Genomic DNA, 57,052 nt, shown 5'->3' on the forward strand with positions numbered 1-57,052 from the left:
AAATCTCTGAAAAGTAACCGCTCAGCTCCCGCTGGTAAAACATGACCGTCGCCATGATGACTACAGGCAGCATAAACGTTTCATTTAAGAAAAACAGGTCACGCGGATAGCGGGAAGTGACAATCAGGGTCACATAGCCCAAATAATAGCTAACTATGGCCAGCAGAAAAGGGCCTTTCAATCCTTTTAAGTCCTGAACAACCTCACTCACTCGCCCATCACCTGCTTCCATTGTTGCTGCCACTCTTCTAGCTTAATGACGGGGTACGGGGTTTCTGAATCGGCTGACACGATACGTGTGTAAAAATACTGCAAAATGTGTTTCAGTTCATTGGTCTTGCCTTGCCTTAAAGCATCCACCACCATCTTGGTCACCAGTGTATGGTGATCGTAGCTGTCTTCTGTGTCTGGTGGACCCTCAAGGTAAGGTTGGATCCAGAGCATTAATTCTTCATTACTAAGCTTAAGCCCATCTTTTAAATATAAATAATAGAAGGCGTCGAGAATGGCCCCGGCAATGCTTTCGTGGTCTATATAGCCTCGAACATCATCATCCTTAAACAGCCGGTAATAAATCATATCCTTAATCATATACAGTCTCTCCCGCTCATACCGCGCGTCATCAATGAAACCGGGTTGCATATCTTCCCTGAATATAAACGCATCATCCCATACTTCAACCGGGGCTGCGTAATATCTTCCCACCCCTAAGGTACCAAAGGGGAGATAAAAAATGGTACGTGAGATGTTCGGCATTTTCTCAAGCCATTGGCTGAAGTACTGCTCTATATGCTCCATATCCTCCAGAAAAAGATTGATTTCTCCCTCATACACCGGAGAGGATACGACGCTGAATGCCTGCCCCGCGGGGATCTCCGTCACGTTTCCACCTAACAATGTGACGCCCTCCGCTTCGGCGATATAAAATTGTTGGACATGATTCTGTGGGTCACGGATCACTTTGTCAGCGGCTGTGGTAAACACATCCCCTTCAAACTGACTTAACGTAATGGTATATTCTGACGGCACAGGGTTTAGCCCAAGAAAGTCTAGTTGAATCGGTTCAGGCGCACGGAGATAATAAGCTGGTTTGTCATTCTTTGTAAAGAACCCCAGGTTAAAAAGGGGCCGTTTTCCAGGTAAAGGGTACCAGGCCAGATGGGCAGGGAGAAAGACATGCTTCCCTTGGACAAAGCCGTGCATGGTTTCGCGGTAGTGATTAAATCCCCACAAGAATAATCTTCCTGCGTATTCAATGCTCATTACCTGCTGTTCGAGTTGTTGATCCAGGACTTCAGGCTGAATCAGCAGCGTGTCACCTTCGCGCTCAAAGTCAACCTCCTTTCCATTCAGCTCAACCCTGATGACCTTAAGCAGACGGTTTAAAGTGAAATAGAGGGATGGTTGTTCAGCCACATCAGCCGTTAAAAATGTGAGCGTAGCTGTTCCTTTCAATCCGTTTTGATGGTGTTGCTCCAGTTGAATGTCGTAAGATTGGATGGCAAAGCCGGGTTGAAAGCGTGTCTCCTCCTCACTGTCAATGGGAATGGAACTCTCCTGAACAAAAGCATCGTGAATGGCATACCGCTCCTGCCACAGCTGGGCATAGGGGAGGAAAGTCGCTATACTCAACAAAATCGTGGCTACTCCGCATAATATCCAGCCCGTTTCCCGCTGGGCCGGTCTTCTGGTGACCAAAATGACCGTGATCCAAATGATCAGCATCACGGTAAACATGGCCACAAATAAGCGGGACAGCCAAATCTCTGAGCTTAAAAGCTGCCAGCCCCACACATCATTACTCAAGAGAGAGTCCACTGTAAACTGATTGAGATGGAAGGTCCGCAGAAAATAAAGTTGGGAATGGGACATCAGAAAAATATCCATAAAGAAAGTGCCAAACATCCAGGCGCAAAAACCGATTAAATAGACGATCCGTGGTCTTATGGCCGCAGCCAAAAACATGGCCAAAGCCAGTGTCACGGCATAGGACCATTCATATTGCAACACATATTGAGTCAATGCGCTTTCAATGTGGGACCAGGTTACTCCTCTGTGATAGCCCACACCGCTAAAGACGGCGGCCATGACTAATGTAAAAGTGGATAAATACAGCCATCCTGCCACAAATTTGGCGGTCACTTGCATCAAGGGGGCTACAGGCCAGGACCCGAGCCAGTCATAGGTGGCCGGGATTGTATCCCTGCGGATGATCAATATCCCGAGTAACATGGCTGCACCCAAGGACATGGTGTGCCCTAATTTGTGAAAGTCGTAAGCATTTAAAATCAGGTTGTACGGTTTGTAGTCGGGAACGTTGAGCAACTGATGCAGCATCCAAGCGCCAAATAATACCGGCAAAACCAGGAAGAATCTGTTGCTGAAGATCAGTTTCAACTCCAATTGAAGCTGCCGCCACCATTTACTCATCTGCTTTCCCTCCAATCAAAGCCATATAGCCCTCTTCCAGGGAAGGAGAAAGAGGAATGGCTGATGGAGCCGGCTTTTCTCCGGCGATCACTTTGACGCGCACCCCATGATCAGTCCGTCGGGTTGAGACGATTGGGTATTGGTGATAGCGTTCTAACTCTCTCTCTTCTATTTCAAGTTCCCACACCTTGTCAGCTGCCTGTTGGCGAAGATCTTCCAGGGTACCTGTGAGGACCACACGTCCCTGGGAGAGAACGGCCAAGGACTGGCAACTGCTCTCAATGTCAGCTACAATGTGAGTGGATAAAATGACGATTCGTTCCATTCCCAGCCGGGAAATCAAATTGCGGAAGCGGATCCGTTCTTCCGGATCTAACCCGGCAGTGGGCTCATCCACAATCAGGACGGCAGGATCACCTAACAGGGCCTGGGCGATACCCAATCTTTGCTTCATCCCCCCGGAAAACGTTTTGATTTTTTGACGGGCCGCCTGTTGCAAGTTCACCTCAGCCAGGAGATGTTTAATGCGGTTTTCTCGTTCTTTTTTCTCCTTAATCCCTTTCATCACCCCTACATAATCCAGAAAGTCATACGCTGTTAATTGGGGATAAATTTGAAAGTGCTGGGGAAGGTAGCCGATCAGCTTGCGGATCTCATCCGGCTGCTTGGTTAAGGAAATGCCGTGGACGGTAACCTCCCCAGATGTCGGCTTAAGCAGGGTGGCCAAAATGCGCATCAGCGAGGTTTTTCCAGCCCCATTGGGGCCAAGCAAGCCGAAGATCCCTTTGTCAATGCGGAGGTTAATGTCTCTCAAAGCGACATGTTTTTTGTATCTTTTGTAAAGACCCTCAATCATGATCATGTTCTGCTTCTCCTCTGCTCTGGATTTCCTTGCCGGCAAGTTCTATTACTATCACGAACAAGAGGGGCAAAAAGTTTTAGTTTTAAAAAAGAAACAGCCAAAAAATTCCCCTTATTCACGCTGTTTATGAAATCGGAAAAAATGGTTTATAAAAATGAAAATTATTTATTCACAGAACATTAATGGTAATTTATAATTTAACCTGAATCCAAAAAAGAGAGAAGGGGGATATTTGTGGAAGCGTTTATTAATAGGTTTAATGAAGTTGTGGAAGCTTTTGTTAATGGGCTCAATAATATTATTTGTTTTCTATGGAAGCGTAAGAACGGCAAATCTGGCTTGGGCCATGGGAGACATCGGTGTGGGAAGCATGGCCTGGTTGAACCTCGTTGCCATCCTGCTGCTGACAAAGCCTGCCCTAAAAGTGTTGAAGGATTACGAAGAACAGAAAAAAGAAGGAAAAGATCCTGTGTTTGACCCGGTCAAAGCAGGAATCAGTGATGCCGACTTCTGGGAGAAGGAATATAAGTATGAGGAATTTTCTGCTCCAAATCAGGGCAAATCTCTTCATTCCTAAACATGAAATCCAAAACCAAAAAGGGGCAGCTAAACAGCTGTCCTTAATCTTTGTGCGGTTCGTGGGCACTGATCATCCGTTCTTGCGGCTCCGTATTAATCTCTCCGTTGGCCCGTTTGGGGGCGTTGATGCCCTTCCATGCTCCTCTGCTTTTTCCCCACTTGTTAAACCGATGTGCTAGAATAGACAAAAAAATACTTTTCATGTGAATAACATAAGTGGAGAGAATGGAGGAAAACCATGAGCTTTGAAACAGCCCGGCGCATGCAAGCATTTGAAACACTGGTATTTAGTGAACTGGCTAAGAGAAAAAAGGACAAAATAGCCCGTGGGGAAGATGTGATTGACTTAAGTATCGGCAGTCCCGATTTACCGCCTGCCCCCGAGGTGATCGCGTGCTTGACGCGCAATATTCAGGATCCTGCCCAATACGGCTACACCTTAACGGGAACAGATGAGTTTTTGGAAGCAGTCGCTGTGTATTACAGGAAGCGGTTTGGTGTGGCCCTTGATCCGCAAACAGAAGTAATGATGACCATGGGGTCCCAGGACGGCCTGGTCCATCTGCCCATGGTGTTTGCTAATCCGGGGGACATTATTTTGGTTCCTGACCCTGGCTATACGGCCTATGAAACAGGGGTGCATATGGCTGAGGCAGCATTGTATCCCCTGCCGTTGAAGAAAGAAAACGGGTTTTTGCCTGACCTTGAGGCGATCCCCCAAGAAGTGGCCAAGAGAGCCAAAATGATGATCCTTAACTTCCCGGGCAATCCGGTGCCGGCCCTGGCTAGCCGCACTTTTTTTGAACAGGTCGTTCAGTTTGCCAAGCAGTACAACATCCTGGTTGTTCATGATTTTGCCTATTCTGAGCTTGTCTTTGGCGGTCAAAAAGCGACGAGTTTTCTAGAGGTGGAGGGTGCCAAAGAGGTCGGAGTGGAGTTTAATTCATTGTCCAAAAGCTTTAATATGGCTGGCTGCCGAATTGGTTATCTGGTAGGCAATCCAGAAGTGCTTGCGGCTTTTGGTCGCTTAAAATCCAACCTGGATTACGGGGTCTTTTTACCCATTCAAAAAGCGGCGGCCTTGGCGTTGCGGGAAGGAAGGGAGCTGCTCGCCAGGAGCGTCAAAGCGTATGAAGCCCGCCGGGATGCGCTGGTTAAAGGTTTGGCCGAAGCCGGCTGGGACATTGATCCGCCTCAGGCCACCATGTTTGCCTGGGCCGAGTTGCCTGAAGGCTGGACGTCCAGGGCGTTTGCCTACGGTCTCTTGGAACACGCAGGTGTTGTGGTGACTCCGGGAGATGCCTTTGGCAAACACGGGGAAGGCTTTGTCCGCATCGCCCTGGTTCAGTCAGAATCCCGGCTAAGCGAAGCGGCCCGCCGGATCGGTGATTTCCTGCGTGTTTATGGTAAAATGAAAACAGAGCAAGCTTATTAAGCCGCATAACTTAGAAAGGAAATCACCATATGATGCAGAACGACATACTCAACGAAATAGAGTCACTACAGTTGCCGCAGCAAGTGGTGGATACGATTGACCGTATCCGTTCCGAACGGCAACACACCCTGACCGATGAAGAAAAGTGGCTGGTGGGCCGGCCCGGATACACTTCCCCAGATCCTGCGCTCCTTTATGATGCCGTCGTCGCCCTGAGCATGCGCAAGAACGTACTGTTGCAGGGGCCTACTGGAGCAGGGAAAACAAAACTGGCCGAATATCTGTCATACCTGTTCCATCAGCCCCTCCATGCTGTTAACTGCTCGGTTGACCTGGATGCAGAAGCCTTGCTGGGCTTTAAAACCATTGTGCAAAAGGGGAATCACTCTGCCATCGAATTTGTTCCGGGGCCAGTAGTCAAAGCGATGACAAAGGGCCACTTTTTATATATCGACGAGATCAATATGGCCAAACCGGAGACGCTACCGATTATCAACAGTGTGTTGGACTACCGGAAGATGCTGACCAATCCCTTTACAGGGGAAGTGATTAAGGCCAAAGACGGGTTTGGGGTGATTGCCGCCATCAATATCGGTTATGTGGGCACCGTGCCGCTCAATGAAGCGTTAAAAAACCGCTTTGTGGTCATTGATGTCCCCTATCTGCAAGGGGAACAGCTGAGGAATTTGTTAGAAGAACAGACAGCCCTCCGTGATCCTGCTCTCCTGGACCGTTTTGTCCGTTTATCCGCTGACCTTTTGGCCCAGACCAAAATGGGACAGTTGTCTGAGGAGGCCGCCTCCATCCGGGCCTTGATTGATGCTTGTGATTTGGCTGCCCATATGCCGCCGCTCCGGGCCATTCAACGTGCTATTGTCGATAAGCTGGAAGACGAGCGGGAACGGGCGGCGGTTAAAAACACGGCTGAAACATTGTTTTAGGGGGAACGGCCATGGTGTTTCGCTTTCTAGAACAGGAAGTGGATGCTTTTGTGCGCATGCAGCTTTTGGACCTGGCCCGTACCCTGGCCCGCCGGCCCCAGGTGCGCATCGATTTTGATTTGAGCTCCTATTTTGATCCTGGAAGCCAAACGATTTACATCAGCCAGTTCTGGGATGAACTGGATGACCCTAAAATGCAACTAGAGGGCATGAAAAGTGATGTGTATATCCGCAGCATGGAGATCAAAGCGTCAGATCGGTCTGCCATTGCCCGCTATATGTCCAGGGCAGCAGCATCAGCACGGCCCAAGTTAGCAACCCAGCTGTTTATTATGGCTGAAGAGCTGCGCCTGTCACTGGCCATGATGGCGGAGAGGCCTGGCACACAGCGTGTGTTTGATGTCCGCCGCCAGGTGTATACCCGCTATTTTGCCCGCAGGCTGCCGGGACATGTGCGTCGTGGAGAACAGGGTGACGCCTTGTTTACGGCCTTGTATTTATGGCTGACAGCCAACGAAGTCGATCCCCGCGTTCCCGGGATCAGTGCTGAGTTGTATCAGCTGCTGAAACAATTGCAGCCCCAGTTGGAGTGGCTGATGGATGCCAGTTCAACTGCTGAAGTGGCCGAGCGTTGCTGGGGGATTGTGGAGGCCCTTGATGTGCACTTGTCCGGCGACATGCAGACGACGTACTGGGCCTGGCCCAAGAGCCGTGTTCCGGAGCCAGAGCCGCAAGTGGACATTGATCCTCTGAACCGGGCCTCTCTCTTGAAGGCGTATGACGAAGAAGGGGAACAGGAAGTGAAAGAGGATCAGCGTAAAGACCAAAAGCTGCCTATGTGGCATCAGGATACAGCAGATAAGACCGGTCATTTTTTGCAGTTTGAGCTGGAGGAAGGCGCCCGCTCCACCGCCTTGGGCGGCGTTTTGCGCCAGTCGGACAGCGGGGACCAGGCCGTGGGTATGGTGCAAGGGTCAGCCCATCGCTCCAGCCGTGATGATTATGAGGATCCTCAAAATGTACTCAAACGTTTGGAAACACTGGCTGGTGAGCAGAAAGCATTGATGGGGGACATCAACCGTCATGTCAAACCTGTCTTTGTACCTCCCAAACCTGCAAGCCAGGCTGACAGGGCCGCCTATGAGGAGCTCATCCGGCACATTAGTCCTTTCAAACGCAAGCTGATGAAAACGATTCAGCTGATACTGGAACATAAGCACACGGCTGCCAGAGAATTCTTGCCCTTCGGCCGCCTGACCAGGAAGTTGACCCGGCTGTTAACAGAAGATTCCCCGCGCCTGTTTTATAAGAAAAAGAATCCATCTCGCCAGATTGATGCCGCTTTTATGCTGCTCGTGGATTGTTCAGCTTCCATGTACGATAAAATGACTGAAACCCAGCGGGGCATTGCCCTGTTTCATGAATGCTTGCGCGGGCTTTCTATCCCCCATATGGTGACCGGCTTTTGGGAAGAGAGTGGTGAAGGGAAAAGGGGAGCTTATCCTAACTATTTTCAGCCTGTGATTGAGTTCAGCCGTTCCCTGTTACCCGACAGCGGCCCGGCTATTATGCAGCTCAAGCCGCAGCAGGACAACCGGGACGGTTATGCCATCCGCCTGATGTCGGCCCATCTGCTGGAGCGGACTGAAGCCCGGCGTTTTTTGCTGGTGTTTAGCGATGGGGAGCCGGCGGCCCAAAATTACGAAGCAGAGGGTATTTTGGATACCTATCAGGCTGTACTGGAAGCAAGGAGAAAAGGGATTGACGTCATTGGGATCTATTTGGCGGGTGAACAGGTCCCGGAAAAAGTACAGCAAACGTTCCGCAACATTTATGGGCGCCACAGCATTGTCGTGCCCCATGTCAATGAATTAAATGATCATTTGCTGCCCATACTACGGAAACTCTTGTTAAAAGCGATGGTCTGACAGGAGGCTGGTCATGAAAATTTTATGTATTGATGGGGGCGGAATTCGCGGGGTGTTCCCTGCTCAGATCCTGAACCGTTTGGAAGAGAGATATCAACAGCCCATTTACAAGTCTTTCGACTTGATTGTCGGGACCAGTACCGGGGCGATTATTGCCGCGGCAGTGGCAGCCGGGCAAAAGATGGATGTAATTGTAGATTGGTACCGCTATTGGGGACCAAAAGTGTTTAAACAGCGCTCGCTGGGGGTCTTGAAAAGTTTTTATCATCATCACCTGCTGAAAAAGGTACTGCAGGATGTGTTTGGCCAGAGACACCTGGCTGAAGTTTCCGTTCCGCTCGTCATTCCCGCGGTCAATTTGCAGGTTGGGGATGTGCATCTGTTTAAATCCCACACCAACCCCCGTGAAAGTGGTAAAATTAAGCTGTGGGAAGCGGTTTTGTCCTCCTGTGCCGCCCCACTTTATTTTCCTCCTTACCAAGTGAACGATGACCTGCTCATGGCAGACGGGGGATTGTGGGCCAACAATCCTTCATTTGTCGCCCTGATTGAGGCGCTGAACGTTTTTGGCCAACAAGTGGAGGAAGTGAACATTTTATCCCTGGGCACAGGGAAGCAGAAGATCACTTTTGATCCGGGCGGCAAACCGGGCTGGGGCCTGAGTCAATGGATTCAGCTTAAATGGCGGCCGTTTAGGATCACTCCCAAACTGATTGACCTGGCACTGCATGTGACCTCTGAATCGATTACCTATCAATGTCAAATGCTGCTAGGCAGACGTATGCTGCGCCTTAACCAGGAGTTGGGCAAGGAAATTCCCATTGACGACATCGGTAAAATTGACGAACTGATTCAGCTGGCTGATCAAGTGTATGAACAAAGACAAGCGGAGATCGATGCGTTTTTGGCTCACTAGGAGAGGTTAAGCAATGAATAAGATCAAACAAGCATCCGCTTCTTTTTCGAAGCAAGGGAACACCGGGCAAAGGCAAACGGAAGTTGCCCGAAAGCAGCAGGGTTCTGAATGTTCTGCCGTCTATTTAACCTTACAACAGGCGGCCGAATACCTGGCAGTCTCTCCGGCTACAGTCAAAAACTGGGTGAAAACCGGCCTTATACGGCACATAGTCTTTCAAAATGGTCAACGCATGGTGGCGAGAGCTGAAATCGACCAGCTCTCCCGGCTGATCGAACAGGGAGAATTGAACCGTTTGCGGAAAAGGAGAAACAAAAGGGCGGTCAAGGGAAGGTTGATTCCAAGCGAATACGTGAGTTTCAAGCCTTATGCCGGGTTGACAGCAGAGATTATGCAAGTGGCAGATCCTTTTTTGCGAACGGCAACCACACAACAAGCCACGAGATATATCCGTTTGATTTTATGTGAATGTGTCCTGCAATTATGGCGGCATAAGCATGCTTCACATGGTTTCCATGGCAAGGAAAGGGATGCTCTTACCCCAGGGTCAGGGACTTCATTGACTGCCGGCTGGTTAACCGGAGAGGTTCAACTTGGCTGGCTGTCGCGGCTTTTGACCGGGCTGATACATACGGATGGCTTGTCTCCGGATGAGAAGGAGCTGTTAGACCGTCTGCACCCCTTAGATATTCCCTATGTAGAAGGGGAAGATTTCCTGGGCCTGGTCTATCTTTCGTTAAGTCAATTGGGGCAGCGGAAACAATATGGACAATACTATACACCCTCGTCTCTGGTCAGGGAGATGGTTGAAAGTTGTCTGGATCAGCTTGAGATTACAGAGAAAGTAAAAATAATGGATCCTTGTTGCGGATCTGGAAATTTTTTATTAAAGCTGTTTCAACATTTAAAATCCCGCTTGTGTGCATTGGGATTTTCTGTGCAAGAGGCAGAAAAACACCTGTTTCAATCTTGTTTGTTGGGTATGGATATTGACCCGGTGGCCGTCACTTTAACCAAAATCAATTTGGCCCTGGCTGCCGATCATTTGCCCGCCGAAATGCCCGTCTTCCAGATACAGGTCCGCGATTTTCTGGCGCAGGGAACTGACTTGCAGAAGAAGGATGCTGCATCTTTTGATGTCATGATAGGCAATCCGCCCTGGGGCTCCACGTTTGGTCTCTCCGCAAAAAAAGAATTAAAAACCCGCTTTCGTTCGGCCCGCTATTTGGTGGACTCGTTCAGCCTGTTTGTAGAGCAGGCTGTCAGATTGTTAAAGCCAGGCGGGATTTTAAACTTTGTCCTCCCTGAGGCCATGTTGTCTGTCAGCGGCCACCGGCCTGTCAGGGAGTTTCTGCTGGAACAGACACAGCTTTTAGATATTCACTTGCTAGGCAACACCTTTACTGGCGTGCACAGCCCTGTCATTACCTTCATGGCCCAGCGCCAAGCCGGTGAAAAGAAAAATCATTGTGTTTATGTCAGGGGGATAGGGAAGGGGCATCGAATCCTTCAACAACGCTTTAAGAACAATCACGCTTGTGTGTTCAATGTTTATTGCACAGATGATGATGACCGTTTACTTCGTTACCTGCGTTCCCATCCTGCGGCCACTTGTTTGCAAGGAAAGGCGGCCTTTGCTCTGGGGATTGTCACGGGTAACAATCAGAAATTCCTGGTGAGTCAACAACAGCGGGACACGGAACCCATCTTAAAGGGAAGTGACATTTTTAAATACCGGGCAAGACCAGCTGCCACGCATATCCGTTTTCAGCCTGACCAGTTTCAACAAGTGGCGCCACTTAAGTATTACCGGGCCAAGGAAAAACTGATTTACCGCTTTATCAACCGGACGCTGGTCTTTGCCTATGACAACCAGCAACATCTCACCTTGAACAGCGCCAACATTCTTGTACCAGAGACATCGGAGCTGGACATTAAATACCTCCTGGCTGTGCTGAATTCCAAAACGATCCAGTACTTTTACCAATTAAGTTTTTGTTCAGTGAAAGTGTTGCGGCATTACCTGGAAGCTGTCCCCATTCCATTGGCCTCCCCAAACAAGCAGCAATTTGTCGCCCAGCTGGTGGATCAGCTGCTCTCAGCCGAGAGGCCATCTGACCGGAAAGCTTGGTATGAGGACATTGAAGAGGAAATCATGGATCTGTTTGAATTAAACAGCAGCCAAAAAAGGCGTATCAATCAAACGGTAGCCCATATTCATTACCTGGATGATTAACCTTGATGCCTGGCTTTAACCATTACTGGCGGTGCTTACGTCTTTTCATTCCGTGTGCGTATTTCTTTTTCTTCACCTGCAGGGGAGCCTCAGCTGTAAGCCGGACCGGGGTTTGATCAGGTTCTTTGGTCAATAATTTCAAGGCTGCGGCCACCAATGTGACGGAATCTTGTTCCTCAAGCAGCGCTTGAGCCATGCGTTGGAAAACTTGAAGGTCCCCTTCTTCTGCCACCCTTAAAAGTTTCTCCATGGCTGCTTGCTGCCGGCCTTTTAATACTTCACTAATAGTGGGAATCCGCTTCTTCTCTAGTTTGCGCCTAATGAGGTGCTCAATTGTTTTTAAATGGTTCAGTTCACGCGGGACAACAAAGGTGATCGCTTTTCCGGTTTGTCCGGCCCGTCCTGTGCGGCCGATCCGGTGCACATAATTTTCAGGGTCCTGCGGAATGTCAAAGTTACAGACATGGGTCACACCCTGAATATCCAGGCCACGGGCAGCCACATCAGTGGCTACCAAAATATCAATTGATCCGGTCCGGAATAGGTTAATCACCTGGTCCCGTCTGGCTTGGCTCAAATCACCGTGAATCCCTTCAGCCAAGTATCCCCGGCGTTTTAGTGCCTCAGAAAGTTCATCCACCCGGCGTTTTGTACGCCCGAACACAATAGCCAATTCAGGGGACTCCAGATCAAGGAGGCGGCAGAGGATATCAAACTTTTGCTTTTCCTGCACCTCAAGATAATATTGCTCGATTAAAGGCACGGTCACTTGCTTAACCTTTATCTTTACTTCTGCTGGATGCCGCATAAAGCGCAGGGCCAGCTCTTTTATCGGCTCCGGCATGGTGGCTGAAAACAGCAGCGTTTGTTTTTCTTGGGGGCATTGTTCCAATATAGCGGTGATGTCATCAATAAACCCCATGTTCAGCATCTCATCTGCTTCATCCAACACGACATGGCGTATATGAGCCAGACGCAGGGTTTTGCGGCGCAAATGGTCCAATAAGCGTCCAGGTGTCCCGACAATCACCTGTGGATATTGTTTTAAGGCTTTGATTTGGCGATTGATGTCCTGCCCGCCATAGACAGGCAGCACCTTCACTTTTTTAAACTCACCAATCCGGTTCAATTCTTCGGCCACTTGAATCGTCAGTTCACGGGTTGGTGTGATGACCAGTCCTTGTATATGGTTAGCATGGGCTTGTATACCTTCAATCATGGGGATGCCAAAAGCAGCGGTTTTTCCCGTACCGGTCTGGGCCTGGCCAATCAGGTCTTGACCTTTTAAAGCCAATGGGATCGCTTCGGCCTGGATGGGTGTGGCTTCTTCAAACCCCATTTTGGCTAAAGCTCGCTTAACGGGTTCCGAGATATTTAATGCTTGAAAATGTGTCAAGTTAGTTCAAACTCCTTTTTTCTTTTCTTAGATATAACATGTTCAATAAAAAAGAGCATGATCCGTTAATAACGGAACAATGCTCTTGTCAATGTCATCTTTGCTGTTTACAAGCGCACGACATTGGCAGCTTGAGGTCCGCGTTTGCCTACCACAATATCAAATTGGACGCTTTCGCCTTCCTCAAGGGTTTTAAAGCCTTCACCCTCGATGGCTGTGTAGTGGACGAACACATCGTTTCCTTCGGGGCTTTCGATAAATCCAAAACCTTTTTCAGAGTTAAACCATTTTACTTTGCCGACCATGTTACGGCCTCCTTACTTAAAAATTTGTTGATTAAAAACTGAATACTTTCACTTGTTGCGCCTTGCACAGAGGCCGAACAGGTTGCAGTAATTCAACTTTTAATCAAACTAATCTTATTATACCATTATTTTTCAAGAAAGCAAGAAATAATTGTGTGCTCCCCATGGATAATGGTTTGTGATATAATATTTGTTTGACGATGAACAAGAGCAGGGTGTTGACATTGAAAAGGACTGTCATTTTTATTTTGGCCCTTATCATCATGGTTCTGTTTGTTTCGGTTGTTCTAGTGGTCTTATTTTCTGGGGCCTCCCTGTGGCTGTATGCCCTTATATATCTTGTCCTTATTTTTTTGTGGTATAAGCCTGCGCTTGTTTTTTATCATTCTTTCCGGGCTGGGCATATGTTAAAGCAGGGAGACCTGAAGGGCGTCAGCCTAAGTTACCAACATATTGCCCGTCTGAAACGGCATGAAGGATATGGGGATTACGCCCAAGGATTGGCCTGTTACTATCAACGGGACTGGCATCAAGCGAAGGCCGCTTTCGAAAAAGCATTAGAGCGGGGAATTAAGACGCAGCCAAAAACGACAGAACCACTCACCAAGATGGCACTGATGGCAGTGAATATGCAACTGGGCAAGCAGCGTGAAGCAAAGCGGTGGATGGTTGACATAGAAGAGCAGTTGGCTGAAGGAAGACGCTTATCTTCCAAACTTTTAGCCCTGTTTTACGCCCTGAAGGGAGAATGGCTGTATCATCAGGGGCGGAAACAGGCAGAACAACTGCTGCAAACCCGCGGTTAGGCTGTATTGTGGATGGAGGTAGGCAATGATGACAACATATCATTTTATTGGGATCAAAGGGTCAGGGATGAGTGCTTTGGCCCAAATTTTGCACGATCTGGGGCACCAGGTGCAAGGCTCTGATGTGGCCACTTTTTACTTCACACAACAACCCCTTGAAGAAAAAGGCATTCCCATTTATCCTTTTTCCAAGGAGAATATCAAGCCCGGCATGACGGTGGTTGCGGGAAATGCCTTTAAAGAGGATCACGAGGAAATCGAACAAGCCCGGGCAATAGGGGTTCCGGTTTACCGTTATCATGACTATTTAGGCCAGTTAACCCAGGGGTACACCAATGTTGCCGTCACTGGCACCCATGGCAAAACGTCCACGACCGGATTGCTTGCCCATGTGCTCAGTGCCATCCGGCCCACCTCGTTTTTGATTGGGGACGGAACGGGAAAAGGAGAGAAAAACAGCCAGTATTTTGTTTATGAGGCTTGTGAGTACCGCCGCCATTTTCTGGCATATCACCCCGATTATCAAATTATCACCAACATTGATTTTGACCATCCCGACTATTTTCGCGATTTAGACGATGTGGTGGATGCTTTTCAAAGTTTGGCCAACCAGACCAAAAAAATGATCGTTGCTTGCGGAGATGACCCCCATGTCGGGCGTTTAGAATTCCCTGTAGATATGTTGACCTACGGGTTTAAGCCGCACAACGAACTGCAGGCTGAAATATTAAGCGCCGGTGAACGGGGCATGACTTTTGCAGCTTGGTATCGCGGAGAGCAGCTAGGGGAGTTTCATCTCCCTCTGTACGGCCGCCACAATGTGCTCAATGCGCTGGCTGTGATTGGCGTTTGCCTGGCAGAGAAGCTGCCCATGGCTGATGTGAAACACCATTTGGCCACCTTTGGCGGTGTGAAGCGGCGCTTCTCAGAGAAAGTGTGGATAAAAGGCAACATTTTGATTGACGACTACGCGCACCATCCCGCTGAGATTAGAGCCACCATCGAAGCCGCCCGTATTAAATACCCTGACCGCAAGCTGGTCTCTATTTTCCAGCCTCATACCTTTTCGCGCACGGAAGCGTTTCTAAATGAGTTTGCAGAGGCCCTGTCGCTGGCGGATGAGGTCTATTTATGTGATATTTTTGCCTCGGCACGGGAAAAACAAGGTACTTTGACCATTGAAGATTTGATGCGTAAACTGCCTGAGTCCCGTTTAATCAGTGAGGCGACAGTGGACCAGCTGCATCATTACTCCAATGCAGTTTTGCTGTTTATGGGAGCGGGTGACATTCAAAAGGTGCAGCATGCCCTGGAAAAAAGCCTATCTTAGTCTGATAAACAAAAACTCCACTTTTGTCCCTCTTACCTAGTTTGACAAACCTGCATAATGTATTAGTGACCACCTACCCGGGAAGGGTGACACATACAAAAGGAGGGACATGGGAGCATGAGCGGTAAAGCACCAGTTTATTCTTTTCACGGAGGATTTACGCTAATTGTGGTGTTGTTTATCTTGCTGGTTATTGTCGGCTGCAGCTGCTGGGGTTATTGGTAGAGCGGGCTAGCTCATGTAAAGGCAAAGGATACGGAAGCCACTGGTTGAACAGCCAGTGGCTATTTTACTCTATTAAAGGCTTTCCTCCCTAATCAAGAAAGGCTATAATGACAATGACAATGGTAGCAGGAAAAGGAGTCTGTCCATGTGGTCTGTCATGATGAAAAAAAGCATCCTGAAAGCGCTACTTATCTTTATGTTGATTATCGTTTTGATATGGATTAATCATCGTTATTTAAACTGGAAACCGTTAACGATCCGGGAATGGATGACCTCTTTCGGCTGGTATGCACCCTTGGTATTTATTCTTCTGTTCACCATCCGTCCCTTGTTGCTATTTCCGTCTTCCATTTTGACCATCGCAGCGGGGCTGGCCTTTGGTCCCTTCTTGGGAACACTGTATTCGTTGATCGGCTTAATGATCAGTGCTGTAATAGCGTTTGGTGTGGCCAGGAAGCTGGGTAAAGAAATTGTACAGAAAAGATGGACAGGCAGATTTAGGACGCTCGAGATCCAACTTGAGCAAAACGGATTTTTCTATGTATTAGTTTTGCGTTTGATACCGTTTATCAATTTTGATTTGATCAGCTACTTAGCTGGCATCTCCAAAGTGCGCTTACGCTCGTTTTTTTATGCCACATTCATTGGGGTCATTCCTGGTACATACGGTTATACGTTTGTCGGCCATACCCTTGTTGAACGGGACCCGGTGATGATTATGAAGCTGGTTGTGATCTTTGCCCTATTGATTGCTGTTCCGTTGATCTTTCGCAAGAAGCTGGCGGCCAAAGTGGGGCTTTTCCCTGCCAAAGAGCAAAAAGAGGACCGGCTGGACAGCCAAGCCGATGATCATAAACCTGCTGTCATGACCGGCCAGGAAAACAACAAACACTCTAACTCTATGTACTAATCATGGGAGTTTTACTGCACTTTAACAAGGTTGGTTTCACCTGAACTTGAGTCCCCATACATCTAATTCTTATGCTGCTTGGCCAGATAATCAAAAATCCCCAGGGAAGAGACCATCATATCCAATTTTAAGATTTCATACAGCTCGGTATGCTGGCGAATGTCAATTGTTTTATGATGGGCGAGGAGCTGTTCAAGTAAACTTTGCGCCAGGACCTGGGGTTCCTGTCCATTGGCATAGGCCTTTTTTCCTTCCTCCACGAATACATCCAGCCAATGCAAGACTTGCTGGCGGGCTTCATCGACAGCGGTGGTCATGCCATAATGGCCAAAATAAATCCGTTCTATGTCTAAGCTGCACATCCGTTCAATAGAGTGGCGCATGGCCGCTGGATCAAAATGATTGGGAGAGGTGGAAGGCAAGTACAACTGTCCCCCGGCTTCCTCCATTTGGGGATAGCGGATGCCGAATGTGTCCCCGGAAAAGATGCCGTTGCTAACAGGGTCGTATATACTGAAATGATGCCTTGAATGGCCTGGGGTGTCCAGGAATTTGAGTGTCCGTTCGGGACCAATGACCAGCGTATCCCCGTCATTTTTGACAAGCAGGCGGTCTTCCGGTACGGGGACAATAGGGTCAAACAGACGGTCAAACTGATCTTGATAAATCGCCTTTGCCCCGGCAATCAACCGGGATGGATCAGCCAGATGGCGGGCGCCCCGCGGGTGAACCACCACTTGCGCGTGGGGACACTTTTCCAGCAATATTCCCGCGCCTCCTGCATGGTCCAGGTGGATGTGGGTGACGATGATATACTGAATGGTCTCAGGGCTCAGCCCAAGGGCATTCAGCCCCTCTAAAATATGCTGAACGCATGGGCTCGGGCCTGTTTCAATGATGGTTAACGCTTCCTCAGCGAACACATATGTGCCAGTGCGGCCGGAAAAACCCAGGTCATAGCCGTCAATCAAATATATACCGTGTCCCAAGCCAACGGGTTGTTTCGCTGTCATATTCAACAACTCCTTTTTATATTTAAAATTTTATAACAATGGATGGTGGACGGCTCCTGTCGTGAAGGTCACCCTGACACAAACAGGAGCCTCATTGCCGTTATTTCAGCGCTTCCGGATTAAGGTCCTGCAGTTCGTCAAGTACAAACTGTCCGTCTTTGCGGACCAGCACCCCGTCAAAATACATTTCTCCGCCGCCGTAATCTTCCCGCTGGATACACACCATGTCCCAGTGTATAGCGGATTTATTGCCGTTGGAGGCTTCATCATAACATTCACCAGGTGTGAAATGGAAACTGCCGCAAATTTTTTCGTCAAATAGAATATCTTTCATAGGATGCAGAATATACGGATTGACGCCAATGGCAAACTCCCCGATGTAGCGGGCTCCTTCATCCGTATCTAGAATTTTGTTCAGCCTGTCGGTATCATTGGCAGTGGCTTTAATAATTTTGCCGTCTTTAAATTCCAACTCCACATTTTCAAACACAAAGCCTTGATAAGGAGATGGGGTGTTAAAGCGCACAGTACCGTTCACCGAGTCCCGAACGGGTGCGGTAAACACCTCCCCGTCAGGTATATTAAACTCCCCGGCGCATTTAATGGCTGGGATGTCCTTGATAGAGAAGGTTAAATCTGTGCCAGGGCCTGTAATGCGCACCTGGTCTGTGCGGTTCATCAGTTCCACCAGGGCATCCATAGCTTTGGACATTTTGGCATAATCTAAGTTGCAGACTTGAAAATAAAAATCTTCAAATGCTTCTGTGCTCATGTTGGCTAACTGCGCCATTGAAGGCCGGGGCCAGCGCAAGATAACCCATTTGGTGTGCGGCACCCGAATCTTGCTATGTACGGGATGAAGGACATGTTTAGCATAGGCTTGCATTTTTTCAGCCGGCACATCGGCTAGTTCACTGATGTTGTCCCCGGAGCGGATCCCGATATAGGCATCCATCTCTTTCATGCGGTCCGCTTCCCATTTGGCCATCAGGTCCAGTTGCTCAGGTTCTGCTCCCATCAGGAGGGCCCGGTTCACACTGGGTTCCTTGATGGTGACGAAGGGATAGCCTCCTGTGGCATAAACTTCTTTAATCAGGGCATGAAGCAATTCTTTTTCCAGGCCGATGTTTTCGATCAGGATTTTTTCCCCTTTTTGCAAGCGGACGGAGTAGTGAATCAGATTTTTAGCCAAAGTTTCGATACGCGGGTCTTTCATTTTATCACCTCTTTTATGATTAGTATTAAATGTCTGTTATAATACTAGTTTAGCAAAAGGATCCATCAGTGAACAGCAGATATATGGCAGAGTATAAAGGAGGAACTGGTGTGGAACCCAAAGAAAAGATCCGGCGCCATTGGCGCTGGGCCCCGGCTTTAGTCTGGATGGGCGTTATTTTCTATTTATCCTCGCGTACAGGAGAAGAAATTCAATCCATGTTCCCAATGTTTGAACGTTTGGACTGGGGGCATTTTGCGGCCTATTTCATTTTGGGGCTGGCTTATTGGTTTGCTTTGCAGGCCTATAAGCTGAACGAATGGCAAAGAAAAGGATTGGCGGTGTTGTTTTCTTTTTTGTACGGGATCAGCGATGAAATTCATCAAGCTTTTGTTCCGGGGAGGCATCCTGATCCGTTTGATGTCGTTAACGATGTGATTGGGGCCACGTTAGCCATGGTCGTCGTATACCTTTGCCAAAAATACAGAAAAAAGTAGGTTTATGTTTGGGCAGGCAGGGTATTCCGTTTACAACGCCGAATACGTAACGAGTCCCATTTTGCGGCGAAGTGCAGGGGATGTAGCTCGTCATAAAAGACAAGATTGTGAGGAGGAAAAAGACAATGGGCATCATTGAAATTAGTGTGGCACTTATTGCTGTTGCTTTTGTTGTCTTAGTGATTTATATTGTCAAAACATTACTCACCGTCCAGCAGTCATTGCAGGAATTGAGTGAAAACATGGCCACTATCGAAAAGCGTGTGGACGAATTGAGCAGGGAGACCACGGCTTTAATCCGGCGCACCAATCAACTGACAGAAGATATCTATAACAAATCACAGTCGCTGAACCAGCTGTTCAAGTCAGCAGAAGAGATTGGCCAGGCCACCCGTCAAGTCTCAAGTTCCATGAAAGAGATTTCATCCACGATCATGGATAGCGTTACCCGCAGTGTACGACAGACTGCCATTAAACATCAAAGCAAAGTGGATGAGATCATGAAATATGTAACCCTATTCCTTGATCTTTGGCATAAATGGCAATCCTACCGTGTTCAAAAAGATTTAGATCACAATAAAGGAGGAATGAGAGATGGCTGATCAAAACAACAGGAAGGGCAAGGACCTTCTCATTGGGGTACTCGTGGGGGGGATGATTGGAGCCGCCGCCGCTATGCTCCTGACGCCTAAATCTGGCCGGGAACTGAGGCGAAGCTTATCTGAAAGCTATCAAACAGTATTGAAAAAAACCCAGGAGCTGGCCCGTAACATGGGAGAGTACTCCGAAACCTTGACCGAAAGGGTGAAGGATATAGCCAGCCAAGTGAAAGAGGAAGTAGAAACATTAAAGGGTCAGGTTCAAAAAGCTGCAGCTGATGCCGCACAGGATGTGCATCGAGCCGTTGATTACGTCAAGGATGAAGCTGCAGCTGTCACAGACAGGGTCAAGGAGCAGACTAAGCATACCTAAACGCAATGTAGCATTATAAACAGTGGCTCCATTCCGGTCGATGTTGTCAAACAGGGGATGTGAGCCGCTGTTTTTTGTCAATCACTTTTATAATTTTATGCGTTAAATGATTAAAAATCTCTATTGCAATTTACTGCTAATCATGTTAAAGTAACCATTAAATATTTTGGATAGGAGTGAGCGGAGCGTGAGTGAGAAAGGTCTAGATCAGCTGGAAAAATTAAGAAAGCGATTAGACGAAATTAATTTGCAAATTTTGGAACTTTTAAGCGAACGGGGACGCATTGCCCAGGAAATTGGCAAGATAAAGCTGAAATCCGGCATCAACCGCTTTGATCCGGTTCGGGAACGGAAAATGCTGGATGTCTTGGCTGAGAAAAATAAAGGGCCCTTTGAAACGTCCACTATTTTGCATATTTTTAAAGAGATTTTCAAAGCCTCACTGGAGCTGCAAGAAGATGACAACCGCAAAGCGCTTTTGGTCAGCCGTAAAAAGCAGAAAGAAGATACGGTTGTGGAGGTTAAGGGCGTTAAAATTGGCGGGGGCGAGCCCGTTTTGATTGCCGGTCCGTGTTCAGTGGAAAGTTACGAGCAGGTCAGAGCAGTTGCCTTAAACCATAAGCGCCAGGGATTGAAGCTCTTGCGGGGTGGAGCCTTTAAACCCAGAACTTCCCCTTATGATTTTCAGGGTCTGGGTATAGAAGGATTGAAAATCTTGAAACGTATTGCCGGCGAATTTGACTTGGCTGTGATTAGTGAAATTGTGTCTCCCCAAGATATTGAACTGGCTACGGAATATGTGGATGTGATCCAGATCGGTGCCCGTAATATGCAAAACTTTGAACTGTTGAAAGCGGCCGGATCGGTTAACCACCCGGTGTTGTTAAAACGGGGGATGTCGGCTACGATTCAGGAATTGATGTTTGCTGCTGAATATATTGTCTCCAGAGGGAATAAACAGGTGATCTTGTGTGAGCGGGGCATTCGCACCTATGAAAAAGCTACACGCAACACACTGGACATATCGGCTATCCCTATCTTGAAGCAAGAAACACATTTGCCTGTCTTGGCTGATGTCACCCATGCCACCGGACGCCGCGATCTCTTGCTGCCCACCGCAAAGGCAGCCTTAGCCGCAGGTGCGGACGGGGTGATGGTGGAAGTGCATCCTGACCCTGCTGTGGCGCTTTCTGACGCCAATCAGCAAATGGATCTGGGGCAATTTAATGACTTTTTGTCCGAGTTACAGGCTTCAGGCTTGTTAAAGCCCAAAGTAAGGGTATAGGGGATTTGACTTTACAGCAAAAAAAGGGTAAGGTAAAAGCATAAGAAACTCCTTAACCAAGGTGAGAAAATGGATGAGATCTTAATTGTATTAGGGCTTATTGCTTTTACCTATTTGGTTAACGTTCCCCTGGGCATGTGGCGTGCTTCAGTCCGCAAATTTTCATTGACCTGGATGGTAGCCGTGCATGCCTCGGTTCCTGTTATCATTGCTTTGCGCATCTGGCTGGGGATCTCCAATTGGTTGATTCCCGTCCTGATTGGCGCCGCTGTTTTGGCTCAATGGACTGGTTCTAAACTGTATCAACAAAAGTATGCCATGGAACAGGTCAAAAAAGTTGGCGAGGAGTAAATCGCCAGCTTTTTTATGCTGTTTAATATCGCGAGGGCTGTTTCCGTTTGCCTTCTTTGAGCATTCCTTGACAATTCAGCCTCCAACATTGCATCTGGGTTTGAATTGTCGTATGATTAACTTGTTATAATGAAAAGTTTTGAAAACCATAAACAGCAAATGTTTCTATATTCTTCCAGATTAATCCAATCCTTATGGATTGATGGATGATAATCAATAACGGAAAATAATATAAACGATTGAAGGAGGTACTCAGGTGAAAAATGTAACCATTTATGATGTGGCCAGAGAAGCAGGCGTTTCGATGGCCACTGTTTCTCGGGTGGTTAACGGCAACCCGAACGTTAAACCGGTAACGCGTAAGAAAGTGCTGGAAACCATAAAGCGGCTGGGTTACCGGCCTAATGCAGTAGCCAGGGGCCTGGCCAGCAAGCGGACAACCACGGTCGGGGTGATCATCCCTGACATTTCTAGTTTATTTTATGCTGAATTGACCCGGGGTGTTGAGGATATTGCCAATATGTACAACTACAATATTATTTTGTGTAACTCGGACCAACGTCCGGAAAAAGAAATCCACTTGGTGAACACCCTGCTGGAAAAGCAGGTAGACGGTTTGTTGTTTATGGGCAGCCAATTGACAGATGAGCACATTGATTTGTTTAGCACTTCCACAGTTCCTGTTGTGCTGGCTTCCACCAAGGATGAAAAGGAAGAGATGCCATCCGTGGTGATTGATTACAAACAGGCTGCCTACGATGCGGTTAAATTGTTGCTTGACAAAGGGCATACCCGCATCGGCTTTATCTCCGGCCCTGCCAAGGAGAAGTACAGTGGGCAGGAGCGTTTGGCCGGTTACCGCAACGCACTTGAAGAAGCCGGACTTGCAGTTGATGAAACATTGATTCGCTATGGGGATTATCGTTATGATTCGGGATTGAAAGCAGCCGGAGAATTGATTGATATGGCTGACCGGGCAACCGCGATCATCGCCATGAGTGATGAAATGGCCATCGGAGCCATTCATGCCTGCCAGGACCGGGGGCTCAACATCCCGGAAGATGTAGAAGTGATCGGGTTTGACAACACCCGTTTAACCTCGATGGTACGTCCGCGGTTAACCAGTGTTGTCCAACCGATGTATGATATCGGTGCGGTAGCCATGCGTCTGTTGACCAAATTTATGAACAAGGAAAAAATTGATAACCACCTGGTTGTTTTGCCTCACCGCATTGAGGAAAGAGAATCGACAAAGAAACAATATACAGAAATCAAGTAACGGAAGCTGGAGGAAGAGTCATGACGCAAATAATAGGGATCATGGGGGCCATGAAGGAAGAGATCGAACTTTTTCTTAAAGCCATGGCCGATATTCAAGAAAAACAGCGGGCGGAGATTACGTTTTATCAGGGACGCATGCACGAAAAAGACGTTATATTGTGCCAGTCCGGGGTGGGAAAGGTGAATGCCAGTGTCTGCACCCAGATCTTGATTGATGATTATGATGTGGATTACATTATTTTTACCGGAGTGGCCGGCGGCGTTGACCCTCAGCTCAATATTGGCGATATTGTCATCTCTACCGAATGTCAGCAGCATGATATTGATGCCTCTCCTGTTGGTTTTAAAAAAGGGGAAATTCCATTTGCTGAGACATCGGTTTTTAAAGCAGATCCATTCCTGATCCGGCTGGCGGAAAGTTACCGCCCTGAAGAGGACACCGTCCAGATTGTTAAAGGAAAAATTTTGTCCGGGGATCAATTTATAGCCGATCCTGAGCATGTCGAACAGTTATATCACATGTTTAACGGAAGTTGTGTGGAAATGGAAGGTGCAGCGGTGGCTCAAGTGTGCCATCTGAACCAGGTTCCGTTTGTGATCATTCGCTCTTTATCCGATAAAGCAGACCGGAAAGCAAACATTAATTTCGCTGAGTTTACCAAAGTGGCTGCCCGGCGCTCCTATGAGCTGGTTGACCATATGCTCAAACATTGGCAAACGGTCTCAACAGCCTGATTGTTTGGTTAACAAAATAGGTAAACAGCACCGTGAACACATAAGAAGGGATGGCTTGCTGAAGCCATCCCTTTGGTTTTATGCACTTCATTGTTGCCGTTATCACCACCGTCCTGCTGTTCATTCCCACCATCGCCATTTCCATTTCCTTCTCTAGGAGGCTTTCCGTTCCCGTTTCCATTTCCGTTGCCATCTCCATTGCCTGGTTTAGGATCGTTGTCGTTGCCATCTCCATTGCCTCCCCTGCCATCCCGGTTTCCATCACCGGGTGGCTCAGGTTCTGCTGGAGGTGGCCCGGTCACTTTGACACGGACGGCTTTGGAAGGGGGTGATTCCCCAGCACGGTTGACAGCGGTGACATAGAACCAGTAATCACCAGCATCTGCCAACGAGGTATGGGTATAGCTGGTGCCGTGGGTTTGCCCTAACGGCTTGAACGGTCCTTGTGCATTGGCAGCATAGTAAACCTGATAATATTCTACTTGTTCATCGCCAGGATTGGCTTGCCAGCTCAGTTGTACAGACAGCTCACCGCCCTGACCATTCAGGCCGGCCGGTTGGGACGGGGGATCCGGCAGGAAGAATTGATCGGGATCTTGGGCATTGCTGACGGCGATGGCAGACGGTTCAGATTCCTGGCCAGCTATGTCAACGGCAGTTACATAATAGGCATAATCACGTCCGGATACGGTGTTGTCTTGATACACAGTCTCTTCATGCAAAAGCACGCTGGCAATATGCTTAAATTGGCCGTCATCTCCAGCACGGTACACCCGGTACCCGGCTAAGTCAGATTCATTCACTTTGCTCCAGGAGACTGTGATGCCACCTCCGCTCCGCTTAGCCTGGACATTGTCAGGCGCTGCAGGCACTTTCCCATTCTCCTGGCGGGGGTCTTCTTCTGCAGGCGCCCTGATTTCCCAATCCAACGGTTTATAGCGCTCGGACCAGCCGGGAGGATAATTAATCTTTTCAGTTAAGACATAGATCCCTTTCTCTACAAGGTCATCAGGGGTAGTTGCTTTGGCCAGGTATCGTTGATCATTCACAGTAATGATCCGTGCTTCAACCACCCGGTCATCTGTTTTGGTTGGCACAAATTTGGCATTGAAATAATCCGTCACCAGCCAGGCCTGTTGCTGACACAATTTAGAAGGTAACAGACCAGACTTGGAACAAACGGTCCGCCTCACAATCCCTTCCGGCTGCTTGAACCGGGCTTGGGCATCGACCAATTCAGGACGGATGTCTCTCACCGTTTGAATCAGTTGGGCCCACAATTCCTGGTGACGTTCGCTGTATTTGCCCGCCAAGGAGTCATTTCGTTCGTAACCCCGCCACAAGCCCAAAGAGATTTGTGGGGTGTAACCGACAAACCAATAATCATAGGCATCACTGGTCGTTCCTGTTTTGCCGGCTACATCCAGCGAACCCAGGCGGCGGCCAATGCGGCTGGCTGTGCCCGAGCGGACAACATCGCGCAGCATGTCAGTGATTAAGAAGGCGGTTTGAGGCGAAAAGATCTCAACCGGCTCCGGTTGGTGTTCATAAACGGTTTCTCCATCCATCGTTTCGATGCGTTCAATCAAATAGGGTTTGAGGTATTTTCCTTCATTGGCAAAGGTGGCAAAAGCAGCAGTTAGGGCTTCAACACTGACATTCCAGCCCCCGCCTCCGATCGCACCAGACAGCTCATGCAAGTGCTCTTCTTTAAACATGGTTAAGTTCATCTTGTGCAAATAGTCCAGCACCGCTTCACTGTTGTGGTTGCGGGCCATCTCCATCGCTTTGATGGCCGGGATGTTATAGGATTGCTCCAGCGCTTTCCGCACCGTCACCAGTCCGTGAAATCGCCGGTTGAAATTTTGGAACATATGGTAACCCCTGCTGCCGTCAGGGGCAAACAACGGCACATCATCGATGACAGAAGCGGGTTGCAGAACACCCAACTCAAAAGCGGGCGCATAATCCAGGATGGGTTTAATCGCTGATCCCGGCTGACGGACAGAACGGCTGAAATTTACCTGTGATTCATTGTAATCGCGTCCTTCAATCATGGCCAAAATGGCCCCGGTTTGATTGTTTATCAGGGTGCCGCCTACTTGTTCCAGAAGGCCCACTTCTTTTTCTTCCCCGGTTTCGGGATCCTCTACTGTTTTAGTTTGGATGCTGCTGCGCGGGCCAAATTGGGCTTCAGCCACTACACGCTGGAACGCTTCATACAGTTCTTTGTCAATCGTGGTGTAAATTTTATAACCGCCGCGAAACAGATCTTGACGGGCCTGTTCCCGGTATTGTTCCAGATTATCGACCTCGTGCCGCTCCAACCCTTCTTGTTCCAGACGCAAATCGAGCAGGATATCAATCGCTGCTTCTTCAATGGCAAACGTTAAATAGGGATAGTTTTCCACAATGGTGGGTTCGGGCTTAGCCAAACTCCCCTTAATATCGAAGGCCAGTGCTTCGTTATATTCTTGCTGCGTGATCCGGCCCGTCTCCAACATGCGTTCCAGGACATAGTTCATGCGCACCAAACCGCGCTCCAAGTTTTCTTCATTAATGGTTCCGTTACGGTTGAAGGGTGTGTATCGTCCCGGGGATTGAATCATGCCGGCAATATAGGCAGATTGGGCAATATTTAAGTCAGAGACACTGACCCCAAAAACACCTTCTGCCGCTGCACCTACCCCCTCTATATTGGTACCGTTGGCGTTATAACCGAGGTAAACGACATTGATGTATGCTTCCAATATATCTTCTTTGGAAAACATTCTTTCCACACGCATAGCTAACAGCAGCTCGTTGAACTTGCGGTCATAGGTACGTTCAGCGGTTAACAATTGGTTTTTGACCAGCTGTTGTGTCACCGTACTGCCCCCGGTACCCTTTCCGGGAGAGCTTAACTCTTCCAGCACGGCCCGGCCCAAGGCGCGGATATTAATACCCTTGTGTTCAAAAAATTCATTGTCTTCAGTCGCTAGTATGGCGTCAATAAGATAGAGGGAGACTTCTTCAATATCGACCGGTTGCCGGTGAACTTCGGTGCGCAAGTAGCCAATAAACTCATTGTTCCTGAAATAAACTTCCCCTGTCTGTTGAATGTTATAAATATCTTCCTTGATTTCTTCATAGCTGCGTATCGGCTCATCATGAACAAAAGAGGCGAAATAGCCTGCGGCGACCCCTCCGGCAAACAAGAGTCCCATCACCAGCAGGACAAACAGCACTTGGGTAACAAGCCAGGTGACTTTCAAGAGATAAACCCATCGCTTCTGTTTGACCACTTGTCCTTTTTCATTGTTTTGCTTTTGATCATTCGCCATGCTCCGATTCCTCCCTAAATATCAACGCTATTATATCACAAGCTGTTTTGCTGGGGCTAATCATTGACTTTTATGAGGGGACATGCTATGTTTGAGCATTATGGGGATGGTGTTCAGGCATAGGTCTAACGCTACTGTACAGTGAAACGCAGGAGAAAGGGGAATGGGAGACAGATGTCGGAACAAATCAGCTTAACGCCAGCACAACAGAAAGAGGTGGACAGACAGTTCGAGATTTTGAAACGGGGTGTTGTCGAAATTGTACCGGAAGAAGGGCTGAAACAAAAACTGGCCCGCTCAATTGCCACGGACACACCGCTTAAAGTGAAACTTGGCGTCGATCCGACAGCACCAGATATTCACCTGGGCCATACAGTGGTCATTCAAAAACTGCGCCAGTTTCAGGAATTGGGTCATACCGTCCAGTTTTTGATCGGCGATTTTACGGCCCGTATTGGTGATCCCACAGGCAGATCGGAAACGCGGAAGCCCCTGACCGAAGAACAGGTCAAACAAAATGCCAAAACCTATGTCCAACAGTACGCCAAGATTTTAGATATGTCCAAAACGGAACTGCATTATAACAGCAAATGGCTCTCTGTCCTGAATTTTGCCGATGTGCTTGAACTGGCTGCCAAAACAACGGTGGCCCGCATGCTGGAACGGGATGATTTTGAGAAGCGTTACCGGGCAAATCAGGCCATCAGCCTGCATGAATTTTTCTATCCGCTGATGCAAGGCTATGATTCCGTGGCTTTAGAATGTGACGTTGAATTGGGGGGCACTGACCAGAAATTTAACCTGTTGATGGGGCGCCATCTGCAGAAAGAGTACGGTCAAGAGCCCCAGGTTGCCATTATGACCCCGCTCTTGGAAGGGCTGGACGGGGTACAAAAAATGAGTAAAAGCCTGGGCAATTATATCGGCATTGATGAGGAGCCCAATGAGATTTACGGCAAAACGATGTCCATTCCTGATGAGCTGATGATCAAGTATTACGAATTGGTCACCCGGCTTCCATTGGAAGAAGTGAAGCGTATAGAGGCTGGTTTAAAGTCCGGAGAGATTCATCCCCGTGACGCGAAAATGAGACTGGCTAAAACGCTTGTGGCGATGTATCACGGAGACGAGGCCGCGGAACAGGCAGAGGAACACTTTAAAACCGTTTTCCAGAAGCGGGATCTTCCTGAGGACATGCCCGAAAAAGAATGGACAGGTGTTTCCCCTGTTAACATTGTTGATTTGTTGCACGGCTTGGACATGGTGGCCTCCAAAGGGGAAGGCAGACGGATGGTACAGCAGGGTGCCGTGCGCATCAATGGCGACAGAGTGGATGATATCCAGGAGGAAGTGAATGTGCAGGCAGGAATGATTGTTCAAGTTGGCAAGCGCAAGTTTGTACGGATAAAATAAGACAGGTTTAGACAAGGTTAATTTGAGGCGGTCCTTTGAAGGGCCGTTTTTTTATAAAGCATTATCCCCATGAATAACAAAAGCCCCCGAACATCCGTCCTGGATGCCGGAGGCTTTGTGGAAAGGAAATCTTAACGGGAGTAGAACTCAACGATCAGGGACTCTTGAATTTCAGACGGCAATTCGCTGCGCTCAGGAAGGCGGGTGTATGTGCCTTCCATTTTGTTTTCATCGAAAGAGAGATAATCGGGCAAGTAGTCCCGCTCTTCGAGGGATTCTTTCACGACAGCCAGATCTCTGCTCTTTTCACGCAGGCCGATGACGTCGCCCGGTTTGCATTGATAAGAGGGGATGTCTACTTTTTTGCCGTTCACCGTGATGTGCCCATGGTTAACAAGCTGGCGGGCTGCACGGCGCGTACGGGCAAAGCCCAGGCGGTATACCAGATTGTCCAGACGGGATTCAAGCAGAATCAAGAAGTTTTCACCCACGATACCGGGCATTCTGTTTGCTTTGTCAAACGTGTTGCGGAATTGACGTTCAGTCAGACCATACATATGGCGCAGTTTCTGCTTTTCTTGCAGCTGGATGCCATATTCGCTTAATTTTTTCCTCTGGGTGGGACCATGTTGTCCCGGAGGATAAGGACGTTTTTGCAGCTCTTTGCCTGTGCCAGTCAGGGAAATTCCCAGACGGCGGCTGATTTTCCAAGTTGGTCCTGTATAACGAGACATAAGTGATAACTCTCCTTCCACCATCATAGTCTAAAGATTGTGCACAAGTGGTGATCTCAGTCCTATAGCCATTTTGCTTTCACACACCTTCGCCCCGATAGCTAAGGGTTACACGGTGCACCTTTTGAACAAAAATTCAGCCGCGGTTCAAAAGGAGCAAAATGGAGAGGGTTTCTATAGGCTGTTCACCCTGGCTATCTTTGCAGTCAATCTGTCTATTGATACACAAAATTTATTGTATCCTTAGTAGAGTAGCAAAGTCAAGGTTAAGTGAATAAAAGATCATGATTTTTTTCACTGATGATGTTGTTTCTATGAATAAAAATATACTATGTTCTGAAAATTTGATATAATAATAATGTCTCTTATGAGCGAGCGTTCAGTCATCATTGGTATGGGTGCTACATATTTTTGTAGGTAGCAAAAACGTTAAGATAATATCTCGTAAGCGTTTACAAGTTAAGGAGGGATTGAATTGAAAATGGTAAGAGTAGGAGCCGGGCAGGGTTTTTATGGTGACACCATCTACGGTGCCCTGAACATGGCCAAATACGGCAATGTCCAGTATATCTGCTTCGACTGCCTGGCTGAGCTGACCATGGCCATCCTGCAGAAGGACCGGCAAAAAGACCCAAGCAAAGGGTACACCAAAGACATCACGGTTACTGCCAAGAACTTGCTCCCTTATGTAAAGAAGAAAGGGATCAAACTGATCACCAACGCAGGGGGAATTAACCCTGAAGGCGCTAGAAATGAAGTGGTGCGCATGGCCAAAGAAATGGGCATTACCGGGATTAGAGTGGGCATTGCTACCGGAGATAACATTTATCCTATCCTGGATGAATTGCAGGAAAAAGGCATCTCGCTGGCCGATTATGAAACAGGTGAGCCGTTCACCAAGTCTAAAGAGGAAATTTTATTTGCCAGCGCTTATCTGGGGGCCTGGCCCATTGTGGAATGTTTAAAACAAGGGGCCGATATCGTCATTACCGGCCGCACCACCGATACAGCCCAGTTTTTGGCCCCTATGATCTATGAACTGGGCTGGGCCGAGGATGATTGGGATAAGTTGGCCCTGGGTGTGCTGCTTGGGCACTTGATGGAATGCTCCGGCCAGGCGACAGGGGGCAACTTCAGCGGAGACTGGTGGAACATTCCCAATATGGAGAACATCGGGTACCCCATTGCGGAAGTGTATGCAGATGGGACGGCGATCATCACCAAGCCGGACAATACGGGGGGCAGAGTGTCCATCGATACCTTAAAGGAGCAATTTTTATATGAAATTCACGATCCCTCCCACTATGTCACCCCTGATGTGATCGCCGATTTTTCAGCCGCCCGTTTTGAAGAAGTGGGTCCAGACCGGGTACAAATTTCCGGGGTGAAAGGAAAACCCAAGCCTCCTACCTTAAAAGCGATCATGGGCTATCCCAACGGGTATATGGGAGCGGGCATGATCGGCTACTCTTGGCCTGATGCCTTGAAGAAAGCGAGAAAAGTGGATGAAATTATCCGCAAGCAGATTGAACTGTATGAGCTGAAGGTGAACGATATCCATACCGAATATATTGGCTACAATTCGATCCACGGCCCGCTGGCCCATCCAGTGGATGAAGAACAGCTGAACGAGGTTTATGTGCGCATTGCCGTGCACACCGACACCAAGGAGGAAGCCGTTCAGTTTGGCCGTCTCTTTCCGCCCCTTGCCCTGAATGGGCCGCCGTTTGTGGGTGGACTGGCTAACATGTACACCGTGCGTCAGCTGCTTGGTTTGTGGTCCGTCTTAATCCCCAGAGCTGAAGTTGAATCCCGCGTCCAAATTAATGTGGAGGAGGTTTGAACAGTGGCCAAGGTGCAATTGCGTTATGTGGCCCAGGCCCGTTCTGGAGATAAAGGCAATACGTGTGACCTGGGCCTGTTTGCCAAAACCAAAGAAATGTATGAAGTATTTAAACGGGAAGTCACGCCAGAAAAAGTGAAAGCCCATTTTGCACCGCTGGTGAAGGGGGAGGTGAGCCGCTACGAAGTACCCAATGTTTATGCCCTTAAATTTGTCCTGGAAGATGCGCTGGGGGGAGGGGCACCGTCATCCTTGAGAACGGATAACCTGGGCAAATCGTTCGGCTCCAATCTGCTGCGGATGGAGATTGAAGTGCCGGATGAGTTGTTAACCGAGGAACATTGTATCCAAGTTCCTCCCCGTTAAAAGTTGAGTGCCAACTCCCTAGCGGATGACCACGGGCATAACAACTGCCGGAAAGCGGGCTGTTTGACGGCCTGCTTTTTTAGTTACTAAAACATGTGCCTGTGAACCAGTCTACCTCTGCTAAAGAGGCAGGCCTTATGCTAGAATGAAAGAGTGGATGAGCATGACAAGGAGGGACCCATGGTGGAGAGCAGGGTACAGAAGAAGCCAAAGGAACGGATTAAACAAGCTGCACTGGATCTCTTTTATTACCAGGGATTCCACTCCACCACTGTGCGCCAAATTGCCCAGAGGGCGGGCGTCAACCCGGCCATGATCTCTTATTATTTTAAGGGGAAGAGGGGACTCCTGGAACAATTAATGGTTCAATTTTATGAAGAATACTTCAACGTGATTGAACAGCATCAAGCTGATGACATAGACCAGGGGCAGTTAACACCTTATCAACGTTTGCTGTCTACCCTTTCAGCCAGCTTTAATTATTTATTTGAACATTATCAAATGACACGGTTTATCTACAGGGAATTAACTATTGACTCGACATTGATCAGGGAAATTATGACGGTTTACCTTGGCAAAGAGAAATATTATTATATAACTTTGTTAGAGGAGTTAAAACAGGCAGGTACTTTACGAAGCAATGATGTGGAAATGATTACTTTGCAGCTTTTAAATACATTGTACATGCCCTTTTTGCAACCCCAGATGATCCGCAAAGTGTATTATATTGAACCCCACTCCGATGAGTTTAAGCAACGTTATTTGGAGCAGCTAAATTTTTTTGTAGAAAATTGTTGCCGATAGCAGGGATTTTGTATAAAAACATCGAAATAAAGGACATATTCTCGATCGGAAAAAGCTCTCAAACCGGATATGTACTTTAAATACAGCAGAGAAACAACAAGGGTTGATGAAGGTGGAGATCCTCCTATGTGGCTGATAATAACGTTATTATTGATTATTTGTGTTTTTTTGCTCTATTTGGCAGGTTTGCTTTACCGCCGTCGGATTTACCAGCAGGTAGACAAGCTGGAACAGTGGAAAAACGATATTGAAAACCGTCCCGTCGCCGATGAATTGGCTCGTTTGAAAAATTTAAAACTGGCTGGTGAAACGGAAGCCAGCTTTGAAAAGTGGAAGTCACAGTGGGAAGAAATTGTGACCGATATCTTGCCAGATCTGGAAGAAATGCTGATTGACATCGAAGATTATGCGCTGCGGTTCCGTTTGGTCACGTGCCGTCAGCTTTTACAAGAAGCGCAGGAAAAATTATGGAGCGTTGAAGAAACGTTGGAAACGATCAAGGAAGAGATTGATCAGCTGACTGACAGCGAAACGAGCAACCGGGAAAAAATGACAGTGTTGCACGAGCAATTACAAGAGTTAAAGCGTTTATTACACAAACATGCCATGGGTCTGGGCATTTCCTATCCGGTGTGGTATGACAAATATAAGCAGGCTGTTGATTGGTATCATCAATTCCAGGAGGAACATAACAACGGCAATTATTTTCAGGCTCGGGAGTTGCTGAACAAGGTTGATCAGGCCTGTCAGGAACTGTACGAAGCCATAGAGGTTTGCCCCAATATCATCCGCACCATCGAGCATGATATCCCCCGCAAGCTGCAAGAAGTTGAAGAGGCCATACAGGAAATGGAAAGGAAAGGGTATCAGGTAAGCCACACGGGAGCCGAAGAGCAGCTGGCCGAAATGCTTAAATCCAAGCATCAAGTTGTAGCTTACATGCAAAACGGAGACATTGAGAGGATGAAACACTGGCAAGACCATGTGCTTGAAGGGATTGAAGAAATCTATCAGCGTTTGGAACAAGAAGTGGAGAACAAGGCTTACGTGATCGAGAAATTGGGGCAACTGGATGACAAGCACGCGGCGCTGCTGGATAAATTTAATGAATTGAAACGCACGGTGTCCGAATTTAAACTGGCCTATTCCTGGGATAGCGAATGGGAAAGCAAACATGAAACATTGCAAAAAATGTTTAAGGCCTTGCAGCATACCTATGATGCTCTAAAAGTAGATCCCGAAAAAATGCATCAACTGTATCCTGCTTTGAAACCTGAACTGGAACGATATTTTAAACATTACGACCAGCTTTTGGAAAAAACTGCAGCCTTTGAAGAAGAAATTCAAACCATCCGTAAGGACGAATTGGAGGCCAAAGCGGAAGCTCAAGAATTAAAGCGGAATCTGACTAAAGTAAGGGTCAACTTGCGTAAAAGCAATCTGCCTGGTCTTCCTGATCATGTACAGTCCGGCCTGAACATTGCTGCCGAAGCCTTACAGGAGCTGCAGGCCTCATTAGAACAAACCCCGATTGACATGCATCGGGTTCAACATCAGTTGAAAGAGGCTAAAACACAAGTGCAGTCCATTTCCCAAGTTGCGTCGATTGTTATCGAGTTAGCCCAAAAAGCGGAGCAATTGATTCAGTTCGGGAACCGATTCCGCCGGGAGCATGCAGAAGTTAGAGAAATACTGGAAGATGCCGAACAGGCTTTCAGGGATTTGCAGTTCCAGGAAGCGGTTGAACTGGCGGAAGAAGCGTTGGATATCGCCGACCGCAACTGGCGGAAGAAGCTTGAAGGGAAGCAGAGTGTTTCAGTGTAATAAGGGGAATATAAAGGTCATATAGCTGTGTAGTAAAGGGAGCGTTAGGCTCCCTTCTTTTTGCAGGTGTCATATGTACCTTAGTGATCGACAGTGTGTGGATGGAGCCTAGATACCATCTGCCAACAGTTTATAGACAGCTTGCACATTTAACTGTGGTGGCCTTGTGCTTAATCTTTGCACTGGTTATTATTTCGCTGGGGATCATTGGGTTATCGGTCAAAGTTTTTGCCATTGAAAATGTTTTAAAGGGACTGTCCAACGAATAAAGTTTAGGACAGTCCCTTGATCAATTTCACTATCAATGTATGATGAAAAGCGATGCTCCCTCATCATTTACTGCTTATTTATTGTAACTCGGGAAATGGATCTCGTGAATTTGACCTGGTTCTTGTTTGATGGTTAGCTGCTCCAAAGCAGCCATTAATACTTTGGTTTGGGTGTGTTTATCATGAGGTTTGCCAAGGGAATGGCCAAACTCAAATTGCATCGGGTGTATGGCCCGAGGCGGCCGCATTAAACTGGATTGTTCCACGTCAAGGGTGATCAGCGTGGTTGGAATCCCTTGTGCTTCAATGGCGCGTTGTACTGTGACCACAGTACGGTGACAAAGCGGTCATCCAGCCGTGAGCAGAACACCGTCAGCTTGGGAGCGAACCACTTCCTTGACTAGAGCTGGAATAGTTTCTTCATTTATTTTCTTTAATCTCATCGAGTAACCCATCATGGTGATATGTTTTTCGGCCAAGCCCTTAATCTCTCCATCTGCAGCAAGTTCACGGAGCCGGTCAATGGGGAAAACACAGTTAATGTCTTCCTTGGGGGCATCCGTATTATAATGTTCCTTTGGTGCTGCATGTGTCACAGTCAGCTCGGCAGAGTTGACATCACCCGGAATGATACGGAAGGAGGCATCACCTACAGTCGGATCAGTGTTGAAGGGCTCCTGATCTTTATGGTGCACCCCGGCCGTTGAGACAATCATAATGTTCATCTCATGTAACGGTTTGGGGTTTGGTGTGTACGGTATTGCTTTTTTGGCGATTTGCATGATCCAACTCCTCTCCCTGGATTAATGATAACTGTAATCATCTCTATAAGAAATTATATCAAATACAAAATTATAATCAATATTAACTTATAATTATTATAAAATAACCAAATAACTTCTCGTTGTATGGAGTTACAGGATAATTAAGTGCAGTAATGCGATCCCTTATCTTGAGGTTGCCCCAGGTCAATTGAAGAGGTTTACCGGAGCGTATGACAATGCGAATAAGATCAGCGTGGCCATTCATGTGTATAAGCGTTGGGGATACGAGAGTAAGGAGATTACTGATGCGTTTGTGTTGGCACAGATCGCAAAGGGGGTTTTGGGGTGAGGGAGAGTTATCCCAGTTTCAGGAGAGGGTGTTAAGTAAAATAAGATTGATAGATAGAAAAGTAGAAAGTAAGAAATCTAGGAAAAAAGAAAGAAAGAAATAAAAGTAGTGATCAGGATGCAGATGGAGATGAGCTTGATGTCAGATGATTGGGGAGAAGCTAATCTTATGCGGTTTAAGGATCAATACCAATGGCCCGGGATCGGATCACCGGGCGAATTGGGTTGCTTGTTCAAGGTTTGAAAGGAAGGGTTAAAAGGTGGCCAGATGGTGGCACAGGTTGTGGGTGGAATACCACAAAAGATCAATTCTGAGGATGGCAAAGAAATAGGGTATCACGGTTATGCTTTTTCGGACCAGGAGATGCTTGAGACATTGGATGAGTTGGGGGTCACGCCGGAAAATGCAACTTATTTGGCTATTATGAGGCCAGGCGATGAGGATTTTACAGAGTTTGATCCTTCCCTTTTGTATGCATTGATCAATTGAGGAGCTGATCAGGTGATCGCTACGCGTGACAGGTGGACAACCAAGAAGAAAGCGCTAAAGATCAGGGCCATTGAGCATCACCTTCGCAATTACAAGACATATAAGGCGGGGATCAAGAATTTTGAAGGCAGTTAGAGTATATCATGCCCGGTTGTACAGCCAATTATGAGTTTATCGGCCAGGGGAAGCTGGGTGTTTAGGGAGAACCCGGCATTTTTTTGGGAAATGCTGGTCTGTATTTTTTGACTTTGATATAATCGTGCCTGAAAAAATTGGTAGGGGGCATTGATATGAACATTTTCCGTTTTGTGACAGTCGGAATGCTATTTGTCAGCTTGTTTTTATTGGCCGGGTGTGGTGAAGAAACGATTGATGAAGAATATGCAACAGCGGAAGTGAGTGAAGAGGAGGAAACAAGTCTTGATTTTGAGGCTGAACTTGCAAAAATTGACAGTGAATATGTTCGGGATTTAATCAGATCAAATGATAAGGCAAGAGCGTATTTTGAAGAAAACGAGGAGATCAGGAAACGGCTCCAGGTTGCGAGAGTGGAGGAGTTGAGTACTGTAAAGATTGATAATGATGGTAAGATATACTTCTTAGCCACAGGGGAAGATGTTTACAATCATGTCATGAAGCCAGAAGTGAAAGAACAGTTGGATCAATTGCCTGAGTACATCAAGGCTTATATCAAAGGAACGGTTGAAATCGCAAGGCGTTATCAAGAGAACGAGGATTTCAGAACGTTGTTAGATAAAGCAGTCGAGGTCTATGATGGTAATGTCCATCCAAATGACATTGACATGCTGTCTGAGGCTTCCAAAGGTGAGGTTAGCTTTGAAGGTGAACGTCCTCAGATCATCAGGGCCGACCAAGGTATACCCGTTGGTGAGGTTGTGCTCCATGAGGGGACAGTTTACACGAATAAGGAGTTACTGAATGTCAGGGAAACTCTTTACGAAAAGTATGATCAGAAACATATTGATTATGTGGTGGATAAAATTAAGGAATTGGAACAAGGGTTTGTCTTACCTGATGGGGCGGAAGAAGAAGAAAGAGAAAGGCGGAAAAATGATTTGAGTTTATATGGTTATGCCAAAGAGCTTTCAGAGGGAACCAATGATCGTAATTTATTGCATAAGGCTTATGATCATTCAGTGAAAGTTCACGAGGCACATCAAGCGTTGTTGGATTATTCGGAGGAATATTTGCCGGAGTTGTATGAGTATTGGAGCAAACCTGTGGTAACAGGGCCGATTGATGTGGATGCTAAAGACATCGAAAGTGAATATATGCAATACGTTGGCCATATGCGTGATTTATTTGTCGTAAGAATGGTTTTACAGAGTGAATGGGAAGTCAAAGAAAGACCGTAGTCTGTTCCTTGCAGTTTTGTTGCAGTTTTTTTGCATGAAATAAACAGTTTATAGGGGGGTTAAGATGTTAATATGATATTAGCCAATCAATGCCCCCTACACGATTGGCTTCTAGGCCACTCCCAACAGGGGCGCCGGGAGTGGTCTTTAAGATGGGTGAATAACCACTCTCATTTGAGGGTGGTTTTCACGTTCATGATTCTTGTTATTGCCGGATATTTGTTGTTTGCTCCCCGGTTGTACGTGTTGTCTCAAAGATATGGTTTTGTCACTCCGTCAGATTGGTTGGACAAGAGGTTTAATTCCAAGTCCGTCACCTTAGCAGGCACTTTGCGGTTAACACAGCCTGTCACCAGCCAAATGGATGGTGATTAACCCAACCAAATGATATGATTATTTGAAAAAGCATTGACAGAAGGCATTTTGATTAATCCAGGCATCTCTATGACCGCCACTCCACCCAGTATCTTCGCCTTTCTTATGCGTACGCCCCTTTAGAGGATCGTGACATACTCCCACCACCTACGCTGACGCTTAGAGGTGGGGGCTTCTCGGGTAATCCCATCTCATGATGGAAAGTTGACCGAGCGATCCCCGTGTGCCCCACGGTTCTATACAGAAGTTAGGCAATCCCTAACTGTTTCAGGCCTTCCTTGTGGATATTGATGGCGGCGTTGATATCTCTGTCTACCACAAAACCGCATGCACAACGAAATAGACGTTCTGAGAGGGATAAAGACTCCTTCACCTGGCCGCAACATGAACACGTTTTGGATGAGGGGAACCATTTGTCGATTTTGATGAGCTTCTTCACCTGTTCTTCCAATTTGTACTGAAGGAAAGTGGTGAACATGCCCCAGCCATTATCGTGGACGCTTTTGCCAAAGTGAAGGGCTTGAGACATCCCCTTCATGTTGAGGTCTTCGATAACCACACAGTCATACCGTTTCGCTAATTGGTGTGATTCCTTGTGTAGAAAGTCCTTACGTTGGTTGGCGATCTTTTCGTGAAACTTGGCTACTTTCAGCCGTTGTTTGTGCCAACGGTTGGAACCTTTCCTGCGGCGTGACAGCACCCGTTGCGCTCGGGCCAGTTTTTCTAAGGCTTGCCGATAGAATCGAGGATAATTGGCTCTCTTACCCTCGCTATCGACATACAGCGTATTCATGGAAAAATCGAGCCCAACAACGTTTTCTATTTCTTTTGGCACCGGTTGGTGCTCGTATTCTGTCAGGATGGAGATAAAATATTTTCCTGTTTTCGTTTTCGTGATCGTACAAGCCTTGATAATGTGGTGAACAGGAATCTCCCGATGTTGCTTGAATTTGACCCATTTCAATTTGGGTAACTTGATAGAACCATCTGAAAGCTTCATGTTGCCATTAACCACATTTGTGGTGTACGACTGTTTCGCCTTGCGGCTTTTGAACTTGGGAAATCCCGCTCGGCCAGAGAAGAAGTTGGTGAATGCTTTTTGTAAGTTTAACTGGGCGTTGGCTAAGGCAAGGCTATCGACTTCTTTGAGCCACGGAAAATCTTTTTTGTACTTGGCCGGAGTGGGAAATTTGTGTTTTTTCAAGGCTTCTTTGTCGCCCTTGAACGTGTCATAAATGCGTAGACGATCTTCAAGCATTTTGTTGTAGACGAAGCGGACGCAACCGAACGTTTTGGCGAGCAGTTGTTCTTGTTCTTTTGTTGGATACAGACGGAATTTGTAGGCTTTGTTGGGCATATCGACATCACCTACCCACAATACGAACGTTTGTTTGATTTTATTTTACCACACTCATCATATTGAGGGCTACATCAAACCGACATTCATCTCCCACTTTCGCTTCGCTTAGAAGTGGGAGACTTCTGTCGGAGGTAAGTTAAAAGTTTGATGACAAACACGGATTTGACAATACGTAATACTAATTTATAATAATTATAAAAAAGTATTAGTTATTATCTCTATGAAAAAGTTATGAAGAGCTGACAGGATTGATTAACAAGCTGGTTGATCATACTAGTAAAAAGCCAAAACAAGGAGGAGCGTATCATGGACAAAAATGAACTGCTCAAAGACCTGCGCATTGATTTGAACGGAAACACCTTGGTGATCGCCTATAAAGGTACAACTTTGGGTTCCGTTCAAGTGGATTGGGATGCTGTACTGAATGGAGCATCCTCCCGGCCAAAACCAAAACAAGAAAATGTCAAACAATATGTGGAGGGCTGTGATTTGGGCTGGTGCTAAGGGAGGGATCCGGATGTCCCAGAAGATGGACAGTTCCATTGTCGAATTGTTAAGCTCCCACAACATACGTGTGACGCCTCAGCGTGTGGCCATTTTTAACGCCCTGAAAAAATTAAAACATCCGACTGCTGAGCAAATCATGGATCATTTGCGGCCACATTACCCCAATATGAGCATGGCCACCGTTTATAATACCCTGCGTTTTTTCAAACAGGCGGGGCTGGTACGGGACATTCATTGTGGAGAGGATTGCACACGGTTTGAAGTATCAAAAGAGAGCCACAATCACCTGATCTGTGAGACATGTGGCTCCATTGAGGATATGGATCTGGACTTGTTTATTAACTTTGGAGCCATTGCGGAGCGTTTCGGTTTCAAGTTGGATGCGGTCAATATCGAGCTGTATGGACAATGCCGTTCATGCCAGGAAAAGGAAAAGAAATAACGGAAAACAGGGAAGCTCATCGGCTTCCCTTTTTTATTTCCTCATCATTAGTCAAGCTGTGAATATACATAGGCATTAGAGGAGGGGAAAAGCCGTGGAATCACATCAGCTTTTTTATGTTGTCTTAGGTCTTATTGCTTTTATAGGCTTAACAGGGATGATTGGCAACATACAGCTGTCCAACTTGTACCAGAAGTGGCTGGAACGTTTAATGGAGTATGAAACCAGGGAATATTGGCCGGATCAGGCCCTGAAAGATGAGCTTATTGAAGGGATGATCAGTGAATACCGCCGGCACCGTTCACAGGGAATCGAGTTTGTTAACACGCAGGCGATTGTAGAAAAGGGAGTTTACGAACGCCAACTCCATCTGTTGAGCTTGTTTCGTCTTCCCGTCGGGGTCGTGGAGCGCATTTTGCACCAGTTGCCGTCCTGGGCGATTATTGCAGGACTGTTGGGGACGTTTTTGGGGTTAACAATGGCCTTGTTTGCCATGCAAGACACGCTGCTGCGCTTGGGGACGGATTCCGGCTCGGAAGTGATGAGTGTAGCTGCCATTGTGACGGCCATCAGCGAGCCTTTTCGAGGGATGAGTTTTGCTTTTATTACCAGTATCGCCGGGATCGGGACCGCGTTTTGTTTGCATGTGTTTCATTCCGGTCTCTTCACCCGGCTGGGGATCGGACCGAGTTGGGCACAAGCCAAAAACTTGTTTATGACCCGGGCAGAAAGCTTTCTTGATCACCAAGTGCAGCTTCAGGTGCAACAGGAGAAACCAAAAGACTCCCTGGAGCGGCTCCTTGATCGTCTGGTCGCCAAAGTCAAAGAAAGCTTTGATCAAAGCGTTAAGGCATTTGGCGATGAAATTCTTAAAACTGCACAGCTTCTGCAACAAAACATCGCCGGACTTGAAGAAGTGATCCATCAATCGGCAAGTTTCACGTCCCGTTTTGAACAGGGAACGGCCCGCCTGTTGGAGTTTGGGCAGGTACTGGAACGGAATGTTGGGCAGTTTAAAAAGCAAGAGGAGCAGGCGGCCAGGCAGCTGGGTGAACTGTCCAAAACGATTGGTGCAGTAGGGCAGGAATTTAAACGATTAACGGACCGCAACCAAGAGAGCGCCAAACATTTGCAACTGGTTGTGGAACGGTCTGATCAACTGATCAAACTGACAGAGCGGAAAAACGAAGAATTGGTCCAATTTGTGAGGGGACTGACAGAAGAGCTCCAGCGGCATGTACGGGATATGTTGGAAGAGAACAGGCGTCAACATGAGCAAAACCAGGATGAGTGGTATTACCGTTTCCAAGAAAAGAACGACCAATTTGTCCGGGCGGCCGAGTCGTTCAGCCAGGCTGTACAGCATCTGGAGCGCCAGTGGGAAGATGGTTTGGAACGTTTCAAGCGGGAGCTGGCTGTACTCTTGCAGCAGGTGCTTGAAAAATCCTGGGCTCGTCAAACTTATGGGGCCAATCAGGAGCGGGAATGGCGGGAGATGATCCGGGAATTGGAAAGCATCCAACATTTGCTGGAGCGGGAGTTTCATAACATGCACCGCTTTTCACAGGATATCCAACAAATTCTGCTCAGCATGTTTGAGTGGGGACGTTCACAAATGGGGCAGCGCCTCTATTCACCGGAACCGGGACGTTCGCCCATGGTCAGGGAAGGCAACTATTAGGAGGAGAGCAGATGAGAGGACGCAAAAGCTACTATCGTGGTGAAGAACAGGCGGCCTCCTTTTGGCCTTCATTTACCGACATGATGGCCACTATTGTCTTGGTCATGTTATTTGTAGCCCTGATTGCTTTTGTGCAAAGCATTTTTGATGCTTATGCCCAGCGGGAGATCAAACGGGAGATGGCCCAGGTTGCTGCGGTCAAAAAACATATTGCTGATCTCATTCAGGAAGAACTGGAGGAAAGGGTGGGAGAGGATAAGATTATCCGCGGCCCCAATAATACCATTTCTATTGAGGGGGATATTTTATTTGAAACGGGCCAAGCGGAAATCAGTGAGCAAGGCAAAGCCATTTTACGTCCCCTGGCTGTTGCCTTTCAACGCATTATAGAGCTGGAAGAGATCAGCCAATACCTGTACATTATCTTAATTGAAGGTCACACAGATACCGTTCCTTATGACAACTGGACACTCTCCACACAACGGGCCGTCGCTGTGGTGAAATATTTGTTTGAGGTGAACCCTGTATTAGCACATGATAAATACGCCCAATATTTTGCCGCCACCGGTTACTCAGAGTTTAAACCTATTGCTGAGGGAGATGACCCTGAATCCCTGCAGCAAAACCGCCGTATCTCTTTTCAAATCATTGTTGACGATGAAAAATGGCAGCAAAAAATGTACCAATTATTAGATGGAGAACTGCAAGCTGTTGAGTAATGATGTTAATGTTCCTGTTTGTAACATTGGCCCTTACGGCTTTGATGCCCATAAAAAATTTGAACGCTTGGAGCTGACTTATTCCTTGGAAATCGTTCCCCTGCTGACGTATAGTGTGATCAGGCATTTGTTGCCGGTATCCTGAGCTATCTGGATGCGCTTAATTGTAAATTAGGGGTGTGACATACTCCCACCACCTACGCTAACGCTTAGAGGTGGGGGCTTCTCGGGTAATCCCGTCTCATGATGGGAAGTTGACCGAGCGATCCCCGTGTGCCCCACGGTTCCAGCAAGAATTTAGGCAATCCCTAACTGTTTCAGGCCTTCCTTTTTGATATTGATGGCGGCGTTGGTGTCTCTGTCTGCCACAAAACCGCATTCACAACGAAATAGACGTTCGGAGAGAGATAGAGACACCTTCACTCGACCACAACATGAACACGTTTTGGATGAGGGGAACCATTTGTCAATTTTGATCAGCTTCTTTCCCTGTTCTTCCAATTTGTACTGAAGGAAAGTAGTGAACAGGCCCCAGCCGTTGTCGTGGACGCTTTGACCGAAATGGAGGGCTTGAGACATCCCCTTCATGTTGAGGTCTTCAATCATCACGGCATCATACCGGTTGGCCAATTGTCGTGAAGTCTTGTGCAAAAAGTCCTGACGTTGGTTGGCAATCTTTTCGTGCAACTGGGCGACTTTCAGCCGCTGTTTGTGCCAACGGTTGGAACCTTTCCGGCGGCGTGACAGCACCCGTTGCGCTCGGGCCAGTTTTTCCAAGGCTTGCCGGTAAAATCGAGGATAATTGGCTCTCTTACCCTCGCTATCGACATACAGCGTATTCATGGAAAAATCGAGCCCAACAACGTTTTCTATTTCTTTTGGCACCGGTTGGTGTTCATACTCAGTCAGGATGGAGATAAAATATTTTCCTGTTTTTGTTTTGGTGATCGTACAAGCCTTGATGATGTGGTGAACAGGAATCTGCCGATGTTGCTTCAATTTGACCCATTTCAGTTTGGGTAACTGGATATAGCCATCTGCAAGCTTAATGTTTCCGTTGACCACATTTGTCGTGTACGACTGTTTGGCCTTGCGGCTTTTGAACTTGGGAAATCCCGCCCGGCCAGAGAAGAAGTTGGTGAATGCTTTTTGCAGGTTTAATTGAGCGTTGGCTAAGGCAAGGCTATCGACTTCTTTGAGCCACGGAAAATCCCGTTTGTACTTGGCCGGAGTGGGAAATTTGTGCTGTTTCAAAGCTTCTTTGTCGTCTTTGAACTTTTCATAAATTTGTATGCGTTCCTCAAGCATTTTGTTGTAGACGAAACGGACGCAACCGAACGTTTTGGCGAGCAGTTGTTCCTGTTCTTGTGTTGGATACAGACGGAATTTGTAGGCTTTGTTGGCCATATCCGCATCACCTGCCCACAATACGAACGTTTGTTTGATTTTATTTTACCACAATCATCATATTGAGGCTACATCAAACCGACATTCATCTCCCACTTTCGCTTCGCTTAGAAGTGGGAGACTTCTGTCGGAGGTAAGTTAAACGTGATAAATAGAGATGTTCGTTTACAAACCGGAAAAAGTACGGTATAATCACTACTGAATTAAATCAGATTGATTATGATTTTTAATATTAAAGGGGGAACGTAAGTTGTATCTAAAATCCATTCTGGTTTTGCTTAGCACCATGCTCGTTTTGTCCATGGCGCTGATGGCCTGCAGCCCTGCGGAGGAAGCGCCAGCACCTGAAGAGGATGTACAGCCGGAGGAGGCTGCTTCTGTATCAGCAGAGGAAGAGCGTCTGCTTGTTTACACCAGTCTGTTTCCACTTTATGATTTTGCCACGAAAATTGCCGGCGAGCGTGCCGAAGTGATTAACTTAATTCCACCCGGAGCTGAGCCCCATGACTTTGAGCCTACTCCCAACGACATTGTTAACCTTCACAAAGCGGATTTATTCGTATATAATGGGGGTGGCTTAGAAGGATGGATCGAAAAAATTCTGGAAGCCGTGGACAATCCGGACTTAAAAGTGGTAGACAGCACAGCCAATGTGGAGTTGTTGACCAACGAGGAGACCGGCTACGTGCATGATCAAGATCATGACCATGGACACGATCACGGTCATGGCAAGGAAGAGGATCATGATCACGACCACGATCATGACCACGCTCACGGTAAAGAAGAGGATCATGACCATGAGCATGATCACGGGGAATTGGATCCCCATGTCTGGCTCGATCCATTGCGGGCCAAGCAACAGGCTGAGGCCATAAAAGATGCGTTGGTAGAGATTGATCCGGAGCATGCTGAGTATTATGAGCAGAATTACAGCGAATTGGCTCAAGGGTTTGATGAACTTCATGCTAAATTTGAAGAGATGAGCCAAAATATACAACGGAGAGATTTTGTTGTTTCCCATGAAGCCTTTGGTTACTTGGCTTGGCGCTATGACCTGAACCAGGTGGGAATTGCCGGCCTGAGCCCTTCACAGGAGCCAAGTCCCCAACGTATGAGAGAAATTATTGAGTTTGTCCAAGAGAATGAAATCCAATATATCTTGTTTGAAAATACGGTCACACTAAAGGTGGCCGAAGTGATTAAGAGTGAAACCGGGGCGGAATCGTTGGTGTTGCATAATCTTGAATCCTTGACGGAGGAGGAACTGGCCCAGGGTGCAGACTATTTCTCCATTATGGAGCAAAATTTGGATGTACTGAAAAAAGCTCTGGGCTACCAGGAGTAACCATGAGACCCAATCAATCTAAAACTGTGATCGAGTTAAAGAATATTACTTTTCAATATGATGCCAAAACAAAAGTGCTTGAGGATATCAATCTCACCATGACCCAGGGGGATTTCCTGGGTCTGGTGGGGCCCAATGGTTCTGGCAAATCAACGCTGATCAAAATTATTCTGGGCCTGCTTCACCCGCAGACGGGTGAAGTTAAACTGTTTGGTCAGCCTGTTTCAGCTTTTAAAGACTGGTCTAAGATAGGCTATGTCTCCCAGAAAGCCAACAGTTTCAATTCCGGATTTCCAGCCACTGTGTATGAAGTGGTGGCCACCGGTCTGTTTGGCAAATTGGGACTGTTCCGCTGGATCGGCAAGCGGGAAAAAGAACAAATTATGCAGGCCATCAAACTGGTCGGGCTGGAAGATCTGGCCCACCGCAATATTGGTAAATTGTCAGGCGGTCAGCAACAGCGGACATTTATTGCCCGAGCTTTGGTCAGCAAGCCCGAGCTGCTCATTTTGGATGAGCCGACGGTGGGAGTGGATGTTGATTCAGTCAGCCGCTTCTTTGATTTATTGGAACAGCTTAATGAACAGATGGGAATCAGCTTGCTGTTGGTCAGCCATGACATCGGTGTGATTACGGACAAAGTGAAGCAAGTGGCCTGCTTAAACAAAAAGCTCTTTTTCCATGGAGATCCCCGCGAGTTTGTCAAAAACCAGGAAGCCATTCTGGCTACGGCTTACGGCCATCATGTGCGCATTTTGGAACATTCACATTGAGGAGTCTTATCTATGATCGACGTTTTAATTCATTTTGAGTTTATGCGCCATGCTCTAATCTCAGGTATAATCATCGGTTTTTTGGCACCTTTATTAGGTGTTTTTCTTGTTGTCCGGCGTTTGTCTATGATTGCCGATGCTTTGTCCCATGTCAGCTTGACCGGCATTGCCTTCAATCTGTTGCTGGCCAAATATTTTTCTTTCTTTGCCGCATTGAATCCGGTTTATATGGGCATGGGTTTTGCGGTGGCAGGAGCGCTTATCATTGAACGGCTGCGCAAAAGTTACAGGTTTTATCAGGAGCTGCCGATTCCGATTATTTTATCTACCGGCATCGGTTTGGGTGTGGTCTTCATTTCTATTGCCAACGGCTTTAATGTGGACTTATTCAATTATTTATTTGGCAGCATCATCGCCATTACCCGGACCGACCGGAATACGATTATGGTGATCGGTGCCGTTGTCCTGCTTGTTGTGACTTTATTATATAAAGAATTGTTTTCGCTGTCGTTTGACGATGAGCATGCGCGTATTACCGGCATTCCCCGCCGGTGGATTAATCTCGTCTTTACCATTTTGGTCGCTCTGGTTATTGCTTCAGCAATGCGGATTGTGGGCATTTTACTTGTCTCGGCCTTGATGGTTTTGCCTGTTGCAGCCAGTATTCAGTTGGCTAACAGTTTTAAGCAGACTTTTCTGTACGCTATCCTGTTTGGGGAGCTGTCCGTGATACTGGGCTTATATTGCTCATATACTTTTAACTGGGCACCTGGTGGAACAATTGTGGTCATCGCTTTTTTGATTCTCATCACCGTGCTGGGTATTAAAAAATGGGTCATTCAAACTGATTAGGGATTATTTTGATCTACATCCCCATTGTGCACCTGAAAGAGGGGGCAAGAGAGCCCAGACACCATAAGGAGCAAAGGTTTACATGAGCCGTGCCGTTGCTAACATTCAAAAATAAAGGTACAATGACGTAAAGATTGGCAGTGGAAAACATGCTTCATTCTAAATGGAGGAACGGCTATGACGGTGGAAGAAGCGTTGAAGATTTTAAAAGAGAAAGGGTATAAATACACCGGTAAGCGGGAAGAGATGATTCGTATTTTTGCTGCTGAAAAAAGGTATATGACAGCTAAGGAAATGTTAGAAAAAATGCAAGAATATTATCCAGGCATCAGTTTTGACACCATCTACCGCAACCTGGCTTTGTTTGAACAGCTGGAGATCGTGGAAGCAACTCAACTTAAAGACGAGCGGATCTACCGCATGACTTGTTCCCCCCATAACCACCACCATCATCTGATTTGTACCGAATGCGGCCGGACTGAGCGCATTAATATGTGTCCCATGGATGCTATCTTTGGCACACCGGACGGCTTTACGATTACCGGACATAAATTTGAGATCTACGGCTATTGTGATCAGTGTAAAGGTGGCGATTAATGGTGCAGGCCTGGACCGGTAAACAGGGCAAGACAGGGCAAAGCAAAGCCTGGCTGCCAGACATCCTAGCATTGGCTTTGTTAGGGTTCTTTTTATTGGTCTTTTTTAATATAGATCGTTTTAAAGGGGACGATCCACTTATTGCTTTGCCTCATGCTTGGCTAAGTGTCAATACGATTTTTCTCAGCATTGTGCTTGAGGCGATTCCTTTTATTTTGCTGGGGGTGTTTGTCTCTGGACTGATCCAAGTCTATGTCAGCGATGAAACCATTCAGCGCTATTTGCCTCAAAATGCTTATGCTGCCCTGTTTCCGGCAGCGGTACTGGGAGCGGTTTTTCCTATTTGTGAATGTGCGATTATTCCGGTGGTGCGCCGCTTGATTCTAAAAGGAATGCCCCTGCATGTCGGGGTTGTCTTTCTTGTGGGGGCCCCCATCTTGAATCCTGTTGTGTTTGCCTCCACCTTCTTCGCTTTCCGCACTAATCTGACCGTGTTGTACAGCCGTATGATTTTGGCTTTTGTATTGGCCATACTGGTCGGATTGATTCTCTATCTGCTGTTTAAAAATAGTGACCAAGTGAAACGGCAACCGGCACAGCCACAGCACAGCTCCGCCAAACAGAGCCATCATGCCGGTCATGAACATGGACACCACCAGCACAAAGAGAGGCCCTGGACCAAGCTGAAGCATACCCTGTATCATGCCGCTGATGAATTTTTTGATATGGGTAAATATTTGATTGCCGGTGCCTTTGTTGCCGGTGTTGTTCAAACGTTTCTAGACCGGCAGCTGTTATTAGCAATCGGTTCCCATGAATGGAGCTCTACGCTGGTGATGATGGTTTTTGCTTATCTATTGTCCCTGTGTTCAGAAGCAGACGCCTTTGTAGCAGCCTCCTTCGGCAGTATGTTCACCACAGGCTCCTTGGTGGCCTTCTTGGTCTATGGCCCGATGTTAGACTTAAAAAATACGGTGATGCTGTTTGCTTATTTTAAGCCCAAATTTGCTCTGGCATTTATAGCTACAGTTACCATCGCTGTCTTTTTAGCCGTGATGCTGTTGCAGTTGGTCATTTTGTAAACGCTGGGGACTGAAGACAGGAGGGCTCTTCATGGAACAGGAACATGGTTTTCAACACTTCTTCAGAGGCATTATTCTGTTTGGCTTTACCATGCTGTTACTCAGTCTGATATTGAGCGGACAAATACAATATTACATTGCCCCGCGCATGATGCCTTTTATTTATTTTTCGGTGGCTGTTTTGCTGGTATTAAGTATCTTGCAAATCTTAAGAAGCACGGATAAAGCCGGTAAGGAGGACACTTGCGGGTGTGAAGGCACTCATGCCTTGCCTGATAAGCGCTGGAAAAAAGTTGTGATTTACACGATCTTTCTCTTGCCGGTTCTAAGTGGCCTTCTGTTACCGGAGAAAGTGTTGGACAGCTCAATCGCAGCCACCAGGGGCGTACAACTGAGCGATCAATTCAATTCACGCATGCTCCAATTTGATGATCAACCCAAACAATCAGCTGAGGAAGAGACTAGGGCAGCGGCTGATGATCTGGCGGAGCTGGAAGCAGGGGAGCTCGGGGAACACTTCACTTATGAGGACATAGTGGCCACAGTGGATCTCGATGATTATTACGGCCAGCTGCTCAAAGAAGCCTTGGAGCAGGATGTCGTCAAGATTACTGATGACAATTTTTTGGATATGCTTTCAGTGCTGAATATGTACGCAGATCAGTTGCTAGGGAAAGAGATTGAACTGATGGGCTTTGTCTACCGTGAGGAAGGCATGCCCCTTGACCACCTGGTGGTGGCCCGCTTTTCCATGACGTGCTGCACAGCTGACTCGGCTGTTTATGGATTGTTAGTGGAAGGAGAAGAAGCCAAACAGTACGGGGAGGACAGCTGGGTGCGCGTGACGGGGACACTGGTGGAAAAAGACTTTAACGGCTGGCTTATTCCCGCTTTGGTGATTAAAGAGATTGGTGAGGTAGAGCCTCCAGAAACCCCATATGTGTATCCTAATTTCCGGTTTTAATTCGGCTGTTCTGATTTGGGACATATTGAATAAGCAGATCATACACCAGAAACGAGGGAGAGAAACGCCAAATGGGTGAACCATGGTATGTGCACAGCTTCACAGAGGACTATTTAAAGATTTATGCTCACCGCAATGATGAAGCTGCGGAGCAGGAAGTGGCCCAGATAGTCAATGTGTTGGGCATGAAAAAGGGCAGTGCAGTATTAGACTTATGCTGTGGCCATGGGCGCCACAGCCGGGCCTTGGCCCGCCGTGGGTTTCAGGTTACAGGGCTGGACCTTTCTCAAGTTCTTTTGGCTGAAGCTGAGAAACGAAATGGAGAATTCGGCATCCGGTATGTTCAAGGGGATGTGCGTCACATTCCGTTTACAGATGAGTTTGATTATGTGCTCAATTTGTTTACCAGTTTCGGTTATTTTGAAACGCGGAAAGAAAATCTGAGTGTGTTCCGGGGCATCAGCAGTGCATTGAAAACAAACGGGCAGTTTCTGATCGACTTTTTAAATCCAGGGTATGTGAAGCGGAACCTTGTACCGTATACGGAGCGGCAGGCGGACAAGCTATTTATTGTGGAACGGCGGCAGATACAAGGCAACCAGGTGGTCAAAACGATCGAGGTCAGAGAAGGGGAACAGGTGCGCCATTACAAGGAGCAGGTGCAACTGTTTACCTATGAGGAAATGGAGGAAATGATGAAGGAGGCCGGCCTGAAAGTAACGGACGTGTACGGCAGCTTGGAGCAAGAGGCATATGATCCGGTACACTCACCCCGGATGATTATCATCGGGGAAAGGGGATAAGTCCAATAAGTCAGCCCGTGACAAGCCCGTTACAATAAATAATAACCAACTCCCATGATTACATAAGTACCCAGCATCATGGCGCCTTCGAACCAGTGGTTTTGCTCATATTTAGAGTAACCAGAAGCCGGTCATTCAATCAGTTGCCCCAAATAGCAGGGTGAGCTTTTGTTTTGCCTCTGTCCAGTTACGGACACGATGAATCAAGCGGTGGGCCGTTCCTTGGTTATAGGGTGTATTGAACAGAATGACCGGAATATCCAGTTCTTCCGCCATGGCATTGGCCGTTTCCAGACGGTCTTCGAAAAACAGTTCTACACCGTGCTGTTTAGCCTGCTTCACTTTTTTATGGGAGCCTAAGAGTTCAATATGGTCATAAGGCAGCCCGTGCCGCTCAAACCACTGGATGGTAAGATCTTTTAAATAAGGAGGACGGGCGGTGATGTAAATCAGGCGGTGACGGCCGGACAATTCGCTCAATACAGCTTTAGCCGCCTCAGCCGGAGGTGCCTGGGCATAAATATCCCCCTCATGTTTTTGCATCCAGGCCCAAAACTCATCATCCGTAACCCCTAAAAGCGGCGGCAAATGATACTGGGTAATATCGTCCAAGGTTAAGTTTTTGTTAAACGCCTTGTTTAGAAACGGCACAAAAGTGGCCGGATCTGTCACGGTTCCGTCAATGTCGATTCCCAGCTTGTGTTGTTGCTTAGCCATTAGAATCCCTTTCCTGCTTTTGATTTTTATTATACCATACTTTACATCTGTTGTTCTGTACTCAGCGGTCCATACTATACATACACCCTCTTTTGCCTCTCCGTCAATGAATAAGGAACAGAAATGAGGGATTTACCTATGACCGATAACAACCGCGATGAACGCCGTACCGATTTGCCATTTGATCAAATTGCCGGTGATGACACTATAAATGATCAAATGGATAATGATTTGGCGGAAGATCTCCTTGAGGACCCTGAAGTGAATGGGGAAGGCAACGGACGTTTGGCTGAATATGACGAAGAAACCGCCGCTGAGGTGACCCCAAACGTTAATGATGCCCGTACACCGGCTGAAAACAGAAACAACAGAGCTGAAGCCTTAACTGGAGAAGATGAAGGGTACGAAGAACAAATGGAAAATATTGAAACAATGGAAGAAGCAGAAGAGGGTGGAACAGCGTTGGGCTGGACTGCTTTGGTTCTGTCCATTGTGTCCCTGTTCTTCCTGCCTGTTTTAACCGCCACAGCCGGTATTGTGACAGGATTTTTTGCTTACCGGGGAGGGGCCCGTACGCTGGGATTATGGGCTATTGGTGTGGGGCTGTTTTCCCTTGTTGTTGCTTTGTTTTTCACTCCGTTTCTCGTCAGGTAACCTCCCCCTTGCCTTTGCTCCTTGTCTGATTGGCAAGGGGCTTTTTCGTCTTTGTAAAAGAGCGGGAATTTTTGATAAATAAGATGCTGGCAGCCAGGTGATCTTGGTTTATGTTTGAAGTTTAAACGGAATGTGGTAAGATGTGTTACGATGAAAACATAAAGGGATGATGAACCATGGCTGTTTATTTGGACAATAGTGCCACAACTCAAGTGGCCCCAGAGATTCAGCAAACGCTGATGGAAGTGGTGGCCAATTATTACGGAAATCCTTCCTCCTTGCACCGGATCGGCGGTGAGGCTGAAAAATTGATGGCCAGAGCCCGGGAAGTGGCAGCCCGTTTTCTGGGCGTCAAACCGGATGAGCTCTTCTTTACCTCGGGAGGAACAGAAAGTAATAATTTAGCCCTCAAAGGAGCGGCTTTTCAGTATCAGTCCAGGGGCAAGCACATCATAACCACACAGATTGAACATGCGGCGGTATATCAGGTGTGCAAAGCCCTGGAGAGGGATTTTGGTTTTGATGTGACTTATTTACCGGTTGATCACAACGGTGTGGTTTCTGTCCAAGATGTCGAAAAGGCACTGCGCGAAGACACGATTTTGGTATCGGTCATGCATGTCAATAATGAGCTGGGGTCTGTCCAACCTGTGGAAGCCATTGGACGCCTGCTCAAAAAACGGCCCAAGGTGCTTTTTCATGTAGACCATGTGCAAGGCGTGGGCAAAGTTCCTCTAGATATTAAAGGAAGCGGCATCGATCTGTTAAGTATTTCAGGCCACAAGATCCATGCTCCGAAAGGGACAGGCCTCCTTTATGTGCGGGAAGGGATCCGTTTGTATCCGTTGTTGCACGGCGGGGGGCAAGAGGAAGGCTTGCGCTCGGGAACGGAAAATGTGCCAGGGATTGTGGCTCTGGCTAAAGCCATCCGTTTAGCCAAAGAAAACGAAGCTCAGCATATCGGCCATTTACTTAAGCTTAAGCAAATCCTGCTTGAGGGACTGGCCGATATTCCAGGTGTCTATATTAATACCCCTCTGGATAAACGGATCACAGCTCCGCACATTGTCAATCTGTCTTGTCCGGGCATCAAACCAGAGGTACTGGTCCATGCGCTGGAGGAAAAAGAGATCTATGTCTCCACCACATCAGCCTGTTCATCACGCAAAGATCAGGTTAGCCGGACACTGGAGGCCATCGGTTTAGAAGGACCTCGCCTCCACTCTCCGCTCAGAGTCAGTCTGTCAATTTATAACACAGTAGAAGATATCCAGTATTTCCTGCAAACCTTGCGGGATATTTTGCCCCATTACCAAAAAATCATGAGGGTGTGAGAGATATGAGTCAGGAACTGAATCATGAACTGAATTATGACCATGTGTTGATCCGTTATGGCGAACTCGCCCTGAAGGGCAAGAATCGCAAGCTGTTTGAAAATCAGTTGCAAGAGAATATTAGAAGTCAACTGAAAGACCTGAATGTCAAGCTGAGAAAAACACATGGCCGCCTCTATCTGGACTTGCAGGGTGAATCATTTGAAACGGTTCATGAGCGGCTTAAACATATTTTTGGCATTTCTTCCTACAGTCCTGCTTTAAAAACATCGTTGGAGTTAAAAGCAATCCAGGAGACTGCGCTGAAGGCGATTCGCTCCCACTCTCCCTTTCCGAAGACGTTTAAAGTGAGCACCAAGCGGGCTAACAAGCACTTCCCTCATACTTCACAGGAAATGAATCACAAAGTTGGGGCCCATGTGCTGATCCATACAGACAACCTGAAAGTGGATGTGCACAAACCGGAAGTGGAGCTGATGGTGGAAATCAGGGAAGATGCGGCCTATATCATGTCCCAAAAATTTAAAGGAGCAGGCGGACTGCCGGTTGGCACCAGCGGTAAAGTGATGCTGATGCTGTCCGGTGGGATTGACAGCCCGGTAGCCGGGTATTTATGCCTGAAGCGTGGCTTGCGTTTTGAAGGCGTCCATTTTCACAGCTTCCCCTTTACCAGTGAACGGGCTAAACAAAAGGTAATTGACTTAAGCAAACAGCTGTCCCACTATGCTGGCCCGGTAACATTGCATATCGTTCCTTTTACGGAGATACAGACCGAAATTAAAAAGCATGTCCCCGACGAATACAGCATTACCATTATGCGGCGCATGATGATGCGCATCACTGAAGCTTTGGCTAAAAAGCATAAAGCGTTGGGCATTGCCACTGGGGAAAGCGTGGGACAAGTGGCCAGCCAAACGCTGGAAAGTATGCATACCATTAACGAAGTGACGAACTATCCCGTTCTCCGTCCCCTTGTCACCATGGATAAAGTGGAAATTATTGATATTGCCCAGAGAATAGGGACCTATGACATTTCCATCCTGCCCTATGAAGACTGCTGTACCGTGTTTCAACCCAAAAACCCAAAGACCAAACCGGACCGGCTGGCGGCGAGCCGGCTAGAGGAACGCCTGGATGTTGAAGAGTTGGTTAAGCAGGCAGTTGAAAACACGGAAACTCTGCGTGTCACCTATGAAGAACAGGAAAAAGAGACCATTGATCATCTGTTTTAAACTCCCTTCTTTAGGAAGGGAGTTTTTTGTATCAACCGTATGTAAAGTTCACATAATAACTGGTGCATTCACCAAGTGGAGGGATAGGCGTGAAAAGCCTGATTTTACATGTGTGGGCAGTATGGGATTGGATATATTTTCTTTTTAATCGCATGCAATACGTCTCCAAACAGGACAATTTCTTCCGTATTGTCCGCACGACTTATAAGGGACCGCCCATTCGGACCAGGGACGGGCACTGGATTCGTGCCGGTGATGACATCATCAAAATTCATTTATATAACTTCCGCATTGCCAAGGAAATCAAATCCTTTCCCTCCGAGATCGCTTTTATATTTTATTTTAAACGCTCACTGGAGTTCTCTTTATACGGATTGAGCCGGTACGTTGAAAGTTTGCCTGACCGCCACCGCATCAAAGGCATCATGGGCACCTCCATGTTTAACCGGGGAGCTGAGCGGTTGGGTTTTACCATCTGTGAGGTGGACGATACCTGGTATTACCGGCTGAAAGGATTGTTGTACAAGTTGATTTATTGGCTGATCCATCCCCAGGGCTGGGGTTATTTGAAACGACACGGTAAACGGCTGAAGTCCAAACATCTGGTCATGTCTGTAGAGGAGCTGCACCGTCTGTATCCCAACAAGGACGGACAGCTGATGTTCGTCACTGGTCTTAATCCCACTGGTACAAAATCATAATGGGAAGGAAAGGATCCGATGAAAGTCGTCATTTTTACTGAAGTTAAAGTGGGTGAAGGACATTATCAAGCGGCGAAGGCGATCAGACATGCCCTTGGTGAACTGTCTTCGGGTCAAGTAGAGACGAGCATCGTCTGCGGGTTAAGATGTATTCATCCTGCAGTGGAGTGGATCATAGTAAAAACTTATTTTGCCCTCATTCGCTATTGTCCCTCTCTGTGGGGCTTTTTGTATACTCATATCCGCCGCACTTCTTTCTTTCAACGGGTGGTGTTCAGCTGGAAACTGAAGCGGTGGTTGGCAAGAGAACAGCCCGATATGGTCCTCTGCACGCATTCGACTTGTATTCCCCCCCTTGCCCGGCTGAAATCAAGAGCCCCCTATTCCTTCAAGTTGGGGATGGTTTTGACCGACTATTGTTTTCATCCCTTTAGTGTCTCACCTTATGTGGACTATTACTTTGTTCCTCATCATTCAGTTAAAGAAAAGCTGGTCCGGGAATTTAACATTCATCCGCACAAAATATTTGCTTTTGGCATCCCGGTTCATCCGGTTTATGAGGAACAAGTCAAAAGGCTCAGACCGGAAGCGGCGGACGGGACACAGTCGCTGGACAAACCGGTGCACCTGCTTATTTTAGGCGGGGCCCTGGGTATCGGCCCTATTGCTGACATTATGGACGAATTTAGAGACCGGTCCAGTCAATTCAGACTAACCATTATTTGCGGTAAAAACAGAAGCCTGTACAACCAACTGAGCCGGTGTGCTGCTCCCCATATTCAAGTTCTGGGTTATGTCACCAATATGGCTGAATGGATGCAGAAGGCTGATGTGGTGATTTCTAAGCCTGGCGGTCTAACCGTGGCTGAAACATTGGTGTGCCGTACCCCGTTGTTTATCATCAGGCCCATACCGGGGCAGGAAGAGGGTAACCGGATGTATTTAGAGCAATATGGGCTTAGCCGGTATATTGAAAATATCGGGGATCTCCCCCGTACATTGCTTGAGTGGCTAGAGGATGAGCAAGCCCGCTTGGAATGGGAAAAGCGGGTGCAGGAACACCGTAAGGAACAGGCTGCATATCACATTGCCAAACAAGTTTTAAGTTATTTTTTTCCTTAACCCCAGCTATCCTTTGTTTTACAATGGAAGATGAAACGGAAAATTTTAATCAAGGGACGGGGGAGAACCAATGGCAGATTTTGCATTGCGGCGGGAAAGAACAGCCCAGTTGCTGAAAGCTGAAGGAAAGGGGGCAGGCCTTTTACTTACTGATCCAAAAACAGTCTATTATCTGACTGGCTTTTACACCGATCCCCATGAGCGGTTTATGGGGCTTTTTTTTGATCCTGAACAGGGCTGGACATTGCTTGTGCCCCAGCTTGATTTTGAGGCCGCCCAAGCGGCAGTGGGGAATATGGTCGCCGTCTGTGGCTATGGTGATGATCAGCCAGCTGGTCAGCTGGTTAAAGATTATTTGTCACGGGCGGGATGGAATACCATCTTTGTGGAAGAGAACCATATGTCTTACGCCAGAGCCAAATGGCTGCTTGCTCAAGACGGCTTAAAGATCCACAATATTTCCCCCTTCATGGAGCAGTTGAGGATGGTAAAGGATGAAGGGGAGATTGTTTTGCTGAAAGAAGCTGCCCGTGTAACTGACCAGGTGTTGGCAGCGGCAATGAAGCAATTTAAAAGGGGCATGACAGAAAACGATCTGGTCGCTGAATTGGAGTATCAGGCCAAGAAACACGGTGCAGCGCAGATGTCCTTTTCCACCACAGTCCTGTCAGGGAAAAAGTCAGCCCTGCCCCATGGCCATTCTGGTGCAGAGCCTATCGGACAGGGGAATCTGCTGATCGATTTTGGATTAGTGATCAACGGATATTGCTCAGATATCACTCGCACCTTTCATGTAGGTGAGTGGGACCAAAAGATGCAGCGTGTGTATGAAATTGTCTTAACGGCCCAACAGGCGGCTTTAGAGGGGATCAAGCCGGGGATGACGCTCGCTGATGCTGACAGGCTGGCCCGTAAAGTGATTGAGCAGGCGGGTTATGGGCCCTATTTCATCCACCGCTTGGGTCATGGGATAGGACTCAATGTGCACGAGCATCCTTCCGTTGCTCCAGGAATGCAAGAACCGGTTAAACCAGGCATGGTGTTTACGGTTGAGCCTGGGATTTATCTTCATGGCCAAGGCGGTGTTCGTATTGAGGATGCGGTGGTGATCACCGAAGGGGGGGCAGCGCCGTTGACTTCCTTCCCAAAACGGCCGGAGCAAATGATTTTGTAGGATTTCCA

Annotated in this window: 58 protein-coding genes and 1 pseudogene (1 of these 59 running past the window's edge); 44 read left to right on the plus strand and 15 right to left on the minus strand. The window is 47.4% G+C overall.

What is annotated here, in order from left to right; all coding sequences use genetic code 11:
• The 3 genes in view from IEW48_RS00610 to IEW48_RS00620 are tightly spaced (each overlapping or abutting the next) and all read right to left on the minus strand, a layout consistent with a single transcriptional unit that may run on beyond the window.
• Positions 1–211, minus strand: the start of a protein-coding gene (locus IEW48_RS00610; protein WP_188622133.1) for a hypothetical protein. The gene continues 485 nt to the left of window position 1, outside the view; only the first 211 of its 696 coding nucleotides appear in the window; the start codon lies at positions 209–211; its stop codon lies beyond the left edge, outside the window.
• Positions 208–2,430, minus strand: a complete 2,223-nt coding sequence (locus IEW48_RS00615; protein ID WP_188622134.1) for a hypothetical protein — start codon at positions 2,428–2,430, stop codon at positions 208–210. The genes IEW48_RS00610 and IEW48_RS00615 overlap by 4 nt, the downstream gene beginning before the upstream one ends.
• Complete coding sequence (locus IEW48_RS00620; protein WP_188622135.1) at positions 2,423–3,292, minus strand: ABC transporter ATP-binding protein; 870 nt, start codon at positions 3,290–3,292, stop codon at positions 2,423–2,425. Before IEW48_RS00620 ends, IEW48_RS00615 begins: the two co-directional genes overlap by 8 nt.
• Before the next feature lie 271 nt (positions 3,293–3,563).
• On the opposite strand from IEW48_RS00620, the pseudogene IEW48_RS00625 reads away from it, so the two are divergent.
• Positions 3,564–3,869 (plus strand): annotated as a pseudogene (locus IEW48_RS00625) (alanine:cation symporter family protein); the annotation flags it as partial.
• 43 nt (positions 3,870–3,912) lie between these two features.
• Here the strand turns inward: IEW48_RS00625 and sspK are convergent.
• Positions 3,913–4,059, minus strand: a complete 147-nt coding sequence (sspK, locus tag IEW48_RS00630; RefSeq protein WP_158306381.1) for a small acid-soluble spore protein K — start codon at positions 4,057–4,059, stop codon at positions 3,913–3,915.
• 50 nt (positions 4,060–4,109) lie between these two features.
• Here sspK and IEW48_RS00635 point away from each other — a divergent pair, with 50 nt between their 5' ends.
• From IEW48_RS00635 to IEW48_RS00655, 5 genes are read left to right on the plus strand one after another with little or no spacing between them, the layout of a single operon-like run.
• Positions 4,110–5,306 (plus strand): LL-diaminopimelate aminotransferase, encoded by a 1,197-nt coding sequence (locus IEW48_RS00635; protein ID WP_188622137.1) that lies wholly within the window; start codon positions 4,110–4,112, stop codon positions 5,304–5,306.
• A gap of 44 nt (positions 5,307–5,350) precedes the next feature.
• Entirely contained in the window at positions 5,351–6,247 is an 897-nt protein-coding gene (locus IEW48_RS00640; RefSeq protein WP_229703897.1) for an ATP-binding protein, read from the plus strand.
• A gap of 11 nt (positions 6,248–6,258) precedes the next feature.
• Complete coding sequence (locus IEW48_RS00645) at positions 6,259–8,175, plus strand: vWA domain-containing protein (RefSeq protein ID WP_188622139.1); 1,917 nt, start codon at positions 6,259–6,261, stop codon at positions 8,173–8,175.
• Positions 8,176–8,188: 13 nt separating this feature from the next.
• Positions 8,189–9,091 (plus strand): CBASS cGAMP-activated phospholipase, encoded by a 903-nt coding sequence (locus IEW48_RS00650; RefSeq protein ID WP_188622140.1) that lies wholly within the window; start codon positions 8,189–8,191, stop codon positions 9,089–9,091.
• 13 nt (positions 9,092–9,104) lie between these two features.
• Positions 9,105–11,327, plus strand: coding sequence for a TaqI-like C-terminal specificity domain-containing protein (locus IEW48_RS00655; RefSeq protein ID WP_188622141.1), 2,223 nt, complete (start codon positions 9,105–9,107; stop codon positions 11,325–11,327).
• Positions 11,328–11,349: 22 nt separating this feature from the next.
• On the opposite strand, the gene cshA is transcribed toward IEW48_RS00655, so the two are convergent.
• Together cshA and IEW48_RS00665 are read right to left on the minus strand one after the other, a co-directional pair.
• Positions 11,350–12,723, minus strand: a complete 1,374-nt coding sequence (cshA, locus tag IEW48_RS00660; RefSeq protein WP_188622142.1) for a degradosome RNA helicase CshA — start codon at positions 12,721–12,723, stop codon at positions 11,350–11,352.
• A 107-nt stretch (positions 12,724–12,830) separates the two neighbouring features.
• Entirely contained in the window at positions 12,831–13,028 is a 198-nt protein-coding gene (locus tag IEW48_RS00665; RefSeq protein WP_007505278.1) for a cold shock domain-containing protein, read from the minus strand.
• 224 nt (positions 13,029–13,252) lie between these two features.
• Between IEW48_RS00665 and IEW48_RS00670 the strand changes: the two genes are divergently transcribed.
• The 4 genes from IEW48_RS00670 (at position 13,253) to IEW48_RS00685 (ending at position 16,299) form a co-directional block, all read left to right on the plus strand.
• Positions 13,253–13,834, plus strand: a complete 582-nt coding sequence (locus IEW48_RS00670) for a tetratricopeptide repeat protein (protein WP_188622143.1) — start codon at positions 13,253–13,255, stop codon at positions 13,832–13,834.
• A 28-nt stretch (positions 13,835–13,862) separates the two neighbouring features.
• A complete protein-coding gene (gene murC, locus IEW48_RS00675) occupies positions 13,863–15,164 on the plus strand; it encodes a UDP-N-acetylmuramate--L-alanine ligase (RefSeq protein WP_188622144.1) in 1,302 nt (433 codons plus the stop codon).
• 117 nt (positions 15,165–15,281) lie between these two features.
• Complete coding sequence (locus tag IEW48_RS00680) at positions 15,282–15,389, plus strand: YjcZ family sporulation protein (RefSeq protein ID WP_188622145.1); 108 nt, start codon at positions 15,282–15,284, stop codon at positions 15,387–15,389.
• A 145-nt stretch (positions 15,390–15,534) separates the two neighbouring features.
• Positions 15,535–16,299, plus strand: a complete 765-nt coding sequence (locus tag IEW48_RS00685) for a TVP38/TMEM64 family protein (protein WP_188622146.1) — start codon at positions 15,535–15,537, stop codon at positions 16,297–16,299.
• A 62-nt stretch (positions 16,300–16,361) separates the two neighbouring features.
• Here IEW48_RS00685 and IEW48_RS00690 read toward each other — a convergent pair whose 3' ends face one another.
• A complete protein-coding gene (locus IEW48_RS00690) occupies positions 16,362–17,312 on the minus strand; it encodes an MBL fold metallo-hydrolase (protein WP_188622147.1) in 951 nt (316 codons plus the stop codon).
• A gap of 100 nt (positions 17,313–17,412) precedes the next feature.
• Complete coding sequence (locus IEW48_RS00695; RefSeq protein ID WP_188622148.1) at positions 17,413–18,528, minus strand: aminopeptidase; 1,116 nt, start codon at positions 18,526–18,528, stop codon at positions 17,413–17,415.
• A gap of 110 nt (positions 18,529–18,638) precedes the next feature.
• Here IEW48_RS00695 and IEW48_RS00700 point away from each other — a divergent pair, with 110 nt between their 5' ends.
• From IEW48_RS00700 to IEW48_RS00730, 7 genes are all read left to right on the plus strand, one after another.
• Positions 18,639–19,025, plus strand: a complete 387-nt coding sequence (locus IEW48_RS00700; protein ID WP_007505269.1) for a VanZ family protein — start codon at positions 18,639–18,641, stop codon at positions 19,023–19,025.
• Between the two features lie 125 nt (positions 19,026–19,150).
• Complete coding sequence (locus tag IEW48_RS00705) at positions 19,151–19,627, plus strand: DUF948 domain-containing protein (protein WP_188622149.1); 477 nt, start codon at positions 19,151–19,153, stop codon at positions 19,625–19,627.
• Complete coding sequence (locus IEW48_RS00710) at positions 19,620–19,997, plus strand: YtxH domain-containing protein (RefSeq protein ID WP_188622150.1); 378 nt, start codon at positions 19,620–19,622, stop codon at positions 19,995–19,997. The genes IEW48_RS00705 and IEW48_RS00710 overlap by 8 nt, the downstream gene beginning before the upstream one ends.
• Before the next feature lie 187 nt (positions 19,998–20,184).
• On the plus strand, positions 20,185–21,282 hold the full coding sequence (locus tag IEW48_RS00715) for a bifunctional 3-deoxy-7-phosphoheptulonate synthase/chorismate mutase (RefSeq protein ID WP_007505264.1): 1,098 nt from the start codon (positions 20,185–20,187) through the stop codon (positions 21,280–21,282).
• A 69-nt stretch (positions 21,283–21,351) separates the two neighbouring features.
• Positions 21,352–21,633: a hypothetical protein gene (locus IEW48_RS00720; protein WP_188622151.1), complete on the plus strand. Its 282-nt coding sequence runs from the start codon at positions 21,352–21,354 to the stop codon at positions 21,631–21,633.
• A 256-nt stretch (positions 21,634–21,889) separates the two neighbouring features.
• Complete coding sequence (ccpA, locus tag IEW48_RS00725) at positions 21,890–22,912, plus strand: catabolite control protein A (protein ID WP_007502735.1); 1,023 nt, start codon at positions 21,890–21,892, stop codon at positions 22,910–22,912.
• Between the two features lie 20 nt (positions 22,913–22,932).
• Positions 22,933–23,649 carry a 5'-methylthioadenosine/adenosylhomocysteine nucleosidase gene (locus IEW48_RS00730; protein ID WP_188622152.1) on the plus strand — a complete coding sequence of 239 codons (717 nt, stop codon included), beginning with the start codon at positions 22,933–22,935 and terminating at the stop codon, positions 23,647–23,649.
• A gap of 8 nt (positions 23,650–23,657) precedes the next feature.
• Here IEW48_RS00730 and IEW48_RS00735 read toward each other — a convergent pair whose 3' ends face one another.
• Positions 23,658–26,972: a transglycosylase domain-containing protein gene (locus IEW48_RS00735; protein ID WP_188622153.1), complete on the minus strand. Its 3,315-nt coding sequence runs from the start codon at positions 26,970–26,972 to the stop codon at positions 23,658–23,660.
• A gap of 174 nt (positions 26,973–27,146) precedes the next feature.
• On the opposite strand from IEW48_RS00735, the gene tyrS reads away from it, so the two are divergent.
• Complete coding sequence (tyrS, locus tag IEW48_RS00740) at positions 27,147–28,385, plus strand: tyrosine--tRNA ligase (protein ID WP_188622154.1); 1,239 nt, start codon at positions 27,147–27,149, stop codon at positions 28,383–28,385.
• 131 nt (positions 28,386–28,516) lie between these two features.
• Here tyrS and rpsD read toward each other — a convergent pair whose 3' ends face one another.
• Complete coding sequence (rpsD, locus tag IEW48_RS00745; protein ID WP_188622155.1) at positions 28,517–29,119, minus strand: 30S ribosomal protein S4; 603 nt, start codon at positions 29,117–29,119, stop codon at positions 28,517–28,519.
• A gap of 481 nt (positions 29,120–29,600) precedes the next feature.
• On the opposite strand from rpsD, the gene IEW48_RS00750 reads away from it, so the two are divergent.
• The 4 genes from IEW48_RS00750 to IEW48_RS00765 all read left to right on the plus strand — a co-directional run bounded on the left by IEW48_RS00750 (position 29,601) and on the right by IEW48_RS00765 (position 33,956).
• Positions 29,601–30,962, plus strand: coding sequence for an acyclic terpene utilization AtuA family protein (locus IEW48_RS00750; RefSeq protein ID WP_229703898.1), 1,362 nt, complete (start codon positions 29,601–29,603; stop codon positions 30,960–30,962).
• 3 nt (positions 30,963–30,965) lie between these two features.
• The gene (locus tag IEW48_RS00755) at positions 30,966–31,328 is read left to right on the plus strand and encodes an AtuA-related protein (protein WP_007502746.1); all 363 of its coding nucleotides are present in this window, start codon (positions 30,966–30,968) and stop codon (positions 31,326–31,328) included.
• A 183-nt stretch (positions 31,329–31,511) separates the two neighbouring features.
• Entirely contained in the window at positions 31,512–32,132 is a 621-nt protein-coding gene (refZ, locus tag IEW48_RS00760; RefSeq protein ID WP_188622157.1) for a forespore capture DNA-binding protein RefZ, read from the plus strand.
• A gap of 126 nt (positions 32,133–32,258) precedes the next feature.
• A complete protein-coding gene (locus IEW48_RS00765; RefSeq protein WP_188622158.1) occupies positions 32,259–33,956 on the plus strand; it encodes a septation ring formation regulator EzrA in 1,698 nt (565 codons plus the stop codon).
• 343 nt (positions 33,957–34,299) lie between these two features.
• Here the strand turns inward: IEW48_RS00765 and IEW48_RS00770 are convergent, their stop codons facing one another.
• Positions 34,300–34,554 (minus strand): hypothetical protein, encoded by a 255-nt coding sequence (locus IEW48_RS00770; RefSeq protein ID WP_188622159.1) that lies wholly within the window; start codon positions 34,552–34,554, stop codon positions 34,300–34,302.
• An 18-nt stretch (positions 34,555–34,572) separates the two neighbouring features.
• On the minus strand, positions 34,573–35,007 hold the full coding sequence (locus IEW48_RS00775) for a glycine/sarcosine/betaine reductase selenoprotein B family protein (protein ID WP_007502450.1): 435 nt from the start codon (positions 35,005–35,007) through the stop codon (positions 34,573–34,575).
• 601 nt (positions 35,008–35,608) lie between these two features.
• On the opposite strand from IEW48_RS00775, the gene IEW48_RS00780 reads away from it, so the two are divergent.
• From IEW48_RS00780 to IEW48_RS00790, 4 genes are all read left to right on the plus strand, one after another.
• The gene (locus IEW48_RS00780) at positions 35,609–35,827 is read left to right on the plus strand and encodes a hypothetical protein (protein ID WP_188622160.1); all 219 of its coding nucleotides are present in this window, start codon (positions 35,609–35,611) and stop codon (positions 35,825–35,827) included.
• Between the two features lie 12 nt (positions 35,828–35,839).
• Entirely contained in the window at positions 35,840–35,962 is a 123-nt protein-coding gene (locus IEW48_RS17360; RefSeq protein WP_268236511.1) for a hypothetical protein, read from the plus strand.
• Between the two features lie 155 nt (positions 35,963–36,117).
• On the plus strand, positions 36,118–37,203 hold the full coding sequence (locus tag IEW48_RS00785) for a hypothetical protein (RefSeq protein ID WP_188622161.1): 1,086 nt from the start codon (positions 36,118–36,120) through the stop codon (positions 37,201–37,203).
• A gap of 195 nt (positions 37,204–37,398) precedes the next feature.
• Entirely contained in the window at positions 37,399–37,578 is a 180-nt protein-coding gene (locus IEW48_RS00790; protein ID WP_188622162.1) for a hypothetical protein, read from the plus strand.
• A 247-nt stretch (positions 37,579–37,825) separates the two neighbouring features.
• On the opposite strand, the gene IEW48_RS00795 is transcribed toward IEW48_RS00790, so the two are convergent.
• The gene (locus tag IEW48_RS00795) at positions 37,826–38,935 is read right to left on the minus strand and encodes an RNA-guided endonuclease InsQ/TnpB family protein (protein WP_188622163.1); all 1,110 of its coding nucleotides are present in this window, start codon (positions 38,933–38,935) and stop codon (positions 37,826–37,828) included.
• A gap of 309 nt (positions 38,936–39,244) precedes the next feature.
• Between IEW48_RS00795 and IEW48_RS00800 the strand changes: the two genes are divergently transcribed.
• The 5 genes from IEW48_RS00800 to IEW48_RS00820 all read left to right on the plus strand — a co-directional run bounded on the left by IEW48_RS00800 (position 39,245) and on the right by IEW48_RS00820 (position 42,432).
• A complete protein-coding gene (locus IEW48_RS00800) occupies positions 39,245–39,442 on the plus strand; it encodes a hypothetical protein (RefSeq protein ID WP_188622164.1) in 198 nt (65 codons plus the stop codon).
• A 13-nt stretch (positions 39,443–39,455) separates the two neighbouring features.
• Positions 39,456–39,887, plus strand: coding sequence for a Fur family transcriptional regulator (locus IEW48_RS00805; RefSeq protein ID WP_188622165.1), 432 nt, complete (start codon positions 39,456–39,458; stop codon positions 39,885–39,887).
• A 94-nt stretch (positions 39,888–39,981) separates the two neighbouring features.
• A complete protein-coding gene (locus IEW48_RS00810; protein ID WP_188622166.1) occupies positions 39,982–41,568 on the plus strand; it encodes a hypothetical protein in 1,587 nt (528 codons plus the stop codon).
• A gap of 11 nt (positions 41,569–41,579) precedes the next feature.
• Entirely contained in the window at positions 41,580–42,287 is a 708-nt protein-coding gene (locus tag IEW48_RS00815; RefSeq protein WP_188622167.1) for an OmpA/MotB family protein, read from the plus strand.
• Entirely contained in the window at positions 42,280–42,432 is a 153-nt protein-coding gene (locus IEW48_RS00820; RefSeq protein ID WP_188622168.1) for a hypothetical protein, read from the plus strand. The genes IEW48_RS00815 and IEW48_RS00820 overlap by 8 nt, the downstream gene beginning before the upstream one ends.
• Positions 42,433–42,584: 152 nt before the next feature.
• Here the strand turns inward: IEW48_RS00820 and IEW48_RS00825 are convergent, their stop codons facing one another.
• Entirely contained in the window at positions 42,585–43,694 is a 1,110-nt protein-coding gene (locus IEW48_RS00825) for an RNA-guided endonuclease InsQ/TnpB family protein (protein WP_188622169.1), read from the minus strand.
• 250 nt (positions 43,695–43,944) lie between these two features.
• On the opposite strand from IEW48_RS00825, the gene IEW48_RS00830 reads away from it, so the two are divergent.
• The 7 genes from IEW48_RS00830 (at position 43,945) to IEW48_RS00860 (ending at position 50,110) form a co-directional block, all read left to right on the plus strand.
• Positions 43,945–45,039, plus strand: coding sequence for a metal ABC transporter substrate-binding protein (locus IEW48_RS00830; RefSeq protein ID WP_188622170.1), 1,095 nt, complete (start codon positions 43,945–43,947; stop codon positions 45,037–45,039).
• Positions 45,040–45,041: 2 nt separating this feature from the next.
• The gene (locus IEW48_RS00835; RefSeq protein WP_007504165.1) at positions 45,042–45,812 is read left to right on the plus strand and encodes a metal ABC transporter ATP-binding protein; all 771 of its coding nucleotides are present in this window, start codon (positions 45,042–45,044) and stop codon (positions 45,810–45,812) included.
• A 12-nt stretch (positions 45,813–45,824) separates the two neighbouring features.
• On the plus strand, positions 45,825–46,664 hold the full coding sequence (locus IEW48_RS00840; RefSeq protein ID WP_007504166.1) for a metal ABC transporter permease: 840 nt from the start codon (positions 45,825–45,827) through the stop codon (positions 46,662–46,664).
• Between the two features lie 177 nt (positions 46,665–46,841).
• Positions 46,842–47,261: a Fur family transcriptional regulator gene (locus IEW48_RS00845; RefSeq protein WP_007504168.1), complete on the plus strand. Its 420-nt coding sequence runs from the start codon at positions 46,842–46,844 to the stop codon at positions 47,259–47,261.
• Positions 47,261–48,343 carry a permease gene (locus IEW48_RS00850; RefSeq protein ID WP_188622171.1) on the plus strand — a complete coding sequence of 361 codons (1,083 nt, stop codon included), beginning with the start codon at positions 47,261–47,263 and terminating at the stop codon, positions 48,341–48,343. Before IEW48_RS00845 ends, IEW48_RS00850 begins: the two co-directional genes overlap by 1 nt.
• 31 nt (positions 48,344–48,374) lie before the next feature.
• Positions 48,375–49,307: a TIGR03943 family putative permease subunit gene (locus IEW48_RS00855; RefSeq protein WP_188622172.1), complete on the plus strand. Its 933-nt coding sequence runs from the start codon at positions 48,375–48,377 to the stop codon at positions 49,305–49,307.
• A 71-nt stretch (positions 49,308–49,378) separates the two neighbouring features.
• Entirely contained in the window at positions 49,379–50,110 is a 732-nt protein-coding gene (locus IEW48_RS00860) for a class I SAM-dependent methyltransferase (protein WP_188622173.1), read from the plus strand.
• A gap of 135 nt (positions 50,111–50,245) precedes the next feature.
• Here IEW48_RS00860 and IEW48_RS00865 read toward each other — a convergent pair whose 3' ends face one another.
• Entirely contained in the window at positions 50,246–50,827 is a 582-nt protein-coding gene (locus IEW48_RS00865) for a 5' nucleotidase, NT5C type (protein WP_188622174.1), read from the minus strand.
• Positions 50,828–50,965: 138 nt separating this feature from the next.
• On the opposite strand from IEW48_RS00865, the gene IEW48_RS00870 reads away from it, so the two are divergent.
• From IEW48_RS00870 to IEW48_RS00895, 6 genes are all read left to right on the plus strand, one after another.
• On the plus strand, positions 50,966–51,481 hold the full coding sequence (locus IEW48_RS00870; RefSeq protein ID WP_188622175.1) for an efflux RND transporter permease subunit: 516 nt from the start codon (positions 50,966–50,968) through the stop codon (positions 51,479–51,481).
• Positions 51,482–51,657: 176 nt separating this feature from the next.
• Positions 51,658–52,815, plus strand: a complete 1,158-nt coding sequence (locus tag IEW48_RS00875; RefSeq protein ID WP_188622176.1) for a cysteine desulfurase family protein — start codon at positions 51,658–51,660, stop codon at positions 52,813–52,815.
• A 5-nt stretch (positions 52,816–52,820) separates the two neighbouring features.
• Positions 52,821–54,047: a tRNA uracil 4-sulfurtransferase ThiI gene (gene thiI, locus IEW48_RS00880; RefSeq protein ID WP_276529762.1), complete on the plus strand. Its 1,227-nt coding sequence runs from the start codon at positions 52,821–52,823 to the stop codon at positions 54,045–54,047.
• 89 nt (positions 54,048–54,136) lie between these two features.
• Positions 54,137–54,748, plus strand: a complete 612-nt coding sequence (locus tag IEW48_RS00885) for a YkoP family protein (RefSeq protein ID WP_188622177.1) — start codon at positions 54,137–54,139, stop codon at positions 54,746–54,748.
• Positions 54,749–54,766: 18 nt separating this feature from the next.
• Positions 54,767–55,870 carry an MGDG synthase family glycosyltransferase gene (locus tag IEW48_RS00890; protein WP_188622178.1) on the plus strand — a complete coding sequence of 368 codons (1,104 nt, stop codon included), beginning with the start codon at positions 54,767–54,769 and terminating at the stop codon, positions 55,868–55,870.
• Positions 55,871–55,940: 70 nt separating this feature from the next.
• Positions 55,941–57,044, plus strand: coding sequence for a M24 family metallopeptidase (locus IEW48_RS00895; RefSeq protein WP_188622179.1), 1,104 nt, complete (start codon positions 55,941–55,943; stop codon positions 57,042–57,044).
• The last annotated feature ends 8 nt before the right edge of the window (positions 57,045–57,052 follow it).

Source organism: Caldalkalibacillus thermarum (genome assembly GCF_014644735.1).
Taxonomy (GTDB): Bacteria; Bacillota; Bacilli; order Caldalkalibacillales; family Caldalkalibacillaceae; genus Caldalkalibacillus; species Caldalkalibacillus thermarum.

What these genes read in the sequence shown, in the direction of transcription:
- IEW48_RS00615 (WP_188622134.1), bottom strand. Translation starts at nt 2,430, where the DNA reads ATGAGTAAATGGTGGCGGCAGCTTCAATTGGAGTTGAAACTGATCTTC.
- IEW48_RS00620 (WP_188622135.1), bottom strand. Translation starts at nt 3,292, where the DNA reads ATGATCATGATTGAGGGTCTTTACAAAAGATACAAAAAACATGTCGCT.
- IEW48_RS00635 (WP_188622137.1), top strand. Translation starts at nt 4,110, where the DNA reads ATGAGCTTTGAAACAGCCCGGCGCATGCAAGCATTTGAAACACTGGTA.
- IEW48_RS00645 (WP_188622139.1), top strand. Translation starts at nt 6,259, where the DNA reads ATGGTGTTTCGCTTTCTAGAACAGGAAGTGGATGCTTTTGTGCGCATG.
- IEW48_RS00650 (WP_188622140.1), top strand. Translation starts at nt 8,189, where the DNA reads ATGAAAATTTTATGTATTGATGGGGGCGGAATTCGCGGGGTGTTCCCT.
- IEW48_RS00655 (WP_188622141.1), top strand. Translation starts at nt 9,105, where the DNA reads ATGAATAAGATCAAACAAGCATCCGCTTCTTTTTCGAAGCAAGGGAAC.
- IEW48_RS00665 (WP_007505278.1), bottom strand. Translation starts at nt 13,028, where the DNA reads ATGGTCGGCAAAGTAAAATGGTTTAACTCTGAAAAAGGTTTTGGATTT.
- murC (WP_188622144.1), top strand. Translation starts at nt 13,863, where the DNA reads ATGACAACATATCATTTTATTGGGATCAAAGGGTCAGGGATGAGTGCT.
- IEW48_RS00680 (WP_188622145.1), top strand. Translation starts at nt 15,282, where the DNA reads ATGAGCGGTAAAGCACCAGTTTATTCTTTTCACGGAGGATTTACGCTA.
- IEW48_RS00685 (WP_188622146.1), top strand. Translation starts at nt 15,535, where the DNA reads ATGTGGTCTGTCATGATGAAAAAAAGCATCCTGAAAGCGCTACTTATC.
- IEW48_RS00690 (WP_188622147.1), bottom strand. Translation starts at nt 17,312, where the DNA reads ATGACAGCGAAACAACCCGTTGGCTTGGGACACGGTATATATTTGATT.
- IEW48_RS00695 (WP_188622148.1), bottom strand. Translation starts at nt 18,528, where the DNA reads ATGAAAGACCCGCGTATCGAAACTTTGGCTAAAAATCTGATTCACTAC.
- IEW48_RS00705 (WP_188622149.1), top strand. Translation starts at nt 19,151, where the DNA reads ATGGGCATCATTGAAATTAGTGTGGCACTTATTGCTGTTGCTTTTGTT.
- IEW48_RS00710 (WP_188622150.1), top strand. Translation starts at nt 19,620, where the DNA reads ATGGCTGATCAAAACAACAGGAAGGGCAAGGACCTTCTCATTGGGGTA.
- IEW48_RS00720 (WP_188622151.1), top strand. Translation starts at nt 21,352, where the DNA reads ATGGATGAGATCTTAATTGTATTAGGGCTTATTGCTTTTACCTATTTG.
- IEW48_RS00730 (WP_188622152.1), top strand. Translation starts at nt 22,933, where the DNA reads ATGACGCAAATAATAGGGATCATGGGGGCCATGAAGGAAGAGATCGAA.
- IEW48_RS00735 (WP_188622153.1), bottom strand. Translation starts at nt 26,972, where the DNA reads ATGGCGAATGATCAAAAGCAAAACAATGAAAAAGGACAAGTGGTCAAA.
- tyrS (WP_188622154.1), top strand. Translation starts at nt 27,147, where the DNA reads ATGTCGGAACAAATCAGCTTAACGCCAGCACAACAGAAAGAGGTGGAC.
- rpsD (WP_188622155.1), bottom strand. Translation starts at nt 29,119, where the DNA reads ATGTCTCGTTATACAGGACCAACTTGGAAAATCAGCCGCCGTCTGGGA.
- IEW48_RS00750 (WP_229703898.1), top strand. Translation starts at nt 29,601, where the DNA reads ATGGTAAGAGTAGGAGCCGGGCAGGGTTTTTATGGTGACACCATCTAC.
- IEW48_RS00765 (WP_188622158.1), top strand. Translation starts at nt 32,259, where the DNA reads ATGTGGCTGATAATAACGTTATTATTGATTATTTGTGTTTTTTTGCTC.
- IEW48_RS00775 (WP_007502450.1), bottom strand. Translation starts at nt 35,007, where the DNA reads ATGCAAATCGCCAAAAAAGCAATACCGTACACACCAAACCCCAAACCG.
- IEW48_RS00785 (WP_188622161.1), top strand. Translation starts at nt 36,118, where the DNA reads ATGAACATTTTCCGTTTTGTGACAGTCGGAATGCTATTTGTCAGCTTG.
- IEW48_RS00790 (WP_188622162.1), top strand. Translation starts at nt 37,399, where the DNA reads ATGATTCTTGTTATTGCCGGATATTTGTTGTTTGCTCCCCGGTTGTAC.
- IEW48_RS00795 (WP_188622163.1), bottom strand. Translation starts at nt 38,935, where the DNA reads ATGCCCAACAAAGCCTACAAATTCCGTCTGTATCCAACAAAAGAACAA.
- IEW48_RS00800 (WP_188622164.1), top strand. Translation starts at nt 39,245, where the DNA reads ATGGACAAAAATGAACTGCTCAAAGACCTGCGCATTGATTTGAACGGA.
- IEW48_RS00805 (WP_188622165.1), top strand. Translation starts at nt 39,456, where the DNA reads ATGTCCCAGAAGATGGACAGTTCCATTGTCGAATTGTTAAGCTCCCAC.
- IEW48_RS00815 (WP_188622167.1), top strand. Translation starts at nt 41,580, where the DNA reads ATGAGAGGACGCAAAAGCTACTATCGTGGTGAAGAACAGGCGGCCTCC.
- IEW48_RS00825 (WP_188622169.1), bottom strand. Translation starts at nt 43,694, where the DNA reads ATGGCCAACAAAGCCTACAAATTCCGTCTGTATCCAACACAAGAACAG.
- IEW48_RS00835 (WP_007504165.1), top strand. Translation starts at nt 45,042, where the DNA reads ATGAGACCCAATCAATCTAAAACTGTGATCGAGTTAAAGAATATTACT.
- IEW48_RS00840 (WP_007504166.1), top strand. Translation starts at nt 45,825, where the DNA reads ATGATCGACGTTTTAATTCATTTTGAGTTTATGCGCCATGCTCTAATC.
- IEW48_RS00845 (WP_007504168.1), top strand. Translation starts at nt 46,842, where the DNA reads ATGACGGTGGAAGAAGCGTTGAAGATTTTAAAAGAGAAAGGGTATAAA.
- IEW48_RS00850 (WP_188622171.1), top strand. Translation starts at nt 47,261, where the DNA reads ATGGTGCAGGCCTGGACCGGTAAACAGGGCAAGACAGGGCAAAGCAAA.
- IEW48_RS00855 (WP_188622172.1), top strand. Translation starts at nt 48,375, where the DNA reads ATGGAACAGGAACATGGTTTTCAACACTTCTTCAGAGGCATTATTCTG.
- IEW48_RS00860 (WP_188622173.1), top strand. Translation starts at nt 49,379, where the DNA reads ATGGGTGAACCATGGTATGTGCACAGCTTCACAGAGGACTATTTAAAG.
- IEW48_RS00865 (WP_188622174.1), bottom strand. Translation starts at nt 50,827, where the DNA reads ATGGCTAAGCAACAACACAAGCTGGGAATCGACATTGACGGAACCGTG.
- IEW48_RS00870 (WP_188622175.1), top strand. Translation starts at nt 50,966, where the DNA reads ATGACCGATAACAACCGCGATGAACGCCGTACCGATTTGCCATTTGAT.
- IEW48_RS00875 (WP_188622176.1), top strand. Translation starts at nt 51,658, where the DNA reads ATGGCTGTTTATTTGGACAATAGTGCCACAACTCAAGTGGCCCCAGAG.
- thiI (WP_276529762.1), top strand. Translation starts at nt 52,821, where the DNA reads ATGAGTCAGGAACTGAATCATGAACTGAATTATGACCATGTGTTGATC.
- IEW48_RS00890 (WP_188622178.1), top strand. Translation starts at nt 54,767, where the DNA reads ATGAAAGTCGTCATTTTTACTGAAGTTAAAGTGGGTGAAGGACATTAT.
- IEW48_RS00895 (WP_188622179.1), top strand. Translation starts at nt 55,941, where the DNA reads ATGGCAGATTTTGCATTGCGGCGGGAAAGAACAGCCCAGTTGCTGAAA.